This window comes from Paraburkholderia ultramafica, from assembly GCF_902859915.1.
GTDB classification, from domain to species: Bacteria; Pseudomonadota; Gammaproteobacteria; order Burkholderiales; family Burkholderiaceae; genus Paraburkholderia; species Paraburkholderia ultramafica.
The window spans coordinates 1-55,829 of the sequence record NZ_CADIKK010000035.1 but is presented as its reverse complement, the minus strand read 5'-3'; the positions used below and the strand labels follow the sequence as shown (position 1 = coordinate 55,829).

The following is a 55,829-nucleotide window of genomic DNA, read 5'->3' as shown; positions in this document are numbered from 1 at the left end:
CCGGTGCGCACCGACTGACGACTTCGCACCTCATTTTGTCGAGAGAATTGCATCGGCCACTTGACCTTCCGATGGTGGGAAGGTCCAGAGTGAGAGTCGCTCGTTTATATCTGGAGCGAAAAATGCAATTTGAAGTGAAGGATATGTCGTGCGGCGGCTGCGCCAGCGCCATCATTCGCGCAATCACCAGCATCGACCCGGCGGTTAAACTGGACATTGATGTGGCCGCAAAAATGGTGAAAATCGATTCGTCATTCCCGCAGAACCAACTGGTCGCCGCGATTGAGGCCACCGGATTTCATCCAACCGTCTGAGCTCATCAAGGCGCAAAAAGAGGAAATCGCCTATATGAAGAAGTGGCAGGCAGAACATCCGACGAAGTGATGGCCGGGAACGCCTAACCTCAGAGGCGTTCCTTTGCGATACATAGAACCCAGCCACGGGCCACAACCCGGGCCCCCTGGATTCACGTCGTACTTCCCAGCGGCTGAATATACCGTGCGCGAAATCCACCCGGAATGTTTGCGAGGTCCAGCCGGCCGCTCGCGCGTCGCGCGATTTCAGTCACGATGGACAAGCCCAGGCCACTTCCTGTAGCGGTTGAATGCCCAAGGCGATAGAACGGCTCCAGCACATGCTCAAGTTCGTTGTCCGGTATGCCGGGTCCTGTGTCAGTGACCTCAAATATCAGTTCGCCCGCTCTCTGAAAAGCCGACACGTCGACCTTCCCGCCATCGGGGGTGTATCGCACGGCATTGTCGACCAGGTTCCTCAGCACCACCGCCATGGATGACGCATCGACCACCACGTCAATGTCGTCAACCTGCTCAATCCCGAGGTCAATGTCCTTTGCGCGGGCAAGTCCGATGCTGGTATTGATAGCGTCAGTCACCGCAGTACGCAACGACCACGCTGCCGGCTGCTCCAGTGCTGCCTGCTCAGACCTCGCCAAGGCCAGCAGTTGCTCCACCAGCCGGTGGGTACGTCGCAATCCAGACTGGAACGCCGAGAGTCGCTCGCGAGCATCAGGTGACGTGATGGTTGCGCCCAGGTTACCCGCTTGCAACGACAGGGCCGCAAGTGGCGAACGCAACTCATGCGCCGCGCTAGCGACAAAGCGGCGCTGATGACTCATAGCTTCTTTCAGCCGTCCAATGAGGCTGTTGATTGACCGGACAAACGGAAGCACTTCGGAGGCGATACCATCTTCCGATAACGGCTCGAGCGAGGCATCCGTTTGCTGGTCCACGACCGTCGCCAGATTTGAGAGCGGCGCCAGTTTCGTTCTGACAATAACAACGACGACCACAAACAGAACCGGCATCAGGAGAAGCACGGGCACGAGCGTCCTCATTGCACCGTCACGGGCAATTTCGTCACGCAGTGCAGAAGGCTCAGCGACGGCGATGCGCTCGCCATTCCGCAGCGTGCGGATATTGACTCGCCAGCTCTGTCCGCTGCCGTCGAGGTCGTGAAACCCGTCGGCCATCGCACGAGGAATCGTGAGTCCCGCCGCCTGCGACAGGCCAGCCGACGTTTCGCTTAGCCTGTCGATGACGACTTTGACGTCTGGGTCCTGAGAGCTTTCGACCGAAGACCGCGTTTCCGTGAGCGCCAGTGCGTGACTGTCAATCAGGGCAGCAATTTCGTTCAGTTGGCCATCCTGCAGCGCTCGTGCTTCCTGGTAGGCGAACGCGAATGAAAAACCGCATGCGAGCACGCCCACCACTGCCATCACACCGCCAATCCACGCCGAGAGCTGGAGCGTCAGAGAGCGTGATTGTCGTCCTTGTCCACCAGCCATCCCACACCTCGTACGTTACGAATCACCGACGCGCCCAGCTTCTTGCGGATGCCGTGAATCAGGACCTCCACCGCATTGCCTTCCACCTGTTGCTCCCAGGCATAGAGCTTTTGCTCCAGCTGGGTTCGCGAGAGAACCGTCCCTGGGCGCATCAACAGCGCGCTCAAAAGAGCAAATTCCCGACTCGTCAGCCGGCACTCCGCTCCGTCGTACACAGCAATGTGCGTCGCCGCATCGAGCGTGAGCTTTCCGCTTGTCATCCGGGTATCGCCGTGGTCACTCAACCGGCGGGTCACGGCCCGAAGGCGCGCAAGCAGCTCGCCGATTTCGAATGGCTTCACGAGGTAGTCGTCCGCGCCGGCATCCAGTCCGGCGATTCGGTCGTCGACTCCGTCGCGCGCCGTCAGGATAATCACCGGAAGCTTGTTGCCACCGCTGCGCAGCGACCGCAGCACGTCAATGCCATCCCGATGCGGCAGATTCAGGTCTAGCAGTAGGACATCGTGTTCCTGACCTAACAGAGCCCCGGTTGCAGCATCGGCGTCGCGTACCCAGTCGGCTGCATATGCCGCGTCTTGCAACGACTGGACAATCGCGTCGCCAATCATTTCGTCGTCTTCAACCAGGAGAATTCTCATTGGCCTCAAGTAATCAAAGGTGTCGTGCTAAGCCAAAACTAATTCTTGCGGCATAGCATCCGAAGCGTTTTTTACACCGGATAGCCATCGTGCCGAGTGGTGCCTACGATACTAGGTCGCAAAGCGGAAGTAGCGCAACCAGTCATCAACGACATGACGGTCTCTGCGCGCTCGTGCGGGTTGCGCTTATGGCATTGGTCTTAACGCTGTGTGGCTGCGCATCGTATGCCCCCAAGCCTCTTCCGGCGACTCCGGAATGGCCCGATGACGTTGCGGCAACGACTGCACCGTTGACCGTCGACCAGGCGGTCGAACGCGCGCTTGAGCACAGTCCGGATGTCCGTCGCGCCGAGCGCGAACTGCAAATCGCCACGGCGCACAAATATGCGGATGGCCTGCTTCCGGACCCTCAGCTTAGCATCAGCACTGACCGCCCTGGCGCCGCAGGATTTGTCCCGGCGTTCATGGTCGGGCTCAGCTATGAGGTGTCCGCGCTCGTTGACCACCCGGCAAAGCAGCGAGGCGCGACAGCGGCACTGGAAAAACAGCAGTTCGCGCTGCAGTGGACCAAATGGCAGGTCGCCAATCGCGCCTACGCGCTATACGTCACCAATGTGAGTCTTGCCCGGGTCGAGGCAGAAGTCGAACAACTCGTGCTCCATGAGCAGGTCTTCGATAACCGTATGCAGCAGGCGCTCGCACGGGGCGACGTGACGCGCGACATCGCAGTGCAGTCGGACACCGCGTATCGCGACAGCTTGCAGCAACTGGATACGCTTGGGCAGGACCATCTGAGAGCTCAGCAGGAACTCGCAGCATTGCTCGACCTGCCGCCAGGCACGCGCCTGATTCTTGCGGCGCCCCCTGAACCCTACGACGTCCCTCCCGACGCAGTGCGAGACGCGCTCGCCAATCTCGGCCAGCGTCGTCCTGACCTGCTGGCGTTGCGCGCCGGTTACGCAGAACAGGACGAGCGCTATCGCGCAGCACTTCTCGGGCAATTTCCCCGTCTGGATATCGGCGTTACGCGGGGCCGGGACACGTCTGCCATCTATACCTCGGGCATCGCGGTCACGGTGACGTTGCCCCTGTTTAACGGCAATCGGGGAAACATTGCGGTCGAAAAAGCCACGCGGGAAAGTCTGTACGAGGAGTACACGCAACGGCTCAAAGAGGCTCACGCGGCCGTCGACAACATCGTCGCAAATATGAACCTGCTCGACGACCAGCTTCGCAACGCCCGGTCACTGGAAGCGTCGCTGGACGGAGCGATGCGACAGGCGCGTAGCGCTCACGCTCGAGGCGACGCAACACTCCCAACGCTGATGGACCTCGAGTCTCGACGACTGAATCAGCGCATCGCGACCACGAAGCTCGCGAACGCCGTGCTTCAGCAGCAGGTCGAGTTGTGCACCCTGATTGGCATAAGCGCCATCGACCACCAATCTCTTCAATAGGTCCGAGATGAAGCCTGTCCGCCTGCTCGTTATTGCTGCCATCCTGAGCTCGTGGTGCGCCGCAAGTCCCCGCGTGTTCGCCCAGGACGTTGTGACAATGCCTGCGGTACAGAAACGCATTGTGGTGAAGGTATCTGCGCCAGCGCACGTGCAGGCCGTGTCCAATGCAGTCTTGGCCGCTCCGACAGCGGGCATCGTTTCAGGTTTGAGAATCACGCCCGGCGAACCGGTTCAACCAGGGCAGACGCTTGCGCGCCTCACTGGGCCAACGGTGACGTACGAGAAGGCACGTCTTGCAGCGGACGTCAAAACTGCCCGGCTGCGCGTGTCGGCAGCAACCCAGGCTGCTGAGATTGAACAACAAAAGTTCGATGACCAACTCAGCACGCGCGACGCTATCGCCCGCGTTCGCGCAGACCTGGACGCGGCGCGTCAGCAACTGGTTACCGCACAGGCGGCGGCTCAGGGCTACGTCGGACTTGCGACAATTACTGCGTCGGAACCAGGCGTAGTGACAGCGGTCAGCGCAGCCGACGGTCAATACGTGAGCGCTGGACAGGCGCTTGTGACTGTCTCGTCGTCACGCGACCTCCATGTTGTCGCAAATTTCTACGGGAGCGACGCCGCCCTGGTTGCAGTCGGCATGAAGGCGGTGTTCCTGCCTGAATCCGGCGAGGCGCCCGTCTACGTTGTCGTCAAACGTACTTCATGGAGCGTTCCAACCCCCGGTCAGCTCGAAGTCTGGCTCAGTCCCGTGCAGGGCGGCAGCCTGGACTCCGGCGCGGTTGGCACCGTATCCCTTTCTGCATCAGACGACAGGCAGTTAGCCGTTCCATCCACGGCACTCGTACTCGACAGCGGCGAATGGTGGGTACTGGTTCACGACAACACGGGAAATCACCGTCGTCACGTCGCGCCTGGATTAGCTGATGCTGGCTGGACCTCTATCAGGAATGGGCTCTCAGCTGGCGAGCTGGTCGTCACTCAGGACGCTTATCTGCACTTCCATCAGGATTTCTCTTCACGCTACCAGCAAGCCGATTGACGCCTTTCGACAAAAATATGCTGAACAATATCGTCAAGCGGCCCTTGCTATGGGTCATGCTGTACGGCGCACTGATTGCCTACGGCATCTATGCGCTCATCAACATCCACTCGGAGGTCCTGCCGCAGTTCAACATGCCGCAGGTGAGCATCGTCGCCCAGTTGCCCGGGGCAACGACACTCGACCTTGAGGGACTGATTGCCCGGCCCGTTGAGGCGGAACTCACGTCACTTCAGGCACTGAGCGACGTGCGGACGGTTGTGAGCCAGGGCTCGGTCAAAATCGAAGCGCGTTTCGCAGAAGGGACAACCGCTGCAAGCGCTCTGCAGGACGTCAATGGCGTGGTGGGCCGCGTCAATGGCGCGCTTCCCAAAGGGACGAGCCTGACCACCGAAATCTCCGGCAACGCAATCAACGAAGTCGCGGACTACGCAATACAGATTCCTGACGGCGTCGATGTATCACAGGTGCAGCGGCTCGTCGAATCGAACTTTGCACCCCGTGTCAGGGCGGTCGCTGGCGTACAACGCGTGTCCGTCGTGGGACCGGGTGCAGATGCGATCTGGGTGCGGCCTGACCTCGGGAAGTTGCAACGGTTCAACGTTTCGGCGTCGGCGCTTGCGTCGTCACTCGAAACCTCGACTGCGATGGTGCCGAGCGGATATGTCGACCTGGGCCATCAGGACGTTTTTATCGAAGGCAGAAATCTGCCAACTGAACCGTCTGCCTATGCCGGCGTGTCCGTACAGACGCCCAGCGGCGCGGTCCCGCTCGGGGCGGTAGCTGGCGCTGTACGCTCAGCATTGCCGTCACACCACGCTGTCAAACTCGACAACCGGCCGACCATCGCGCTGATTGTGTTCAAGCAACCTGGCGCGTCGACAGTGCCGGTCGTCGACGCAGTGGACAAGACGCTACGCGAGCTTGAACCGCAACTGCCACGAGGTGCGCACTTCGTGCGCATTTACAGCCAGGGGCACATTGTCGGCGTGGTCGCCCAGGATTTGACACGGAACCTTGCCATCGGCGCGGTGCTGGCCGTTGCCGTCCTGTTCTGGATGCTCGGCGCGAGTCGCGGAATATGGGCACTCGCCTTGAGCATCCCGCTCTCGCTCCTGATGGGGATTGCCGGCCTGTATCTGATGGGACAGACCCTGAACCTGCTGACATTCGGTGCCCTTTCGGTTGCGGTAGGCTTGCTGGCCGACGATGCCATCATCGTGCTTGAGAGCATCTACCACCGATGGGAGCTAGGCGATGGCCGGTGGGAAGGGGTGGCTCAGGGCTTGCGCGACATCGCTGGTCCCGATATTTCCGGCACGCTGACCATCGTCGCGGTGTTTCTGCCACTCGCATTCGTGGGCGGTCTGGCTGGACTGTTCTTTGTCCCGTTCTCACTGGCGATGACTGTGAGTCTTATCGCCTCGCTCATCATCTCCCTGAGCCTCATTCCACTTGTACTGGGCTTCATTGGACCGCATGTCGAAAAGAGAGCGACATCAGGTTCGCGTGCAGTCGCATGGCTGAAGAAGCATAACTTCCGGTTACTGGATTTTACGCTGCGCCGCCCACGGCTCTCCCTGTGGACTTGCATCGTCATTTTTGCTGTTTCGGTGGCCGGCCTCGCGTTGGTCCCCATCGACTTCCTGCCGTTGCCCAATGAGGAAGTCCTGCTCGAGAGCTTTACGCTGCCTCCCGGTACATCGTTGCACGACAGTCAGGACGTGGCCGACCGCATCAGTCAGCGGCTGTTGGGGCTGGACCCGGTCGCACATGTCTTCACGCGCGTAGGCTCCGCATCGGGCACGTCCTACACCGAACCCGCCTACGCAGGCGAGATTCAAATCGCGCTGAAGCCGAACGTGAATGCCAGCAGTCTCGACAAAATCGGTGAGCAGGTCCTCGCCGCGTCGAAGCTCCCCGCAGTGCAAACAGCGATTGGAACACCGACGCTGGAGCGAGTGGGCGAAACGCTCTCCGGGTTGCCCCAGCCATTCGTGATTGACGTGTACGGCGATTCCATCACGACCCTGCAGTCGCTCTCATCTGAGGTGACGAGCCGACTGGCGAGAGTGCCGAACCTGTCGGATGTGTTCAACAACGATGGTTACCCCATCACCGAGCTGCAAATCACACCCGACCCGGCTGGTCTCGCCCTACACGGCATCACGCCGGCCCAACTTTTCTCACAGTTGCATATCCTGCTGGCGGGACAGACGATTGCAACGGTTCCGGAGGGCAACAGCCACCTCGACGTCTTCATTCGACTGGCGGACCCCACGCAGCTCTCCATCGAGCAGCTGAAACAAATCCCGGTCATGGCCAACGGCTGGGTCGCCTTGCGGGATGTGGCCAACGTCCAGATGGCGACGGGGCCCAATGTCATCCGACATCTGAACGGGCTTCGTGCGATTGAGATATTGGCGACGCCCACCGCACCGCTCGGGCAGGTCATCTCGGCCTCAAGGCGAGCGCTGGAAACGCTTCACATGCCGGCGGGATATGAAGTGAAGTTCGGCGGCCTGTTTCCGCAACTGGAGCACGCAGCGCTCAACGTCATTATCGCGGCGGCTGTCGCGCTGGCGCTCATGCTGGGTATCCTGACGCTGCAATTCGACGGTTTGCTGGTGCCGGGACTACTTCTATTACAGATGCCACTGGCATTCTCCGGTGGCGCCATCGCGCTGGTCGTGAGCGGCATCGGTCTGAACGCCATCGGCCTCATTGCGTTTCTCACACTGATTGGTGTCAGTCTGAACCACGGCATTGTGCTGCTGCAGCTTGTTAGGCGAAATGAGGCGCAGGGATTATCCGTGCTCGATGCAGTACGAGACGCGGTCGAAGTGCGGTTCCGGCCAATTCTCCTGACCGTGCTAACCGCCTCGCTCGGCCTGCTGCCAACCGCCCTTGGTTTCGGCAAAGGTGCAGCACCGGAACAGGGGCTTGCCGTCGTTACACTGGGCGGGCTGGTCTGGAGCGGGCTGCTCAGTACGAATCTGCTGCCGGCGCTTTATGTGTACCGGCGCGAACGGCAGCTCCGAAAGGCATCCTAGGTCTGGCCGACGCCTAAATGTCTCGAAGTCAGTTAGCGTGTTTCACCGCTCTGTTGCGCAGCGGTGTGACAATACCGGCGTTGATGCAGACCTTCAGTGAACAGAGAGGACACGTGCAGACTGATTCCACCCAGCGCGCCAGTACGCTGAGCCAAATCCCCCGTGGCATCTGGATGCTTGGCTTCGTGAGCATGTTCATGGACATCTCGTCGGAAATCATCCACAGTCTTTTGCCGATGTTCCTCGTGACGAGCCTCGGTGCGAGCGCCATGATGGTCGGACTGATTGAAGGCGTTGCTGAGGCAGCTTCGCCCATCGTGAAAGTGTTTTCAGGCGCACTGAGCGACTACCTCGGCAACCGCAAGTGGCTCGCGGTAATCGGATACGGCTTGGGGGCGTTGAGCAAACCGCTGTTCGCACTGGCGCCTACGGCTGGCATTGTCTTGACGGCACGTGTGGTCGACAGGGTAGGCAAAGGTATTCGAGGCGCGCCGCGCGATGCGCTCGTGGCTGACATCACTCCCGCGCATCTGCGTGGCGCGGCCTATGGCCTGCGGCAATCGCTAGACACCATTGGCGCATTTCTCGGGCCGTTGCTCGCGGTCGTGCTGATGCTGATATGGGCGGACAATTTCCGCTGGGTATTCCGGGTCGCGGTAATCCCGGGGCTCGTTGCGGTTGCGTTGCTGGCTTTCGGTATCAGGGAACCAGCGCGGCAGCCGGGAGCGAAGCGTGTCAATCCGGTTACGCTCGAAAACCTGAAGAAACTGTCGCGGGCATACTGGTGGGTCGTCGGCGTCGGTGCAGTCTTCACGCTCGCACGCTTCAGTGAAGCATTTCTCGTGTTGCGCGCCATGCACGGTGGCGTCCCGATAGCTCTTGTACCTCTCGTCATGGTGGCGATGAACGTCGTGTATTCGCTTTCTGCGTACCCGTCTGGAAAGCTGGCCGACTCGATGAGTCACACGAGGCTACTGGCGGTCGGCCTCGTGGTACTCATCGCATCTGACATCGTGCTGGCTCATGGAGACTCGTGGCCAGTCGTAATACTCGGCGTGGCCCTTTGGGGACTGCATATGGGACTGACGCAGGGTCTGCTGGCGACCATGGTTGCGCAATCAGCACCGCCCGAGCTGAGAGGCACCGCGTTCGGCTTCTTCAACCTGATGAGCGGGCTGGCGATGCTTGTCGCGAGTGTTGTGGCCGGTGAACTCTGGGACCGCTTCGGAGCGAGTGCGACGTTTTATGCCGGGGCGGGATTCTGCGTCGCGACGCTGTTTTTGCTGGCGACCGGTACAGCCACACGCAGCGTAAAAGCATGACCTGGCGTCTGCTTTATGAGCGCATCGGGGTCCGCAACCTGCTCGTGGCAGGCGTGCTGGTAATTGGTGGCGTATGGCTCTTCCTCGGCATACTGGAGGACGTCATCAGTGGCGACCCGCTCGTCGCCGCCGACGTCCAGATTCACGCCGCGTTGCAACGGATTCGCTTCCCGTTACTCGATTCGCTGATGGTTGGCGCGTCAGAACTGGGTGACGCGGCTGTCACGGTTCCTGTCATTCTCGTCGTCCTTGTCTGGCTCGTATGGCAAAAGACGCTGCGAAGCGCCGTTTACTGGATTGCGGCCATCGGGTTCGCGCAGTTCTTCGTAGTGACGCTGAAATTTGTCATCCGCCGACCCCGTCCCGCGTTGATGTATGACGGGGTGCAGGGTTTCTCCTTTCCCAGCAACCACGCGACGCTAAGCATCGTCACATACGGTTTTCTTGCATTCTTCGTTGCGCGTGCCTGGGGCAACGTTGCGCGGTTTCGCATTGCGATAGTAACCAGCCTGTTCATTCTCCTCATCTCCTTCTCACGCCTTTATCTTGGAGCCCACTGGTTTTCAGATGTTCTCGCTGGAATCAGTTTCGGCGTGGCGTGGATATCAACGGCGGCCGTGCTCCATCACGTGGGCGATGAAAATCAAAGGGACGCTTCTTCTCTCGGTGCGGTGTCCTTCGTGACGTTTGTCATCAGCGCGACCGTACACATCGTCATGCAGCACGGTGACGACCTGGCTCTTTACTCGCCGAGGTAGCTTCTTGGTAGCCGCCTGCAACCGGCAGCAGACAGTGAAAGCAAGTGCATCACGACTGCTTGACCTTCCCGCCATGGGAAGCTTCAGGATGTGGGTTCCGGTTAGCCCTGGAGGTAAAAATGAAATTCGAAGTTCTGGATATGTCATGCGGCGGGTGTGCCAACGCCGTTACGCGCGCAGTCAATGGCATTGACCCGGCAGCGAAGCTGAACATCGACGTGGATGCAAAGCTCGTGACAGTCGATTCGACTCTCGTGCCCGACCGTGTGCTCGCGGCAATTGAAGCAGCGGGGTTTCACCCAACTGTCAAAGCGTAGTTGCATCGTGTCGTCCACGAGAGCCGAAACCTGATTCGCGACGTCATACCCTGGGGGTTGCCCGCATTTTCCTTATGACGTCGCTTTTCAAACTGGCGCTCCTGGGTCGATGCGAGTGATGCCCGGGGTCCGATTGACGGCACCTCCAATAGCGACAAACGCTCACACGAGCATTTTCGCCATCCATCTCACCGTTACTCGCGTGACGTTTAATCAAGGAGATTCAAGATGCAAAGTTCAACCGCCCTTCGTGCCGCGTCCGTTTTTGCCTGCATGACGTTGGCTATTGCTGCTCTTCCCGCGAACGCTCAGCAGAATGCGTCAACGCCTGGGATGAATATGTCCAGTTCGGCCGATACCGGGTCAGGTTCATCGACAGCAGCGTTCAAGGAAGCTGACGAGCGCATGATGAAAGGCATGAGTGCCCCTCCATACACGGGAGATGCCGATAAGGACTTCGTGTCGCACATGATTCCGCACCATCAGGGTGCCATTGAGATGGCGAAGGTGGAACTGAAGTATGGCAAGGACCCCGAGCTGAAGCGGTTGGCCAGGAACATCATCAATGCCCAGCACGACGAAATCGGCTTTATGCAGAGATGGCAGGCGAAACACGGCGGCAAGTAACCGCCCGCGTCAATCGGGCTGAGCGCCCCAAAACGGACCCACGGCGAATCCGGCTAAGGCTACGGCACTTACCGGGCTGCAAGAAATGGCCCTTGCCCCGGAAGAGTCGCGCTCAGTTCCGTCTGCGACCATTCACACGCTATCGAGTGCCCGCAGCGGCAAATCAGTCATCGTCCTCGTGATGATGGTGTTCCCATCCGCGATGCCAACCGTGGTCATGCCATCGGCGCCGGTCGCCGTCATCGCCTTCATAGCGGTATCCGTAGCCATAGACTGGGGCCGGTGCGTAGACCACCGGCGGCGGCGCCTCATACACGACCGGCGGTGGCGCCACGTAGACTGGACCAGGAACACCCAGATAAACTCCGATGTCCGCGTGAGCGAAAGCCGCGCTGGAAGCACAGGCAGCGGAAATTCCCACTGCGAGAAAAAGGGTAGTGCGCTTCATGGAGTTCTCCTGTCCTGCCCGGTTCTGGCGGGTGCCAGACAGCGACGAGTGACGCGGATTATAGGGGGGCCACGCCGCAGCAGGTACGGCCGGATTGTCGATTCTGTAACCGGCAGTAACCGTAAAGGTCCCGCCGGTCTTGGTGGCTGATTACGACGCGCTCAGGGAGTCGCCCGAGACATGAACGCGCTCACCGACCTGGACCGGCGGCTGCGTCGAATAGTTGAAGTTCCGGTAGCTGCCGTCCTGCATCCTGACCTGCACCTGGTAGCTCGTCGCCTTGCGCACAGCATGCTCGATGCCATTCCCCGCAAGGCCACCGCCGACGGCGCCGGCAATCGTTGCCAGAACGCGACCGCGTCCTCCGCCGACCTGATTTCCCAACAGCCCGCCAGCGACTGCCCCGCCTACGGCTCCGAGACCCGTGGTCGGCTCGGGTTGCTGGACCGTATTGACTGCGACTACTTCGCCGGCGTTCGGGTCAGCGGCGACTGGCCTCGGCGCGGGTTGTGCCGAGGATTGGTATGCGTCGTTAGTCGCATACCTCGGGGCCTGCTCAACTGGCACGCTATGGTGATGATGAACACGCGGCTGGGCGGGTGCTTCCTGTCGCGTAACGCGTTGCTCCACGTTCGGCTGCGGCGAAGCAACCGGTGCGCTGGCGATTTGTGCCGCGACCGGCATAGCCTGCGTCGGCGGCGCCGTCACAGCTCGGGAGGTCGGAAGAATGCCCGTCATCGCCGCGATACCCGTAGCGCTGGCCAGGATAACGGCGACGGCCGCACCTGCAACCAAAGGGTGAATGCGACCACGCTGCGGTGAACTGGAAGTCAGGTTGGTGCTCATGTCGCGCTCCGTTGATGTATGTCAGCAAGAACGCGGCAGCCGACAGAGCGGTGCACCAAGCCATTGTGAGATTTGTAAGCAGTTGTAGTGCTCTACGGAGGGTTCAAGGGGAAGCTTCCTCAAGGGCAGACTGTAGAAGAGTCAAGGACAGCCTCGCGTCAGACTGCACTCTTTTTTAAGGTCAGGATACGGCGCCGGAACGTTGGTTTCCACTCAACACCGACGCGCGAAAGCGTCATCTACATCCATGGCATGCAGAAAAAAAGGACCCGTACGTGCTGTCGGGTCCCATAAGGGATGGTTGTCGCCCAAGGTCAACGACGGCACCGCAAATGATAGGAGGTGGGCAAAAGAGCACCCACCAGATATTAAAGTGTGCTGCGAAGCTCAACTTGAAACGGCCCGCCTTAACCCGCGTCGTCAGGATGCCCGTTCGCGTCTTCGATGCAGTTCAACGTTCGCTGTGATTCCCGCTGCACCTTAGCCTCTCGACGGGACCGGTCGTTGATGACCTGATGACGCCGGTGGTCGGTCATCGTCTTCCAGCCGCGAATTTCCTCTCGCGTACGGAAGCATCCCACGCACAAACCGGATTTGCCATCAATTCGACACACGTCGATACACGGTGAGTTGACTGCCATCGCTCAAGCCGCCGCGCGGGTGGGATTCACCTCGACTGTCACATGCGACAGCCCCCTGAAGCGCTTGAGAGCCGCGTGATAGAAGCTCGGGTTACGCTGCGATTCATTGGTCGCAACCGATACCACGGCGCTCATGTGACCCGGTCCGAGGCGCCACACGTGAAGGTCGAGCACCCTGTCACCGTTGCCTTCAATGACATGACGCACGTTGTCAGCCATCTTCCGGTCGGGGTTCATGTCGAGCAGAATTCCCCCCGTGTCGCGCATCAGGCCATAGGACCAGTTTGCAATCACCAGCGCACCAATGACACCCGCGAGCGGGTCCATCCAGAGCCAGCCAAAAGTGCGTGCCAGCAGCAGACCAATGATGGCGAGCACCGAGACTGCTGCGTCTGCCATCACGTGAATGTACGCGGACCGGATGTTGTGGTCCCGGGTAGCTGCTTCATGAACATCGTCATGGCCGTGCTCGTGCTCTTCGAACTCGACTTCATGCTCGCCATCAGGCAACTGAACGATGGCCCTGAACGCGTGCGGCTCGGGGATGTTTTCTTTCGACTCGAAGTAACCGCCCCGGTCAGCAAACGCGAACGATTGACGCGTACCATCAGGTCGCATTGTCGTGACGGAGAGGATTTGTGCATCGAGCTTCGAATTTTCAGTTTCAGGCGTGATGCGAAAAACCGGAGGCACGCCATCTTCAAAGATGGACACGGCAAACACACCGGACGGTGCAAAGACGCGCTGCACCTCTTCTTCGTGCGCATGCTCATCGTGGCCATGACCATGGCTATGTCCGTGACTGTGACCATGGCTATGTCCGTGATGGTCGCCGCTCAGCAACCAGACACTGACGATGTTGACGAGCAGGCCGACCACCGCGATTGGAATCGCTTCACCGAAATGGATGGGCACGGGCGAGAGGAACCGCGATACGGCCTCGTAGCCAATCAGCAACGCAATCATTGCCAGCACAATGGCGCTCGAGAATCCCGCCAGGTCACCGAGCTTCCCGGTGCCGAAGACAAAACGGGAATCGGTAGCGTGCTTGCGCGCATAGGTATATGCCAGCGCCGCAATCAGCATCGCTCCGGCGTGCGTCGACATGTGGAGGCCATCGGCGACGAGTGCCAGTGACCCGAACATGCTGCCGCCGACGATTTCAACCAGCATCATCGCGCTGCACAGCGCAATCACGGCCCACGTCTTGCGCTCGTTGCTCTCGTGGGCATTACCCAGAAAGATGTGGTCATGCCCCGCCCCAAAGGCGGCGTTTTCAAAATCGCTCATCTCTGCCTCTATTTGAAGTAGCTGTGGACCACTTCGATTAACTGCTCCGTCGCACTACCATCATGCTTTTCGCCAACTTCTTCTGCGTCGACCAGATGGGTGCGGATGTGGTCCTCGAGCACCACCGCCAGCAGACCGTTCATCGCGCCCCGGCAGCTGGTAATTTGCTGAAGAACGTCGTTGCACTCGCGCTCTTCCTCTAGCGCGCGTTCGACGGCCTCGACCTGCCCCTTGATTCGACGGACCCTGTTCAGCAGCTTCTGTTTCTCGCGAACTGTGTGACTCATGACTGGCCTCCATATACGGTAGCGGAGTATATATCGTGAGCGAAATCCATATAGGGTAGAGGGGTATGTCACGGTGAGCTTGTCGCGGCGCAGCAGAAGCGGCTATACTGCGCCAACTCTTCGGGGAGTAGCCGCCTTGGACGTACTGTTCAGGGGCTCATGTCAACATACTTGGACCGGTCGCCAGACTGGCCATGGCGTGAGCAGCGATAGCCTGGCAAGACCGATGACAACATTCCCACCTAGCCGGGTCGCGGGGATGCGTGTCATCGCGTGTTGACCGTGCGGCCCGGTTACAACGAATTCATGCAATCCTTCATCGTTTCGACCAGCGTCGTCGGTCTCGCCGAAATTGGCGACAAGACCCAACTGCTCTCATTGGTCCTCGCAGCCCGCTATCGCAAGCCCATTCCAATCGTGCTCGGCGTTTTTGTTGCGACGCTGATTAACCATGCCGGCTCGGGTGCGCTCGGCGCATGGCTTGCAAGCGTGATTCGGCCTGAAATCATGAACTGGGCGGTGGTCGCGTCGTTCGCGTTGATGGCCGTGTGGATTCTCATCCCGGACAAGCTCGACGACGCTGACGCAGTGTCTACGAAGCACCCGATGGGAGTATTCGGTACTACGGTGCTGACGTTCTTCCTCGCGGAGATGGGCGACAAGACCCAAATCGTGACGATTGCCCTGGCCGCGCGCTTCCACGAATTTTTTGGTGTCGTCGCTGGCACGACACTCGGCATGATGCTGGCGAACGTGCCGGTCATCTATCTGGGCCACAAGTTCGCGGACCGGCTTCCGACCAAAGCGGTCCACGTCCTCGCGGCTATCATCTTCGTTGTCCTTGGCGGATTGGCACTCCGGACGGCGCTTTATCCGGCAGCGCATCCGATGTTCTAACTAATGTCTATCAGCGCCGCCCTGCCTCCGGCGCACCTGTTTTTGCTCTCACCAATACAGTCTCGGGATAGCACCGCAAACCTGCCGCGGCAGGGATGCAACGGTCGACTAAATGGAAGCCTTTGCGATGAACACACGTTTTAATGCCGCATTCACGGCACTGCTGGCCGCTGCGCTTTTTGGTGCGACTACGCCACTCGCCAAGACGCTTCTCGGCACGCTGTCACCCTTCATGGTCGCAGGGCTGTTCTACCTCGGCAGTGGCCTGGGACTCGCTGCGACGATAGTTGTCCAGCGCCTGAAACGGAGCGCTCACGAGCGCCAGAACGAAAGCCGCATTCAGGTAGTGGAAATCCCGTGGCTGCTTGGGGCAATTCTTGCCGGCGGTGTCGCCGGACCAGCGCTGCTGATGCTCGGCCTCAGCACGACACCTGCTGCGACGAGTTCACTGTTGCTGAATCTGGAGGGCGTGTTTACGGCAGTGATTGCGTGGGTCGTATTTCGTGAGAATGTCGACCTGCAGGTCTTCCTGGGGATGGTGGCAATTGTCGGAGGCGGTGTGTTGCTGTCGTGGCATCCTGGCGCGGCGGGCGTTCCGCTCGGCGCATTGCTGATAGTCGGAGCATGCGCCTGCTGGGCTATCGACAACAACCTGACGCGCAAGGTCTCGACCAACGATGCAATGGTCATTGCCTGCCTGAAAGGCCTGGTCGCAGGTTCGGTGAATCTGCTTATCGCGCTACTGCTGGGCGCCCACCTGCCCAGCGTCGGCAAAACAGCCGCAGCCATGCTGACCGGTTTTGCTGGATACGGCGTGAGCCTGGTGCTATTCGTGGTTGCGCTGCGAAACCTCGGTACGGCGCGGACGGGAGCGTATTTTTCGGTCGCGCCTCTCTTCGGTGTTGCGCTGTCGCTAATTCTTTGGCCCGAAATGCCGTCGCTCCTTTTCTGGGCCGCCGCAGCGCTAATGGCATTGGGTGTATGGCTGCACCTGCGTGAGCGCCATGAGCACGCTCACACGCACGACACGCTGGAACACAATCACAGGCATCGCCACGATGAACATCATCAGCACGTTCACGACTTCCCGTGGGATGGAAAGGAACCTCACACCCATGCGCATCGGCACGAGCCCGTTACGCACAAGCATCCGCATTTTCCGGACATCCATCACCGCCATAGCCATTAACCCCACGTGATGGCTATCAGGGCTTCCCGTCGTACGTGAAGTCGTCGAAAGCCGTCACGCTGTCGGCTTTCGTCCAGACCCCGACGGCGCCGGGCGCTCCAATGTGGCGGTCGTCTGTTTCAATGTAGAGCTTACCGTTGAATACCACGCGGATGCGCGCGCCATCGAACTCGACGCGGAGGGTTTGCCAGACGTTGCGACGAACTTCGACATCGACTGCGTTGAGCTCATGCCGTTGCCCTCGCTTGACATAGTAGAGGGTGACGTTGTTCTCCAAGGCATTCACGCGCGCGAGGTAGTAGCTGTCGCCGCTCTCCCAGCGCCATACGACGCCGCCGGCCTGATCCTCTTTTCCAGGTAGCGGCTTGAGCTTGACCTCGACGAAGCCGTCGGCAATCACCACGTCCTTCTTCACACACCACGGGAATGTTCCGTTGCCCGTCTGATTGAGGACGTTCGGTTTGCTCGGCGCCGTCGGGTCCGCTTCTACCGACGTCTGGCCTGCCGCACGCGTGGTCGCAATCCCTGAAAGACGGGCAGGATTGGCCACAATTTGTACTGCGAGCTTTAGAAGCGCGCAGTCATAGTATCGTCCGTACTTGGTGTTGCCGGCGATGACGCTCAGGGCACACGCCAGCCGTTTTCCGTTGACCGTCGCACCTTGGCATCGCACGCAATCAGCGCGATGGATGCTAATACTCTTAAGGAGCGCCACTCCGGCAATCGTCACTCCGTCTTCACCACGGATGCGCTTTTGGCTTCGCCCCGCTTGCGCGATCTTTCATTCACTCAGGGCCGCGCGCAAGACCTGTTCAGGGGGAATGTGGCGAACGTCCTTGCCTTTGACGATATAGATGATTAGCTCCGCTATGTTTGTCGCATGGTCGCCGATGCGTTCAATCGCCTTGGCAATGAAGAAGTAGTCCAGCCCGACGGAGATGGTTCGAGGGTCCTCCTTCATGGACGACACCAGTTTGTATTCGAATGCACGAAAATGTTCGTCGATAGCTTCATCATCGCGGACGACTTGAGCTGCCGCGACAGTATCAAGGCGCGCGAAGGCATCGAGCGCACGGCGCAAGATAGTAATGGCCATCTCGCCGGACAACGAAATTTCCGCGATATTGATGGTTCTGGCGTTGTCGTTCTCCGCAATGCGTCGAGTCCGCTTCGCGACCTTCCGCGCCTCATCCCCGGCACGCTCGAGGTTCGCGACGGTCTTCGAGATTGACATCAGCAGCCGCAGGTCTCGTGCAGCGGGCTGGCGCCGCGCGATAATGTTGATGCACGCCTCATCAACTTCCGCTTCCATTGCATTGAGTCGGCGCTCGTCGACGAGGATTCGGTCGACCAGGTCCAAATCGCGGTGGCTGAGTGCCTGCATCGCATTGACGACCTGTGACTCAACGATGCCCCCCATCTCGAAGACTTTCGAGAGCACCTGATTGAGGTCCGCATCGAATCGACTGGAAAGGTGCTTATCGGGCATCGGAATCCCCGTCAGCCGCCCCGGCTGGTTATGTAATCGCCGTCCGGTTTAGCACCCGCTGCGTCACGGCATGCTGGTGTCGAATGGACGCGCGAGCGAAGCTGTGCGACATGTGCGTAAGTATCAAGCGAAGCGCAGTGCTCGCCCGGGCTCGTGTTGATAGCCCGCCCGGGGCGTCGTGACACTACGATTCTGCTGGCCGGCCAGTCTTGACGGTCTCGACCGCAGAAACAGCGGCCAGCAGACCCTCGGTGGTGGGAGCCGAGTCCAGCAAAAGCAGGCCAGCGCGAAGAAGCTCACTTTTTTTCACCGAGACGCCTGCGTCAAGACACTTCTGTTTCAGTGCCGCGATTTTCTCGTAGTCGGACTTCGGCATCGTGAAGCTGTCGCGCACCACCTTCTCTTTCTTCGCGCGTTTTGCTTTCATCTCCGCGACAGGACTGACTTCTGCAGCATCAATGGGTTTCGCACGCTTCTGTTTGACAGCCTTCGCCGGGGCCGGTTTGGCATCTGGGGCTGCGGCGGCTGCAGCGCTTTCCTCACTGGCCTGCTTCCCGTCGGCTTTCGCGTGGCCGTTGGCATTCTTCGGAAAGTGAAAGGCCTTCTTCGTTGGCTTCCTCATGCTGGGCTCACTCATGACAATCTCCGGATTGACAAACGATATAAACAGTATATACCGTTTATCGGTGATTACGGGACTGCCTTGGAGATGACCCCCTCCGAGCAGGACCGTCAAGTTGTCCACATATTCTGTTCGCAAGGCTGTGGACAATTCATGGGCAAGCGGCACAAGTCGCTGAAACGACTGGAATTGTGCGGTGGGCGTCCGGCGTGTGCATTTGGCTGACCGAGGGCACGAAATGCAGGAACGTGTAGTAAACACACCCTGACCAGGAAGGCACAAGCGCATCTCTCTACAGACAAAAAGAAATCGACTGTATGTCTGCGCAATAGGCCGATTCAATTTGCGTGCGGGCCACCAACATCGTCTAATCAGTTCCCGCTGTCGCGGTTCCCATCTCGCTCAACCCCAGGAGAGCACCACGGAATACGGCATGAACATGCCGGAAGTCGTCGCAAAGTGGCTGTTGACGGACCTCTCGCGCCGCGTCGAAACGAAGAAGCGAAAATCCAGGACTGGCTAAGCCAATCGCTGGATTTGCTGGGTTCGGCAACTGACTACCATCCCGTGCGCAGAATGTCCCGCGCGGTTCGCATCCGATGCTTTTTCTGCTCTTCCAGATACCTGACAGCTTCCTTGACCACGGTGTGTTCACCGAGTTGGGGCGAATACTCTCGAAGCAGCGTTTCGCTCGTGACGATGTCGTTGAGCTTCCCGAGCTCGTCCTGCACGGACGTCAACCGCTCAATCGTCGCTTGATGGTTGCCTTCGAGGACTCGCGAAAAGAACTCCAGCAGGTACCGCAGCCTCTTTCCCGAGATTCGCACCTCGTGAAGCGCTGTGTAGCCCGAGTCGTCATGCGACACCGCCCGTTTCACGCGCTTCTTCAGCGCTTTCTCGGCCGACACGACGCGGTCTTCGGCAAACTTCGCCAGCGTTGGACGGGTAGCTCGTAAATCCAGCTGATATCGCGCTCCCACCAGGGCGCTCTCCAGAATTCGCTCAACGCCCGCATTTCCGATTGCCGTGCGGCTGAAACACAGCGCGTCGGCGCGATGCGCGTCAACAGACCTGAGTAGCAATGTAAACGAATGCTGCATCGACTCGCCAGCCAGAAGAAGGTCACGCAAGACATCCCAATCTCGCGTCTTGCCTGCGGCGCTGGCCAGGGACTTGAACTCGCTGCGCTGAAATTTCGCGTCCTTCCTGTCGAGCAGCGGTTCATATGCCCACCATAGCGAGCGCATCCGGCGCAGCGCAACGCGAAGCTTGTGCAGCACTTCAGGGTCTGCTTTCGAATCAAGCTTACGAACTCGCCGGCTCGCCTCCTCGGCGACCACGGCAGCGAGAAGCGAGAAAGCGTCAGCAACCGGCATTTCAGCGGTTATCCAGCCTGCGCGCTCGCTACCAGGGGAACGGGCTTCACCGGGTGTTTCCGCCTCTGCCGATACGCTGGGTGAAGAACTCATTGCCGGCAGCTCCTTGGGACGGCAAGGTGGACGGGAAAGAGCCAACGGATTCAACCGCATGAAAAGGCCACATCGTGCACATTAAGCGGCGACCTCATTCAGATAGTATAGCTGCGTGAATGCTGCGGGCTGTTGACGCCGACGTGATACTGAACCGCATTCGGACATCGGTCTGACCCGACTGCCAATCGAAGAAGGGCTCCAGCGGTAAACCGTGGATATTCGGCGAGATGACCCGTCGAAATTTGTTTTCCCGCTTCATCAAAGACACTCACTCGCATCTGCGAGCGAGGCGGGGAAGTAGACGCGTCCGTCGACTTCGAGGGTAAATACGCTGCCGTCAGCCAGGAGGTGGCTCAGGCGCTTTCGGGTGACACCGAGGCGTTTGCGAAACTCCTGCTCCGGAAGAAGGTTGCCGCTTGCGACCATTGCGCGACGACCTTCGAGAGCCGCTTGCTGAAATTGCGCATGCAACGCTTTGACGTCGGCTTTGTCGTCTGAGTCGCGAAGGGAGAGTTGCCTTTTTCATCAGCTTTTGAGGCGTCGGCAACGGTTTCAGCGCCGGTCTCACTGCCGCCAAAGCCTTTGCGAGTGAGGCCTTGGCGATATTTCGATTGCTGCACCGGGGGGGTATTTTTGCCGAACCGTGTTTTGACTTTTAGGTCTTTTTCAATGGGTCGGCCAAGCCTCCCCGTCCAACTATCCGATATCGCTGGATGACCCGCCCCATAAGACTTTCACAGATACCACTGTTGTTTTTGGAAAGCTCTCTATTTAACAACAACATCGCTAGCTCCGAGAGCTTCAAGCGACAACGCGTAAATAGGACAATCTGCCAAAGGGCGCTGAAGTTAATTCAGCGCCCTTTGTTCTGCGCCGTACACGAACCGATTCAGTGATTCGCTTCCCGTCGATTTACTTCGACGCGGACGTACTCGGAGCCCCGGTGTAGTGCAGGCTCTCGAGGTTCTTTGCCGCTTCGTCGGCCGATTCCAACGTGGGGATAATGCGACCCACGAGTATTCCAAACCCGACGCTGGTCTTCACGTATTTCGTTTCACCCGCATCGAGCTTGAACGACACCGTTTTCTCGGTCTCGGTGGCGGTCGTCACGACGTACTGGCCGGCGGGTTCATCAACAAAGAAGAATCCACCCGGTTGCGATTTTCCGACCGGCGTGCCGTTCAGATTGATGCCAGGTTGCAGCGCCGCGCCGAACATCGAGCCCGAACGATAGAAATAGATTCGGCCTTGCGCGTCTTTCAAGGTCGGAATAGAGGACGCAACCTCCTTATACTGCGGGCCGCTCGCGCAGCCGGACGCGACGAGTGCCACCAATGCGCTGGTGGCCAATACTTTGAGCAACTTAGTCATTCGATCTCTCGGTTGTTATGGATTGGGGGGATGCCAAAGGGGAAAAGTGGGATTCGCCGGGCAGGTAAAAGCCCACCAGCGCGTCCTCCTTGACTACCAGATACGCTTCGTGGACCTGACGTCCTTCGATGGTGAACACACTACCGACTGGCTGGAGAACGAGTCCCTGCGGTACCTGTCCGACGGGCCGCCACAACGAACCGCCGCGCACCTGCCGCGAATACCCGGACGTGAGCCGGACGTCGACTTGACTGACAATCCGGACGCGCTGCTGTGTCGCCGTGACCGGTACGAATTGTGTGTTCTGAACCGGTATCGACGGCGCGCAGGCGGACAGCATCAGTGCGACAAACACGGATGGCATGAAGGCTTTTACGCTGATCACGATAAAACGCTTATGTCGTTGTTCTCATTACGTCTTATCGGCACATCCGGTGGGGAACTTGAGAGACCGCAACACCGCTGATAAAACCAGGTCCAATCTGGCGTTATCACGAGCAACGACAATTCAATGAGTAAGCTGCCGATCTGGAGCAACCCGTAATGCCGCAACCTGCGAGACGGTTCGCCGGCGCGCCGGCCGCCAGGGACACGCTAGCCGCGCAACTCAAGGCGCGAGTCGCGCTGCTCGCGCTTTTCGTCGGGTCGATGTGGGCAGTGTTCTTTCTGTCGGCCGCGTTGCCGTTTCTGAATCTCAACCAGCACGGTGTCGTGCCGCGCACGCTCGGCGGCCTGCAAGGCATCCTGATCGCTCCATGGCTGCATGCGAGCCTCGGACATATTGCCGTCAACACTAGCGGGCTGCTCGTCCTGGGCTGGCTGTGCTTGTGGCCGCGCATTGCCAACTTCTGGCATGCAACGTTAGGCGCGATGCTGGGTGCCGGTTGCTGCGCATGGCTATTCGGTGCGCCCAATTCGGTACATATCGGTGCGAGCGGACTGATATTCGGCTATGCAGCCTACCTGGTGGGCCGGGGCTTCTACACCCGCAACCTCGTCTCGATACTCGTGGCGCTGCTCGTTGCGAGCAGCTACGGCCTGACCATGCTGTTCGGCGTGTTGCCGCTCTTTTCCGGCGTGTCGTGGCAGAGCCATATCGGCGGCGCGTTGGGCGGTGTTCTTGCGGCACGCGCGCAGTCCCGCAGCCGTGCGCGAGTCTCGTGACACAACCATTCTCGAATCAACGCGTGATGACGATGCGATGAATAGGCGAGACGGCAGACCGTCGTCAGCGATATCGACGCGGGTTGCGGGCATTCCTCATGGTCGTTTGCGCGGCCTTGGTTGGTTTGATCGTCGCGGCTTGCGGCTCGTCGTCCTCGTCGCTGAAAGTGACACGACAGCAGCAGATCAGACACGTCTTCATCATCACACTCGAAAACGAAAACTACGCGACCACGTTCGGCGCGAACAGCAAGGCACCGTATCTGTCGCAAGATGTCGCGCGCGAGCTGTCATAGCCCATCGCACGCATACGGGCCGCCCAACGGCCTGGCGGCGCCGCGGGACGGGGCAGAGATGTGCGCGCAAGGCACGCGCGCCGTGCCGAGCCTGCGCTACGTACTCAACCGCACGCCGATATGGAGCCATCCGCAGGCGGCGAGCCTGTCCGGACGGCTCAGCGAAACGGACAACGCGCCGATGGGTGGCTTCGGCTGGGACGGCCGCTTTAACAAGCTGCACGATCAGGCGACGTTCCCGCTGTTCAATCCGAAAGAGATGGCCAACAAGGATCCGGCCGCGGTGCTCGCCAAGCTGGAGCGCGCGCCGTACGCGGCGCGCTTCAAGGAAGTGTTCGGCCAGAACATCTTCGCGGACCGCGCCAAGGCGTTCACGCAGGCGATGTATGCGATCGAGCGCTTCGAGCTGGAAGACCCGAGTTTTCACCCGTACACCAGCAAGTTCGATTACTACCTCAACGGAAAATTGCAACTAACGGCACAAGAGTCGAGAGGCAAAAAACTGTTTGACAGTCCTGAGGGCAGCAATTGCGCCTCCTGCCACATCGACCAATCGGGTGTGAACCGCGCCCATCCGCTTTTCACCGACTTCAATTTCCAGGCGCTCGGCGTGCCGCGCAATCCCGAGCTGCGTGCGAACGCTGATCCGAAGTACTTCGATATGGGCTTGTGCGGGCCGTTGCGCACCGATCAGGCGAACGAGAAAACCAACTGCGGGCTGTTCAAGTCGGTGTCGCTGCGCAACACGGCGACTCGCCACGTGTTTTTCCACAACGGCCGCTTCCATACGCTGAAGGACGGGTTGCGTTTCTACGTGCAGCGCGATACCAATCCGGCGAAGTGGTATCCGAAAGATGCGCACGGCAAAGTCGACAAGTTCAACGACTTGCCGGTCGCTTTACGCGTGAACGTCGACACGACAGACGAGCCGCTCACGCGCAAAGCAGGCGAGCGCCCGGTTTGGTCGGCGCAGGATATCGACGATGTCGCGGCCTTCCTCACCACGCTGAACGACGGCTACGATCTGAGCGCGAAAAAAGCGAGATAAAGCATGCCGGCGCCCGGTCGACCTTGATTTCAAAGCGAAATTCCAGCTGCCGGGTGGCTCTTATTGGGGCTACGCTATAATATGAAGATTCCTCCCTTTTCCGTCCGCCGTTATGAGCCGGTTACTTTGCCTGATCGTGCTTTCGCTCGGCCTGATGCAAACCGCAACGGCTGACGAAAATACCGACCGCATGTCCGCGTATCTGACGCACAAGTTCGGTCTGGCAAAGGATAAAGCTCGACAGATTTCCGATGCGGTGCAATCCGCCGCTTCGAAATATTCCCTCCCGCCGGCGCTCCTGCTGGCCATCATCTCGATCGAATCCCGCTTCAAGGAAAAAGCCAAAGGCGCCAACGGCGCGACCGGGCTGATGCAGGTCGTGCCGCAGGCTCATCGCGGGCTGCTGAGGAACGTCAAGGACCTCACCGAGCCGACCGCGAACATCGACGTGGGCTCGGCGATCCTGTACGGCTACATGCGTTCGGCCAACGGCGACATGAACGCGGCACTCAAGAGCTACGGCGGGTCGAAGGCGTATGCGCAAAAGGTGAGTTTGCGCGTCGAAGACTTTGCCGCGGTCGCCGCGCCGCAAGACGCCAGCCAGCATCCGGATGCGCAGGCCGACACCTGCGAAGCCGACCGTTGCGCGGCGCCGGTCTACTGGGCGAACGCGTTTACCATGCCGGCGATCAATGCCGCACGGGTGAGTGGCGCGGCGTCGGCGTCAGCGTCGGGCGGTTTGCCAGCGGCGTCGCGCTGAGCACGATCCCGCGCTTTCTTTTCCTCTCTCTTTCGTTTATGGCGGCTGCGCACTCTCGCTGTGGTAGGCGCTCGCCACGCCGTGTCGGGCTGCATCCGGCGGACGCTGCGTGCTTTTACGCACACCTGGCCGCCCGCTCTACAATGAAATCCCATTCGCGCTCAAGCAGCGCCCCCTTGCGATCGACCATGTTGACCTCGTTTTCCAGAACCACGACCGCGGCCCTGTTCGGCCTGCTGACCCTCGCCGCGTGCAGCAGCGCGCCGCAGCCGAAATTCCAGCAGGAATTGTTCGAAACCGGCGCGAGCCCTTACGCACGCAATTTCAATTCGAGCACCACAGATAGCTGCGAAGCCGCGCGCCGCGCGTTACTGAGCCAGGGCTACCTGACGACGATGACGCGCAACGATTCCGTCGACGGAACCAAGAACTTCCAGCCGACGGGCGATACCCACGTCGTCGTCGAGTTTCATGTGGTCTGCACGCCGGGTGAAGAGGCGAGCGATACGAGCATCGTTTATGTCAATGCCGTGCAGAACGGCTTTGCGCTGAAGAAAAGCGATACCTCGGCGAGTGTCGGGCTCAGCGTGCTGGGTTCACTTTCGCTGCCGATCCGCTCGAACAGTGATGCGATGGTCAAGATCTCGAGCGAGACCATTCCGTCGGGCAAGTTCTACGACCGGTTCTTCGGTCTCGTCGATCACTATCTGCAAACCGTCGTGCGCACGCAGCCGGTCGCTACTAGCCGTATCGAAACGCGTCTGTTGCCGGTGCCGGCTGAAGTGACGACGCCGGCGCCCGTTCCCGCGCCCGTTCCCGAATTGCCCGATGCAATCGGTCAGCCGGCGGCCGTTCAACCGGCAAGCGGAGTCGGCGTACCGCCGTGACGTATCTGCCGGGGTTCGCGGGGTTGGGGCTGATCAAGTCCTGATCAGCCTTCGATCTCATCGCGCGGCGGCACTTATCCCAGGTCTTTTACTTCAGATGTACATATATGTAGTAGTAATTAACAAGGGTTAACCCGTTCTGTGGATAACTCTCAAATGTTCCGTCACATCAACGTCGTGCGAAATCCATAACCGTGCGGAACACGTCTGTAGAAAAACTACAAAACTGGGTTAACTTTGACCGGACCTGGATGCCGGCCCGTTTTATCAAGATTCAGCACACAGGCTGTTCCATGCGCTATCCCGAAGTTATTCATAGGCAATTGTGGATAACTCGGTTCCCAACCGAATTCTCGACAGGCCGTCGCGCCCGGTTTTCAAGCACGCGAAGCGCTCGCCAGCGAACAGACCACCCCTCATCAGACGTGCACATTGAAGCTGGACGGTATAAAGATTGCGTCTCAATTTTTGCAAGCGCAACTGTTGCTATTTAGTCAAAACCATTTTGGCAACGCCCGATCCAGGCATAGAGTTAAAGTGTTTTCTGAGGTTATTGGTGCAGTGCGGGGGGATGTATGAAACGCAGATCAGCACGACAGCTAGTCCGTCTTCTCTCGGATATCCGACATGCCACCCATTGCAGCACGCTGCGGGCGGCAGCCACCAACCGGGCCATGGCCCTCGCATCCGCTGAACGAGAAGCGGACGCCGCCGACAACGACGACAGCACCGAGTCCACGCGCGACGCGCGTCAGGACAAGCCGGTCCGGAGCGGATCATGAGAGCCGCGAGCGAGCAGTCGCTGCGTTTTCTGGTTGAAAAGTGGCTCGCGCCGGCGCCTTCCGCGGCGGTTCACGTCACCGAATTCAGCCGCACCCGACTGGGGGGCCGGCGTTATGTACGCGTCGAAACTTCCGTTGAGACAGGCTCACGAGGTTTGTTTTTCTTTCGTCACGACGACGGCTGCTGGTGTGTGTTTCCGCCAACCGCCGATAGGTCGAGCTTTTCCGCCCGTCCGCGCGCCGCATAGCGCGCGCTCAGGCAACGGAACGGCGCTGATTGCCTGCGCGCATCTCGCGCGCTTCGGCGCGGCATCGGGCGACCGGCATCGGGCGACCGGCATCGGGCGACCGGCTACGTCGTCACGACGCCTGAGACACGCGATCGCGCCCGCGTCGCCAGCCCGGCATCACCTGACACACGATCAATCCCGCCAACATTAGCGCGCATCCGAGCAGCGCGCGCGTCGACGGCATTTCGCCAAGCACGAGCCAACCCGCGAGCGCTGCGAACACGCCTTCCATGCTGAAGATCACCGCCGCATGCGACGGCGCCGCATATTTTTGCGCGACCACCTGAATCGTATAGGCGACGCCCACGGACAGCGCCCCGCCGTATGCAATCGTCGGCGCGGCGCGTGCGATCACGGCAAGACTGATGGGCTCGACGACGAGGCCGACGGCGAGGCACGCGAGCCCGCACGTCACGAATTGCGCGATTGCCAGCATGAGCGTGTCGTGGCGCAACGCGAAGCGCCCGACGAGCATCAGCTTCGGCCGCGCCCGCGCCACCGGTTTGGGACCGCCCACATGATACGCGGGCACCCGGCAACCCTGCGAGCAACGCCTTCGCGAACTCCGCGCTGTCGGTCACAGTTGACGCGCGGATTGATGGGTTATCCGAACCATCGGGTATTTAATCCGCTGCGTCGGCCAAGACTGTTGGTTGTTTGTATCGCAAATTCCGCTGCCCCAACGCGCCACGCGCAGATCAACGGACTCGCGCGATAATCGCGCATCGGCCATGCGGCCCGCCACGCGCCCGCCTCACGACCAACCTGCCGGGGCCGCCGATTTACAGACAAACGCGATGGACGACAAAGACTGGATCGCCGGCGCCGCGAAGGCGTTGGCGATCATCGAAGCATTCGACGAAGAGCATGCGCGCATGACGCCGACGATGGTCGCCGCGCGCGCCGGTCTGTCGCGCACGGCGGCGCGCCGTTATCTGCTGACGCTGCGCGAGCTCGGCTACGTGGATACCGACGGCAAGCTCTTCTGGCTCGCGCCGCGCGTGTTGCGGCTCGGCCAGTCGTATCTGGATTCGGCGCGCCTGCCGCGCACCGTGCAGCCGTTTCTTCAGCGCATTACCGCCACCGTGCAGGAAACCGCACTGGTCGCAATTCTCGATGAACACGACGTGGTGTATGTGGCGCGCAACGGGGTGAACCGGGCGATGGCGGTCGGCTTCGTGCTCGGCTCGCGCGCGCCGGCGCCGTTGTCGTCGGCGGGATTGGTGTTGCTGGCGTTTCAGGCGCCGGAGAGCATCGACCAGTGGCTCGCGTCCTATCCGATCAAGGTGTTCACGCCGCACACCTATTCGACGATCGAACGGCTGCGCGAAGTGCTCGGCGAAGTCCGCCGCAATGGTTACGTGGTCACCGACCAGCAACTCGAACTGGGTGTGCGCGGCGTCGCGGTGCCGTTGCGCGACCGGCATGGTTCGGTGGTGGCGGCCATCAGCGTCAGCATGCCGATCGGCCAGGAATCCGCGAATGCCGCGCTGCATCGGGTGTTGCCGACTTTGCAGGAAACCGCCAGCCTGCTGCGCAATCTCGTCTGATGCCAGCTAGGTAATGTCCCTGGTACGGTATGCTTAATGATTGAAAGCGTGACGAAAGCAAGCTGTCTCCCGGAAAATACATATCGAGTTTTGCGCATGACAAACCGCCTACGCTGGGTAATACTCTCCCGCGGGGAACGGGAAGGCGCCTCAAGCCTTGTCTGCTTCGCCGTGCAACTATTTCATTCACATTGACTCAGTCGTCCAGGTTTGGGGAACAACACATGAAAAAAGTTATCGTCTCGCTCGCAGCCGCATCGATCGCGCTGGTCTCCGTTCAAGCTTTCGCACAGGCATCGGACGCAGCAGCGCCGGCCGCAGCAGCTAGCGCGCCGAAGAAGCACCACATCAAGCAGCTGAAGACGCACGGCAAGCGTGCTCCGGTTGCAGCAGCAGCTTCGGCCGCCGGCACGAACGACAAGGGCGCGGCGAACTAAGCTGATGCCCGATTCGTCGGGCGAGCCGCCCCGCTTCGCCGTAATGCGCCGCTAGCCGGCCAATGCAGCATTGGTGCGGAAAAAAGGCGTCGCCAGCAAAAAGGCCAGAGCACAAGCTCTGGCCTTTTTGCATGGACGGCGGTTTTTTGCGGCGATCAGCCCGCGAGGCCACGCTTGATCACTTCGTTCAGCAGTCCGGTCATCCCTTCGGGATGGGCGGCGGCGCGCGTTTTCAGCTCTTCGACCAGTTCGCCGTTCAGCTTGCACGCGAACGCGACGAGGCCCTGCGCCTGATCGAGCTTGCGCTGCTCACGGCGATCGAGCTTCGGCTCGGCCGTGGCGGCTCTACCGAAGCGGTCGGCGGCTGCCTGCTTCATTGCGTTGTTCAGCTTGAGCGCCTTGTTCTTTTCAAGGTCGGTTTTCTTCATCGCCATACGGAAGGCCTCTGCCAGATAAGTAATCCCGCATTGTACGCATCGTGCCGCGCGTCGCGGGATCGGCGGTAGTTGGCGGGCGGTGTGTTCAATATGCGCGGTGCAGCCGATGCGCCCGAAGCGCCCAGGCCGCGTCGCAACCGAAGCATCAGCGCCACGGGCGCGAACCCCTGGCGAAACTCAGTCGGTCTGGTCCGGCGCGGCCGCCACGCTGTCCATCAATGCGCGCATTCGTTGCCAGTGCGTGCCCTCCCAGAAGACGCGTTGGCACACGTCGCAGGTGACGAACTGGCTATGCCGCGCCAACACGCCATCCGGCGCGCGGGCGCCGACTTCCTCTTTGGCGATACGGCGCAGCGGCGCATTGCACATCAGACATAGACGGAACGGCTGCGCGCTGCCGGCCAGATCGAGCCGTTCAAACACTTCGCGCAATTGCTCGCGCGGCCTGAGCGTACGAACGTAGCAGCCATGCGTGATGCTGCGGCGTTTCAATAACTCACGGTCGCGTGTCAGCACGATGCGTTGTTGCGCGGCGGCGAGCGCTTCAATATCGGCGTCGGGATAGTGGTTGTCGTATAGCGTATCGAAGCCGGCGAGCCGCAGCAGCGGCGCGAGGCCGCCGAGATGCGCATCGGCGATGAAACGCACCACCCGTAGCGGCCGTTCGCGCACGCGCAGCAGCGGCTGGATGTCGAGCGCTTCGAACTTCGGATAAACGGCTACGCGATCGCCGTCCGCCAACGGATGATCGAAACCGACCGACGCGCCGTTCACCAGAATCAGTTCGACCTCGGTATGCGGCACGCCGAGCGCCTCGATCATGTGCTTGGTGGTGGCGCCGGGCGCGCAAGCGCAACTGAACGCGCGCCGGCGCAGCGGCCGGGCGAGAAAATCGTTCAATTCCTCGTAGAAGCGGAATGTCGCGGTGACCATCACAGCAGTATCGCACCGTGTTTTGTTGCGCGCTGTCCTGCACGTGTCGCATGGGTGTGCTTTACTTCCAGTTCTTTAGAAGACGGAGCGACAGATGGACATCGGTTTTATCGGTCTCGGCGAGATGGGCGCCGCGATGGTTGCAAACATTTTGAAAGCCGGGCATCAGGTGCGCGTATGGAACCGCTCGCCGGAACGGGCGCACCCGCTCGCCGAGCTCGGCGCGCGAGTCGTCGCGACGCCGGCCGAAGCGTTTGCGGGCGACGCGGTGTTCTCGATGCTGGCCGACGATAGCGCACTGCGCGAGGTCATCACCGCGTCGCTGCTGGAGCATGCACCGCGTGGCCTGATCCACGTCAACATGGCGACGATCTCGGTGGCGCTGGCCGAGGAACTGGCGACGGCGCACGCGTCGCGTGGCGTCAATTACGTTGCCGCACCGGTGTTGGGGCGGCCTGATGTCGCGGCCGCGGGCAAGCTGACGATCGTCGCCGGCGGGCCCGCCGAGTCGATCGACCGGGTGCAGCCGGTTTTCGACGTGATCGGCCAGAAGACCTGGCGCATCGGATCGCTGCCGCAACAGGCGAACGTGATGAAGCTTGCCGCGAATTTCATGCTGGGCTCGGCCATCGAGACGCTCGGCGAAGCGGCGACGCTGGTAACGGGCCATGGTCTCGCGATGCAGGATTTTCTCGATGTCATCACGAGCGGTATATTCCCCGGCCCGGTTTATTCGGGCTACGGCAAGATGATCGCGGAGCAGCGCTATGAACCGGCGCTGTTCAAGGCGCGTCTCGGACTGAAGGATCTGCGCCTTGCGCTGGTCGCGGCCGATGCGGTGACGACGCCGATGCCGATCGCCAGCGTGGTGCGGGATAGTCTGATCGAAGCCGTGGCGCACGGCGATGGTGAGAAGGACTTTGCGGTGCTCGGCCAGGTGGCTGCACGGCGGGCTGGGCGTTAAGGGACGAAGGAGCATATTGAGCGGCTGGAAGCCGCTCACTACGCCAAAGCCATACCGCGGCGACGCTACCACCGCTCCGGCCACCACATCACCGGGCCGCGGACCCACGCAGGCGGGCATAATAGCCGCCCGATCTCAATCCACCTCGATCCCAATGACTCTGCATACCTGGTGGCTGTTCGTCGCCACTGTCTTCGTCGTTTCCGCCATTCCCGGTCCGAACATGCTGCTCGTGATGACGCACGGCGCCCAGCACGGCTTGCGCCGCTCCAGCGCGACCATGGCAGGTTGCCTGTCGGCACTGGTGCTGATGCTGGCGGTCTCGGCGGCGGGTCTCGGCGTATTCCTCGCGGCCTGGCCGGCCATGTTTAACGCGCTGCGCATGATCGGCGCAGCCTACCTCGTCTATCTGGGCATCAAGGCATGGCGCGCGCCAGCCGATGAGTCCGCCGCCGGCAACCTCGACGAACTCACTGCCAAGCCCGCGCGCTCCCGTTTCGCGCTGTTTCGCAACGGCTTCCTGGTGGCCGGCAGCAATCCGAAGGCAATCCTGTTCGCGGCCGCGCTGCTGCCGCAATTCATCGATGCCACACAGCCCAAGCTGCCGCAGTTCGGCGTGCTCGTCGCCACCTTTGCGGCGATCGAGGTGAGCTGGTATCTGGTGTACGCGGGTTTCGGCACGCGCATCGGCGCCAGATTGAAGAGCCGCAGCGTCGCGCGAATGTTCAATCGCCTGACGGGCGGCGTGTTCGTCGGCTTCGGCGCAATGATGGCGTTGGTGCGCCACTAGGCGCGCGGCCGGCTCCGCACGGTCAAGGAAGGCGACAGGGCATGACGTAAAGTGTTGCATATAAACAACACGAAGGGTCAACCCTAATTTATATGTTGCGACGCACCAAAGCATTTGCTATAGTACGTCTTGTCTCCTCCATGTCTCCTCTGATATGGATTCAGCCCGCCCACATAGGCGGGCTTTTTTTTGCCCCGAATTTCCCGGCGTCGCGTATCTCTCGAGCGTCGTCCGGAAAAGACAAAGCCGGCTGCCCGTTGTGCGGGGGCGCCGGCTTTGTCGTATTGGCGCTGAATGCGCAGAACTCAGAATTTGTACGAGACGGCCAGGAAGGAAATGATCGGATCGGCCTTTCGACTTGTACGACACCCGACGCCGACAAACGGCCGCAACTTCGCGGCCGGCTCGTTGAAGTAGTACTGGAACTATTCGATTTATTTAGCGTTTCAAACCGGCTTCTTCGGCCGCGCCGATTGCGAGATTCATGCACTGGATCGCCGCGCCCGACGCGCCCTTGCCCAGATTGTCCAGACGCGCGACGGTCACGAAGCGCTCTTCGTTGCCGAACACGAACAGGTCGACGCGGTTGGTGTCGTTGTTCGCCTGCACGTCAAAGAAGCCGCCGTCCAGGTTCGCGTCCGCATCGAACGGCGCGACGCGCACGAAAGCTTCGCCTGCGAAGTATTCGGCGAACAGCGCCTGCACGTCCTGCGGCGTCGCCTTCTTGGCCAGCTGGTTCGGCGAGAAGAAGGTCGTGACCGCGAGACCCTTGTAGAAGTCGCCGACGATCGGCGTGAAGACCGGCGCCGAAGTCAGACCCGTATGCGCGGCCATTTCCGGCAGATGCTTGTGCGTGAGGCCAAGCGCATAAGGACGCGGGCTCTTGAGCCTGTCGTTGCCGCCGGCTTCGTAGTCGGCAATCATTTTCTTGCCGCCGCCGCTGTAGCCGGTGATCGAATAAGCATGCGCGGCGAAGTCGGGCGCTACCACGCCGGCTTCGACGAGCGGACGCATGGCCAGCACGAAGGCCGACGCGTGGCAGCCCGGCACGGCGATGCGTTTGGCCGTGCGCAGACGCTCGCGCTGCGAGCGGGCCAGTTCGGGCAGGCCGTAGGCCCAGTCGGCCACGGTGCGAAACGCGGTGCTCGCGTCGATCAGCACGGTGCGGTCGTTGGCGACCAGCGAAGCGGATTCGCGTGACGCGACATCGGGTAGGCACAGGAACGTGACGTCCGACGCATTGATGAGACGACGCCGCTCTTCGAGGTCTTTGCGCTGCGCTTCTTCGATGCGCAGGATCTCTACGTCGGCGCGTTGCGACAGGTATTCAAAAATCTTCAGGCCGGTCGTGCCTTCCTGTCCGTCGACAAAAACTTTCGTGCTCATCTCGATCTCACTCGCTTGCTGGAAACGGGGGCGCGACGCCGCGCCGGAACGTTATTTTAAGACCTCATGGCCGTGGACGCGCAAAACGGGGTGAAAAAACGACGATGCGCGCTGAAAGTGACATTGGCGTGACCTGTTACGCGGTAGATGCACGCTGATGCCGCCCGGTTCGCGACAGACCGGCGCGCTTGCCACGTCGCGCTCGCCACGTGTTAGCCGCACGCTGCGATCCACCGCGCCGTGACGCCGGCGACGCGGGCGCCGAACATCCGCGCCGTTTCCAGATCGCCGGTGGGCGGCGCTTCTTCAGGCGATGCGTCGGCCGGGGACTGCGTGAGCAATCCGGTAAAGCCGCCTACGTAGTTCAGATCGTTGCGGGTCGCCGCTTTGGTATTCGACGGCATCATGCCGGTGCCCGCCCAGATCATGCTGTGCTGCATAGCCAGCGTGACGAAGTACTGGATCGTCGAGAACTTGTCGCCGTTCATGGTCGCCGAGTTGGTGAAGCCGGCCGCGATCTTGTCTTTCCATGTCTGGCCGAACCACGGTTTCGAACTCGCGTCGGCGAACTTCTTGAAGTCGGCCGACGGGCCGCCCATGTACGTTGGCGCGCCGAAGATGATGGCGTCGGCCGCGGCCAGCTCGGCCCAGCCCGCGTCGTCGATCTCGCCGACCGGCAACAGCTGCGCCTGCGCGCCGGCTTCTACGGTGCCCGCGAGCACGGCTTCGGCGACTTTCTTCGTGTGGCCGTAGCCGCTGTGATAAACGAGGACGATCTTCGACATGGCACTCTCCGGCAGAAGTGAGACTGGATGGGTTCAGGCATGGCAATGATGCGCATGTGCGGTAGCGCGGCACGGACAGGCATTGCGCACACCGCTCTGCCGCACCTTGGCATGCGCGGACGACAGAAATTCCGCGCGGGCGGCGGGCGGTTACGCGATGCAAACCGTACGCCAAGCGAGGCCGTGGCGCCGATGCGTTTCAATCAGGCTGGACTCGGAGGACAAAGCTACCGCCCGTAATTGACCACCATCCGCGCGCTGCCGAGCGACGCGGTGCCGATCTCGTGATCGAACATCAGCGCAGGGCGCCCTTGCGCGAGGCGCAGTTCGGCGGTGCTCAGCGCATAGACGGTGATGATGTAGCGATGGGGTTTGCCCGGGGGCGGACAGGGGCCGCCGTAGCCGTCGATATCGAAGTCGTTCCGTGCTTCGACCGCACCGACTTTCGTGAGGAAACCAGAGGAACTCGCGTTCTCCGGCAAGCTGTCGACTTTCGCCGGAATGCCTGCGACCGCCCAATGCCACCAGCCGCGGCCGGGCGCATCCTGATCGAACATGGTGATCGCAAAGCTGCGCGTGCCCCGCGGCGCGTCGCGCCACGTCAATTGCGGCGAGCGGTTGCCACCTTTGCAATCGTCCTGATTGAAAACTTGCGCGGCTTCCACCGTGCCGCCCGCACGGAAACTGGCGCTCGTCAGCGCAAACGTGCCCTCGGCAAGCGCGCCAGGACTATGCGCCGCGGATAGTGCCAGCCCAAGGCCCAGCATCGCGCAGATAAATAACGGCGTACGGCGCAACGGCGAAGCAAGCGAAACAACCAGGCAACGCAAGCGCATGTGCCGGTTCTCCTGTCAGGGCGCGAGGCGGTTGTCCTCGCGATGGTTCTTGTCCTTCAACGTGCCCCAAGGTCGAATCAAGTCTAACATTAGCTCTGCGATACATCATTGTTGCCATCTACCGGGATTTGCGGATGGGAAATCGGCTATAGTCGGAGGAATTGTCCGCGCGACCGCGGCCCGCGTTCACATTCGTTTGAGTACCCTGCATAGAAAGACATGGTAGAAGTTGTCGAGAGTGGTTTATCAGGCGAGAGGAGGGCGATGCAAGATCCACTCAGGGTCGTGGTCGCCGACGACCATCCGGTTATTCTGTTCGGCGCGGAACACGCGCTGCTCAAGTTTCCCGGCCTCCAGGTCGTCGGGTGCGCGCGGCAGTCAACTGAACTGGTCAAGATGCTGCAAACCGCAGCCTGCGACGTGCTGGTCACGGATCTGGCGATGCCGGGCGGCCAATACGGCGACGGCTTGCAACTGATCGGCTATTTGCGCCGCAATTTCCCGAACCTTCCGATTGTCGTGCTCACCATGCTGGAGAATGCCGCGTTGCTCAAGCGGCTAAGTGAGCTAGGCGTGACGTCGGTCGTCAATAAATCGGACGATCTGAGCCACATTGGGCTCGCGGTGCAGTACGTCAGCCGCAATCTGGAATACATGAGCCCGTCGGTGAAGGCGTCGCTCGATGCGTTGCGCATGAATTCCGGCGGCAAGAGCGACGAAGTGATGTTGTCCAGGCGCGAACTGGAAGTGGTGCGTCTGTTCGTGTCGGGCATGACGATCAAGGAAATCTCGGAGCAACTCAACCGCAGCATCAAGACAATCAGCACGCAGAAAAACACGGCCATGCGCAAGCTCGGTATCGATCGCGATTCCGAATTGTTCCAATATGCGCAGAGCAACGGCTTGCTGAATCTGTCGTCGCATGCGCGGGACAATACGGGCGACGTGACTTAACGCCGCACGCGTGTTGTAGGGCAAAAAAAAAGCCGCCTGTCGTGAAGACAGGCGGCTTTTCTAATTCAATCCGCTAAAAGCGGCTGCGCTTACTGCGGCGTCGAGGTTGCGCCGCCGTGGGCTGCCGACCATTCAGCCGGTGCGTGCAGGAATTTTTCCACTTCGTCGAGCGTCCTGGTGTCGAAGTACTTGTTCTCCTTGGCGACGCGCAACACGTCCCACCACGTGGCCAGTGCGTGCAGATCGACGTCGATGTCTTTCAGCACCGACACGCTTTCCTTGAAGATGTTGTAGTGGAACAGCACGAAGCAGTGGTTCACCGTGGCGCCGGCGGTGCGCAGCGCGTTGATGAAGTTGATCTTGCTGCGGCTGTCGGTGGTCAGGTCTTCGACCAGCAGCACACGTTGACCTTCGGTCAGCAAGCCTTCGATCTGCGCATTACGGCCGAAACCCTTCGGCTTCTTGCGCACGTACTGCATCGGCACCATCAGGCGGTCGGACAGCCATGCCGCGAACGGGATGCCAGCGGTTTCGCCACCGGCGACGGCGTCGATCTGCTCATAGCCGACATCGCGCAGGATGGTGGCTTCAGCCATTTCCATCAGGCCGCGGCGCACGCGCGGGTACGAGATCAGCTTGCGGCAGTCGATATAAACCGGGCTCGCCCAGCCGGACGTGAAAATGTATGGTTTCTCCGCGTTGAAGTGCACTGCCTGAACTTCCAGCAGCATCTTGGCGGTCGTGTCGGAGATCGTCTGGCGATCGAAGCCTGTCATGGGCGGATCCTTGAGTATGAGCGGGGAGAAGCGGGCGCGGAGCCCGGTGGCGCAACAAGCGGGGTATGCCGCGCCATGCTGGGCGGAATACGCTGCCGGTCAGTGGAGTGCAGGCCGGCTGTTGCTGCGCGCGTAGGCCGACATTTTACCCGAAACCGACCCTTCCGAGGAGGCTGTCGTGCGCGGCCATCGTGAATGAGCGTCATCGCGGCCGCGCCGGGCAGGCTTTGCGGGCCGTGCTGGAAGCGGGCTCCCGTTTCCGTCCCGCAGTACTTTTGGCTGGCTTGTGAGCCGCCTGGGGCGCCTTTACACTCACGCGAATTTCTCGGGCGCCGCCTCGCGTGGCGGCCCATTTGACCTACGGAATGCTTTCAATGACCGCCGCCGCCGCCTCCTCCGCCACCGACACCCGCACATCCGATCAAAATGGCTACGCGGGCCGCGCATTGCTCGCGTCGGTGCTCGGTTACGCGATGGACGGCTTCGATCTACTGATCCTCGGTTTCATGCTGCCGGCGATCGCCGCCGACCCCTGTTTCGCCGATGGTGAGTCGTGTTAACCACTCAGTGCATCGACGCATGCGGGGTGTACACTAACCGACCCGCGAAGCACTCCGCATGTCCTGTTCGTCGTCGCGGCTCAACGCCGCGCCTACCCGGTGCATGCGCAAACCGCCTCGGTCGGTGTTTCATTCGACAGTTGCAGGCGACGCCAGCTATGCGGTGTGCCGGGCCCAATTTCTTACGTCTCGCAGGCTAAAAAATGGACGAACAACTTAAGCAAAGCGCTCTCGCATACCACCAGAATCCGAAACCCGGCAAGATTTCGGTCACGCCCACCAAGCCGCTATCGAATCAGCTCGATCTGTCGCTCGCGTATTCGCCGGGTGTCGCCGCGGCGTGTATGGCGATCTTCGACGAACCGCTGGACGCGCAGAAGTACACGTCGCGCGGCAACCTCGTCGGCGTGATCACGAACGGCACGGCTGTGCTCGGCCTCGGCAACATCGGCCCGCTCGCCGCGAAGCCGGTGATGGAAGGCAAGGGTTGTCTGTTCAAGAAGTTTGCCGGCATCGACGTGTTCGACATCGAGCTCTCCGAGTCCGATCCGGACAAGCTGGTTGAAGCGATCGCGATGCTCGAGCCCACGCTGGGCGGCATCAACCTCGAAGACATCAAGGCGCCCGAGTGCTTCTACATCGAGAAGAAGCTGCGCGAGCGCATGAAGATTCCAGTCTTCCACGACGATCAGCACGGCACCGCGATCATCGCTTCGGCGGCGATCCTGAACGGCCTGAAAGTGGTCGGCAAGAAGCTCGACGAAGTGAAGCTGGTGTGTTCGGGCGCGGGCGCGGCGGCGATCGCGTGTCTGGATCTGCTGGTGAACCTGGGTCTGTCGAAGGAGCACATTCTCGTTACCGATTCCAAGGGCGTGATCTACGAAGGCCGCGGCAACCTCGATCCGTCGAAGGAACGTTACGCGGCGAACACCGAAGCGCGCACGCTGGCCGACGCGATCCGCGGCGCCGACGTGTTCCTCGGCTGCTCGAGCGCGGGCGTGCTGAAGCCGGAAATGGTCGTCGAAATGGGCACCCGGCCGCTGATTCTCGCGCTGGCGAATCCGGAGCCGGAAATCCGCCCGGAAGAAGCGAAGAAAGTTCGCCCCGACTGCATCATCGCGACGGGCCGTTCGGACTACCCGAACCAGGTCAACAACGTGCTGTGCTTCCCGTTCATCTTCCGCGGCGCGCTGGATGTCGGCGCAACCACGATCACGGAAGAAATGAAGCTCGCATGCGTGCGCGCGATCGCCGAACTGGCCGAAGAAACCGATCAGGGCGATGAAGTCGCGAAGGCTTACGAAGGCCACTCGCTGGAATTCGGTCCGGAGTACCTGATTCCGAAGCCGTTCGATCCGCGCCTGATCATCAAGATCGCGCCGGCCGTCGCGCAAGCGGCGATGGATTCGGGCGTCGCGACCCGTCCGATCAAGGACATGGACGCGTACCGCGAAGAACTTGGCGCGACGGTGTATCGCACCGGCATGGTGATGCGTCCGGTGTTCGCCGCGGCGAAGTCCGAGCCGGCGCGCATCGTGTTCGCCGAAGGTGAAGACGAGCGCGTGCTGCGCGCCGCGCAATTCGTGCTGCTGGAAAAGATCGCCAGGCCGATTCTGGTCGGCCGTCCGTCGGTGATCGAGATGCGTCTGAAGAAGATGGGCTCGAAGCTCAAGTGCGGCGAAGACGTCGAGATCGTCGATCCGGAAGACGATCCGCGCTACCAGAAATGCTGGCAGGCGTACCACGAACTCGGCGCGCGCGAAGGCGTCACGCCGGACGTCGCGAAGGCCGCGATGCGCAAGTTCAACACGCTGATCGGCGCGATCCTCGTGCGTCTCGGCGAAGCAGACGGCATGATCTGCGGGATGATCGGCCAGTACCACACCCATCTGAATTTCATCGATCAGGTGCTGGGCAAGGCGGACGACGTGCAGAACTTCGCCGCGATGAATCTGCTGATGCTGCCGGGCCGCAATCTGTTCATCTGCGACACGTACGTGAACGAAACGCCGACCGCCGAACAGCTCGCCGACATGACGATGCTGGCTGCGGGCGAAATCGAGAAGTTCGGTATCACGCCGAAGGTGGCCTTGCTGTCGAACTCGAACTTCGGCAGCGCGCCGTCATCGTCGTCGCAACGGATGGCCGCGGCTCGCAAGCTGATTACGGAACGCGCGCCGACGCTTGAAATCGATGGTGAGATGCACGGCGATGCGGCATTGTCGGAAGCGGTCCGCAAGGCTGCGTTCCCGGGCACGACGCTGACCGGCGAAGCGAACCTGCTGATCATGCCGAACGTCGAAGCGGCGAACATCACGTACAACCTGCTGAAGATGATCGGCGGCGAAGGCGTGACGGTCGGTCCGATCCTGCTGGGCGCGGCAAAGCCGGTGCACGTCCTGACGCCGGCTGCGACCGTGCGCCGGATCATCAACATGACGGCGGTGGCTTCGGCGAACGCACGCAAGGCGTGAACGCGAAGTCATGCGGATGGCTTGAGGGTTGAAGCGGCGCTGCATCGAGGCGTTTGCGATGAACCGGTGAGAGCGCCACGGAAGTTGATTCCGTGGCGTTTTTCTATCGCAGGAAAAAGGCGGCTGTCCGTGAGGACAGCCGCCTTTCCATTTCAGACAGCCTTAGACCGATGCTCCGGTCAAGCCAATTGCATCACGCTTAGGCCGCGTGTTGCGTGCTGCCAGCCTCCGCCGAACGCCAGCGAGTCAGCAACTCGTTCCACTTGATCCGCACGCCCTTCAGGTTGTTTTCCTTCACGTGGCCATAACCGCGGATGCCGTCCGGCAGATTCGCCAGTTCTATCGCGAGTTCACGCTTCTGCGCATTCAGCCCGCCGATCAGTTCGCGCACCAGTGCCTCGTATTCGACGATCAGCGCGCGTTCGGTACGACGCTCGTCCGTCTTGCCGAAGACGTCGAACGCGGTGCCGCGCAGGAACTTGAGTTTGGCCAGCACGTGCATCGCGCTGAAGACCCAGGGACCGTACTTCTTTTTCACCAGATGACCTTGAGCGTCCTTTTTCGAGAACGTCGGCGGCGCAAGGTGAATATGCAGCTTCCAGTCGCCTTCGAAATTCGCCTTCAGTTTTTCGATGAACGCCGGGTCGCTGTACAGCCGGGCGACTTCGTACTCGTCCTTGTACGCCATCAGCTTGTGCAGATTCTTCGCGACCGCTTCGGTCAGCGGCAACTGGCCGTCGACCGAATCGAGCGCCGCTTCCGCCACCCGCACTTCCGACACCAGTGCGCGATAACGATCGGCGTACGCACGGTTTTGCCATGCCGCGAGGTAGTCGGCGCGTTTGTTGATCACCGTGTCGAGCGCCTTCGGCGTGTGCAGCGCGATGATCTTGCTGCTCGCCGTTTCGGCCGCGGCACCGCGTCCTTGCGATTGCGCGAGCTTGCGCACCGCGGCAAGATCGTGGGCGGCGCGGCGGCCCCATTCGAATGCCGCCCGGTTCTTCTCGATCTGCACGTTGTTCAACTCGATTGCGCGCATCAGCGACCGATACGTCAGCGGCACCCAGCCGCGTTGCCATGCGTAACCGAGCACGAACGGATTCGTATAGATCGCATCGCCGAGCAGCGCGACCGCGAAGTGATTCGCGTCGACCGTATCGACACCCTCGTCGCCCGCGCCGGCGCGCACGTCGGCTTCCGTGCTGCTGCCGGGGAAGCGCCAGTTGGGATTCTTGATCAGTTCAGCGGTCGGCGTGTGCGCGCTGTTCAGCACGACGCGCGTGCGGCCCGCCTGCATCCGCGACACGCATTCGTCGCTGGCGGTGACGATCGCATCGCAGCCGATCACGAGGCTCGCTTCGCCCATCGCGATACGGGTCGCGTGAATGTCGGCCGGATGTGTCGCGATCTGCACGTGGCTCATCACGGCGCCGCCTTTCTGCGCGAGGCCGGTGACGTCGAGCACGGTGACGCCCTTGTTCTCCAGATGCGCGGCCATGCCGAGCAGCGCGCCGATCGTCACGACGCCCGTGCCGCCGACGCCCGTGACCAGCACGCCATAAGGACGGTCGATCGCCGGCAACTCCGGTTCCGGCACCGGCGGCATCGCGTCGCCGCCCGCGGCCGCGGCTGCCTTCGGCTTGCGCAACTGACCGCCTTCAACGGAGACGAAGCTCGGGCAGAACCCGTTCACGCACGAAAAATCCTTGTTGCAGGTCGATTGGTTGATCTGACGCTTCGTGCCGTACTCGGTGTCGAGCGGCTCGACCGACAGGCAATTCGACTTCACCGAACAATCACCGCAGCCTTCGCACACGGCCTCGTTGATCACGACGCGCCGCGCCGGATCCGGATAGGTGCCGCGTTTCCTGCGACGGCGCTTCTCGGTCGCGCAAGTCTGGTCGTAGATCAGGATCGTGGTGCCGACAATTTCGCGCAACTGGCGCTGCACTTCGTCGAGTTTGTCGCGATGGTGGATGTCGATCCCCGGCGCGAGCCCGACGTTCCCTGGGTACTTCTCCGGCTCGTCAGTGACGATCACGATTTTGCTCGCGCCTTCGGCGGCGAGCTGATGCGTGATCTGCGGCACGGTCAGCACCCCGTCGACCGGCTGGCCGCCCGTCATGGCGACCGCATCGTTGTAGAGCAGCTTGTAAGTGATGTTCGCCTTCGACGCGATCGCCGCGCGAATCGCCAGCAGCCCCGAGTGGAAGTAGGTGCCGTCGCCGAGGTTGGCGAATACGTGCTTGTCGTTGGTGAACGGCGCCTGGCCGATCCACGCGACGCCTTCGCCGCCCATCTGGCTGAAGGTGCTGGTGCTGCGGTCCATCCAGACCGTCATGTAATGGCAGCCGATGCCGGCCATCGCGCGCGAACCTTCCGGCACATTGGTCGACGTGTTGTGCGGGCAACCCGAGCAGAACCACGGCTTGCGCTCGGCTTCCACGCGCGGGCGCGCGAGCGCTTTTTCCTTCGCTTCGATCACCGCGATGCGTGCGGCGATGCGAGCGCGCACGTCCGATGGCAGATCGAACTTGTCGAGCCGTGTCGCAATCGCCTTCGCGATGATCGCCGGCGAGAGTTCGTAGTGCGCCGGCAGCAGCCAGTTGCCCATCGGCACTGACCATTCGCCGCCCGCGCCGTCCTTTTCGTCGAACTTGCCGAACACGCGCGGACGCTGCGCGTCAGGCCAGTTGTACAGTTCTTCCTTGATCGCGTATTCGAGAATCTGGCGCTTTTCTTCGACCACCAGAATTTCGTCGAGACCGCGCGCGAAGGCATGCGCGCCTTGCGCTTCGAGCGGCCATACGCAGCCGACCTTGTAGAGCCGGATGCCGATGCGCGAACAGGTTTCGTCGTCGAGACCGAGGTCGGTCAACGCCTGACGCACGTCGAGATAGGCCTTGCCGCCGGTCATGATGCCGAAGCGCGCATGCGGCGAATCGATTTCGACGCGATCCAGTTTGTTCGCGCGCACGTAGGCGAGCGCGGCATACCACTTGTAGTCGAGCAGACGCGCTTCCTGCACCAGCGGCGGATCGGGCCAGCGGATGTTCAGGCCGCCCTCGGGCATCACGAAGTCGTCCGGCAGGATGATCTCCGTGCGGTGCGGATCGATATCCACCGAAGCGGACGATTCGACCACATCGGTCACGCACTTCATCGCCACCCACAGGCCGGAGTAGCGGCTCATCGCCCAGCCGTGCAGACCGAAGTCGAGATATTCCTGCACGTTCGACGGGAACAGCACCGGCAGACCGCAGGCCTTGAAGATGTGCTCGGACTGATGCGCGAGCGTCGACGATTTGGCCGCATGGTCGTCGCCGGCGAGCACGAGAACGCCACCGTGCCGCGATGAGCCTGCCGAGTTGCCGTGCTTGAAGACGTCGCCGGAACGGTCGACGCCGGGGCCCTTGCCGTACCACATCGAGAACACGCCGTCGTATTTGGCGCTCGGGTACAGATTGACCTGTTGCGAGCCCCAGACGGAGGTCGCGGCGAGGTCTTCGTTGACGCCGGGCTGGAACACGACCTGATGCGCGGCGAGATGCTGTTTCGCCTTCCACAGAGATTGGTCGAGTCCGCCGAGTGGCGATCCACGGTAACCGGAGATGAAGCCGGCAGTATTGAGTCCGGCGGCCCGGTCGCGTTCCTGCTGCAGCATCGGCAGACGCACCAGCGCCTGGATGCCGCTCATGTACGCGCGGCCGCGTTCGAGGGTGTATTTGTCGTCGAGCGTGACGGAAGACAACGCGGCTTCGAGCGAGGCTCGCTGACCTGCGTCTAGCGGGGCATTCATTATGTGTACTCCTCCACTCAGTTTGGGATCACCAAAACTTGTGTTGGGCCGTGGCATCTTGTGAATGCGGAGGGCCGGGGCCGTCATATTGACGTGTTTTAAGTGATGGTAGCACTGGTGGAAACCCGCCGCAGCGCGCCAAAAGCTCGTGTGCAGCGGGCTTGGCGGACGCGCGCAAGCGCTTTCCATGCGCTTTCTGTCCATTTTGGGTCGTGTCGCGAGGGCGCCTGTAACAAGCTGTAAAAGCTACAAAATCATGGAACCGCAGAGTAAATCCCTGTCTAACCGGGCACCTGTGAGCAATGTCTACGCAACGCTCCGCATTCGGCGGAGCTTCAGGACAACAGGGCAGTTAGAAAAGGAGTACGCATGAACACCAGAAACATCCAGACCTTCCTGATGGTCTCCGCCGCATTTTTCGCCATGAGCGCGCCGGTGCGCTCGAACCCGGGCAGCGCAGGGGCTCTGTCGAACGCGATTAGCCGGACGGCGCACGTCGCGCCCGCACGCATTGCAATGGATCGCGTCACGCGTTCCAGCAAGGCGGACGAGGAAAACCAGAATTCGTGACGCGCCGCTGAGGCGGTGCGTCGGTTGATAACCGGCCGTTGTCCGTTTGAATTCCACTTGAGGCAACGGCGCAAATGAAAGGGGCGGGGATCGTGAGATCCTCGCCCCTTTCATTTTTATTGGTATTTCGCAGGTTCCGCGCGGCCGCGAGTCGGATGCTGGTTGCCAGTCGTCAGGCTTTGTCCTGCACCACACCACGGCGAATCTGATCCAGTTCGATCGATTCGAACAGCGCCTTGAAGTTGCCCTCGCCGAAGCCCTGGTTGCCCTTGCGCTGGATGATCTCGAAGAAGATCGGGCCGATCTGGTTTTCGGTGAAGATCTGCAGCAGCAGGTCTTCCGGCGCGCCGTCGATCAGGATCTTGCGCTTGCGCAGTTCGTCCAGCGGCTCACCGTGATTCGGCACGCGGCGATCGACCAGTTCATAGTAAGTGTCGATCGTATCGAGCAACGAAATGTTCGCGGCGCGCAACCCGTCCACCGTGCGATAGATGTCGTTGCTGCCGAGCGCGATGTGCTGAATGCCTTCGCCGTGATACGCGTCCAGATACTCCTGAATCTGGCCGGCCGTGTCCGAACCTTCTTCGTTGATCGGAATCCGGATCTTGCCGCACGGCGAAGTCATTGCCTTCGATTTCACGCCCGTCACCTTGCCTTCGATGTCGAAGTAACGCACTTCGCGGAAGTTGAACAGGCGCTCATAGAACTCCGCCCATTCCCGCATGCGGCCGCGGTGCACGTTGTGCGTCAAATGGTCGATGTAGGTCAGGCCGTGGCCAACCGGATTCGGGTTCGCACCCGGAATCGGTTCGAAATCGACGTCGTAAATATCGATGTTGCCGATGCTGTTCGGCGCCGCGCCGTTCTTGCCGCGCCAGCGGTCCACGAAATAGATCAGCGAGTCGCCGATACCTTTGATTGCCGGGATGTTCAACTCCATCGGGCCGGTCTTGTTGTCGAAGCCCCATGCGCCTTTTTCCAACGCCTGCTTGTAGGCCTTGGCCGCGTCCTGAACGCGGAACGCGATCGCGCAGATCGATGGGCCGTGCAGACGCGTGAAGCGTTGCGCGAACGAATCCGGTTCCCCGTTGACGATGAAATTGATCTCGCCCTGGCGATACAGCGTCACGTCTTTGTGACGATGCCGCGCGACGGCGGTGAAGCCCATCTGCTCGAACAACTTGCCGAGTGCTTTCGGATCCGGTGCGGTGTATTCGATGAATTCGAAGCCGTCGGTGCCGAGCGGGTTTTCCCAGGTTGGAACCTGCATTGCCTGTCTCCTGATGTGCGCCGGCGGGTTGCGCGAGCGGGGATAGCGATTAAGTGCGACTGAATGACGCAAGTGTAAAGCCCTGCTCGCGACGAAAACTTGCGAACTTAATCGTGCACCGATACGCTTGCGCTATTTTCTAGCTCAATATTTAGAACGGACGGCAGAAGATGGCCAACATGGAAATCGATGCGATCGACCGACGCATTCTGGCGATCCTTCAGGAGAATGGCCGGCTGTCGAATCAGGAAATCGCCGAGCGTATCAATCTGTCGCCGAGTCCGTGTTTGCGGCGTATTCGCCGGCTGGAGGAGAGCGGCGTGATTCGCGGCTACGTCGCGTTGCTCGACGCGCAACGGCTCGGGCTCGGCTTGCTTGCCTATGTGAATGTGCGGCTGGAGAAAGGCGGCGGTCCGACGCCCAGTCCGCGTGGCGACGTCACACACGCCGATCTGTTTCGTGCGGCGGTTCAGACGTGGCCGGAGGTAGTCGCGTGCTATGCGATGACCGGCGAGATGGATTATTTGCTGCGGGTCCAAGTGGAGGACATGGCGCACTTTTCGCGCTTCGTACAGGATCAGCTGCTGCACCATCCATCAGTGATCGATGTGAGAACGAGCTTCTCGCTGGACAAGATCAAGGAGACGACGGCGCTGCCGATCTTGTGAGCGTGAAGCTAAGGCCCAGGCGGGCAAGCGGCGGGCGAACAAAAAGGGCAGCCGCGAGGGCTGCCCTTTGTCATTTCGCCGAAGCCCAGGCGTTTCAGGCTGCAGCGGCCGTTGTCATGAACGACTCGAACAGCTTGGACGCCTGACGCGCCTGGCGCTTGAGCGCGTAGTCGAACACGGCCGCCTGCTCCTGCAGCATCTCGGCGATGATGCTCGATTGATCCGCCGGCGGCAGGGTCAGATAAGCGTCTGCATCGCCATATGCGTATTCGATCTTCATGCCGGCCTTCTTCGCGATGTGCATCATCGTCGAGTTGCGCGACAGGCAGTGCATGTAAAGCATTGTGACGTGCGTGTTGCGGCTGCGGATGGCGGCGCGCTCGAAGAGCTTCGTGCCGATACCTTGGCCGCGAACACTTTCCAGCACCGACACGCCGAATTCGGCAGTGCGCTTGTCGCCTTCGGCCGGCAGATAGGCCAGGTGACCGACGCCGGTGAGCTCCAGTTGGCTGTTGAACACGCCGAAAACGGTGTCGCGGGTGAAGTCGATCGCGCGGACGTAGTTTTCGATGACGTGGTTCGGCACGATCTGGCCGAAGCGCAGGAGGCGGTCGTCTTCGTCGAGCGCGAGGAAGTGAGCCAGCAGCCGTTCGCGGTCGACAGCGGTGAGTTCGCGGACCAGAGCAGCTGCGCGACCGGCTGGCAGCGACAAACGATCGCGTGGGACGATCGGCTCGGCGGCGCGGGGGTGCATCATATTCATGGTCGGGTTCTCCTTTTAGTCGAGCGGCTTGGTGCACCGCAAAACCGATTTTAGCGGAAAGCGGAGTCGATCACTAGGGAAAACCCGTATCAAATACTGAAGAAGATACCTAAAAATTCGCGCCCTATTTTTACATCATTGATTTAAAAGAAAAAACAAACTGAACAAGCGTTCGTAACACGATGCCGCACGCTCACCATTCTGGGCGGATATCTGTTCTGAATGTTGCTGCTTTGCGTCATTTTGTCGGGACCGTGCTCAAACCGTGCTCCACCATGCCGACCACCTGTTCGGCGAATTCACGGTAGCCCATCCGCCCGTCCGGCTTGAGCCAGGTGAACGTCCAGTTGATCATGCCGAACACCATCATCGTGAGGGCGGTCTGGTTTTCGCGGGTCGCGCGTTCCGGATAAGCGCGCGCCAACTGCCGCGCGAAAGCCGCGACCACGTCGCGCTGACGGTTCAGGATTACCTCGCGCTGGGTGTCGACCAGATACTTCACGTCATTGAGCAGTGCGACGTGCCGGGTGTGCGACGTTTCATACTCGGACAGAAACGCCCGGATCAGCTCGGCGAAGGTTTCCCGCTCGGTGAGTCCGCGCCGCTGGCTGGCGCCTTCCACCTCGGCGATGATCAGCATCAGCCGCTTCGTGTAGCGATCCAGCAAATCGAACAGGATCGCTTCCTTGCTCGCGTAGTAGTGGTACAGGCGCGCTTTCGACGTGCCGCTCGCTGCGGCGAGATCGGCCATCGACGTGCTGGGATAGCTGGTCTGGGCGAATTTCGCCGCCGCCAGTTCGAGAATCTGCTCGCGTTGGGTTTCGTGGTCGGGGGCTCGGGTGCGGGCCATAGTCGTCAGTTTTATTAGTTTGGGCAGGGGGCGAGCGCCGCGCACAACTCCAGCGTACGCCATGCGCTGGCATCGCCGCGCAGCTTGATGCGCCGCGTCGCGGCCATTTCACGCAGGCGCCACAGCACGACGCTGTCGCTGACCAGAAAGCAGAGTTCGGCTGCCATCAGTTCAGCGGCGACGCGCGCGGCGGGCTGCCAGTCTTCGGTGATGTGCCCGAGAATCAGCGCGTCCAGATCGGCGAAGCTGCCGCTCGTGAAGGTGTTGTCGCGCCAGCGCCGCGTCTCGCCGTTCGCGTGTTTGGCTTCCTGCCATTCGAGCGCGAGCCGGCTGATGCGCAGCACGGAAATCGGCGCGGCATCAGGCAAACGGGCTTGCAACACAGCCGGCGCGAACATGCCGACCGACGTCGCGCGATCTTTGCGGCTGTGCGCCCACGCGCCCGGATCGGTGAGGTCGCGAATCGACAGACGCACCTCGTTCAGGCGCTGCGGGCTGTTGCGCAGGTGATAGCACACGCGGCGCAGCATCAATTGATCCGCCGCGCTTTCGCCGTGCCAGACCACCAGATTCGCTTCGCCGCGCGCGATGTTGTCCAGCGCCGCTGCCTGCTCGCGGAATTCCCGCAGGAAATCACGGCGGGTGTCCGCGCTGACGCGATCCCAGAAGTCCGCGCGCACGTCCGGCACGTCGTCGATGCCGCGTAACGGGCCGACTGCCAGATCGTCCCGCAGCGCGTGCACGCGATCGTCGCGGCCGGCTTCGTGGAGTGCGGTGCGCAGTGACTCGGCGGCGACATCGCCGTTGGTGAGGTGGATCGTGCTCATTGGCGGTGGTTTGCTGTGGCAATAACGAAAGGGGCCGCTCGTCGACCGGAACAGACGTCCGATCGCGAGCGGCCCCTAGTGTAAGCGCATCGCCGACCTGCTGAAAGCGTCGCGGACGCCGCATGGGCCGTCCGCCGCGCCTCGTTCAGCGTTCGTCGTAGCTCACCACCACACGATCGCTGACCGGATGGCATTGGCAAGTCAGCACGAAACCGTCACGGATTTCGTGTTCTTCGAGCGTGTAGTTCTTTTCCATCTTCACTTCGCCTTCCAGCACCTTCGCGCGACAGGTGCAGCAGACGCCGCCCTTGCAAGCGTACGGTAGCGCGAGGCCGGCACGCAGGCCGACGTCGAGCACGCTCACGCCCTGATACGGCAGGCGCAGCTTGCGCCGCTTTCCATCGAGCACGATTTCGAGGTCGGCGGCCGGAGTGTCTTCGGTGATCTCGACCGGCGGCACGCCCGCCTGCGGCAGCGGCGAACCGAAGCGCTCCACGTGAACCTTTTCCGACGGCACGCCGGCGGCTTTCAATGCAGCTTCGGCTGCGTCCATCATCGGGCCGGGGCCGCAGATGAAGGCTTCGTCGATCGCGTCGGCCGGCAGCAGATTTTCGAGGAAGGCCGCGCACTTCTGCTGGTCGAGCACGCCGTTGAACAACTCCACGTCCTGCAGATCGTCGGACAGCACGTGATAGAGCACGAAGCGGTTCATGAAGCGGTTCTTCAGATCTTCGAGTTCTTCCGCGAACATGATCTGATCGACGCTGCGGTTGCCGTATATGAGCGTGAAGGTGCTGCGCGGTTCGACTTCGAGCGTCGTCTTGATGATCGCCAACACCGGCGTAATGCCCGAGCCGCCCGAAAACGCGAGGTACTGCTGGCCCTGATCGGCGTTCAGATGGGTGAAGAAGCGGCCGTCCGGCGTCATCACGTCGATCGTGTGGCCGGGCTGCAGCGTGTCGAAGGCGAAGTTCGAGAAACGCCCGCCGCGCACGCGCTTGATGCCGATGCGCAGCTCGCCATCGCGATCGTAGTCGGTGACGCCGACGCAGATCGAATACGAACGGCGCGTTTCTTCACCGTCGATGTGCGTCTTCAGCGTGACGAACTGGCCTTGCGTGAAGCGATAGTGGTCGCGCAGCTCGACCGGGACTTCGAAGGCGACCGAGACCGCGTCGGCGGTTTCGGGCCGCACTTCGCGGATACGCAGCGGATGAAATTGCGGGGTGGCCATATCAGTATGGTTTGAAGTAGTCGAAGGGTTCGCGGCAGTCGAGGCAGCGGTACAAGGCCTTGCAGGCGGTCGAACCGAATTGCGCGAGACGCTCGGTATGCGCCGAGCCGCAACGAGGACAGGACGGCGCCGGCAACGCCCGTGGCATGAAGCGCAGCACTTTTTCCCGCGACGCCGCGGCCGAACCGCAGTTGCCCGTGGGCGGCGCGATGCCGTAGGCACGCAGCTTCTCGCGGGCGTCGGCGGTCATCCAGTCGGTGGTCCAGGCGGGCGCGAGCACGGTGGCGACCCGGAACGGCTTGAGTTCCGCCACGTCGAGCGCATGGGCGACGTCCTCGGCAATCTGCGACATCGCGGGGCAACCGGAATAGGTCGGCGTGATCACGACTTCGAGCGTGCCGTCGGCGGCGCGACGCACGTCGCGCAGAATGCCGAGTTCGCGAATCGACACCACCGGGATCTCCGGGTCGGGCACCGTTTCAAGTACCGCCCAGGCGCGTTCGAGCGCGGCGTCGGCCGTGTGTGTGGCAGTCGAGGTCGTCATCGTCGGATTACCAGGTGGCGCCGGGATGCTGGCGCGCGAGACTCTGCATTTCGGCCAGTACGAAGCCCATGTGCTCGGAATGTTCGCCGTGCTTGCCGGTTGTGATGTGCTTGACCGCTTCGGGTAGCGTCAACGTGGCTTCGTCGAGCGTGGCGCGCACGTCGTCGAGCCATGCCGCTTCGAGATCCGACGTCCGCGGGCCGATGCCGGCCGCGGCGATCGTCTCTTCGACTGCGTCCGTGCTGAAAAACTCGCGCGTGTACGGCAGGAGGTAGTCCAGCGCGGCTTGCGCGCGGCGGTGCGATTCCTCGGTGCCGTCGCCGAAACGGACCAGCCACTCGCTTGCGTGGTGCACGTGATAGCTGGTTTCCTTGATCGACTTCGACGCGATCGCCGCCAGCTGCTCGTCGGTGGAGGTCGTCAACGCGGTCCAGAGATGCGCCATTAACGCCGAGTACAGAAAATTGCGCACGATCGTGACCGCGTAGTCCTTTTCGGCTTGCGCGGTGCCGCACAGCGGGCCGTAATGCGGCAACTCGGCCAGCGTGTAGTTGCCGAATTCGCGTTCGGCGCGGAAGTACGCGTAGTCGTCTTCCGTGCGGCGCTTGCCGTTGAGCTGCTGCTCGAGCGCGGCGGCGTGCGTGTAAAGCAGGCGTGCCTGGCCGATCAGATCGAGGCTCATGTTCGACAGCGCGATATCCTCTTCGAGGATCGGGCCGTGGCCGGACCACTCGGTATTGCGCTGACCGAGGATCAGCGCGTTATCCGCGAGGCGCAGCACGTATTGGAGATGTTGGGGCGTGATGTCCATGGCCGCTTACATGTGGTTGACTTCGTCGGGGAGCGTGTAGAACGTCGGATGGCGGTAAATCTTGTCGCCAGCCGGTTCGAACAGCTCCGCCTTGTCTTCCGGCGCGGACGCCGTGATCGCCGACGACGGCACCACCCAGATGCTGACTCCTTCCTGGCGGCGCGTGTAGACGTCGCGCGCCATGCGCAGCGCCATCGGCGCGTCGGCGGCGTGCAGACTGCCGCAGTGTTTATGGTCGAGCCCCTGCTTGCTGCGCACGAAGACTTCCCAAATCGGCCATTCCTTGTTCATTGCTATCTCCTGATTCTTAGCGTGACGCGCCGCGCTTATCAGGCGGCGTGCTGTTGTGCGCGCTGGCGCTGCTTTTCGGCGTGGGCGAGGGCGGCTTCGCGCACCCAGGCGCCGTCGTTGTGAGCTTTGACGCGGGTGGCGAGGCGCTCGCGGTTGCATGGGCCGTCGCCGTTCACAACACGCCAGAACTCTTCCCAGTCGATGTCGCCGTAGTCGTGATGGCGGCGCGCCTCGTTCCATTTCAGGTCCGGGTCCGGCAGCGTGACGCCGAGCACCTTGGCCTGGTCGACGGTGGCGTCGACGAATTTCTGGCGCAGGTCGTCGTTGGAGATGCGCTTGATACCCCATTTCGACGACTGATTGCTATGGATCGAGTCCTTGTCGCTCGGGCCGAACATCATCAGCACCGGCCACCACCAGCGATTCACGGCCTGCTGGACCAATTCACGTTGCGCGTCGGTGCCGGACATCATCGACATCAGCGCGTCGAAACCCTGGCGCTGGTGGAACGACTCTTCCTTGCAGATGCGGATCATCGCGCGGGCGTACGGGCCGTACGTGCAGCGGCACAGCGGGATCTGGTTCATGATCGCCGCGCCGTCGACCAGCCAGCCGATCACGCCGACGTCAGCCCACGTGGGCGTGGGGTAATTGAAGATGCTCGAATATTTGGCCTTGCCCGCGTGCAGTGCGGCGATCAATTGATCGCGCGACACGCCGAGCGTTTCGGCCGCGCTATATAGATAGAGGCCGTGGCCGGCTTCGTCCTGCACTTTGGCGAGCAGAATCGCTTTGCGCTTCAGGCTGGGGGCGCGCGTGATCCAGTTGCCCTCCGGCAGCATGCCGACGATTTCCGAATGCGCGTGCTGCGAGATTTGCCGTACCAGTGTCTTGCGGTACGCGTCAGGCATCCAGTCCTGAGCCTCGATCTTGCCGTCGGCGGCCATGACCGCATCGAATTGCGCCTGTTCGGGCGAATTCGCGACCGCATCGAGCGGAGCGACATTGCCGGGGATATCCAGGGATTGCGTGTACATGAGGACGCTCTCTGCGGAAGTTGTTTGTGTTGGCACAGTATAAACCAACCGACCGGTCGGTTAATAAATTTTTTGAGGCTGGTCGATCACGCTGATAGGGGCGGCGCGGTTCCGTTGCGGTGGCGTTTCGTCAGCACCGCCGCCCCGTGCCGACACTTAACCTATAAAATTGCGAATTGGTCGCGATTTGCGGCCTTCCCGCATCCCCGGTACTCATGTTACGTCTAAGCGAAATCAAACTCCCGCTCGATCATCCCGAGAGCGACCTCGACGCGGCCGTCCGTGCACGCCTCGCGGAACTCGGTGTGGCTGAAGATGGGCTCATCCGATACACCGTGTTTCGCCGCGCGCACGACGCGCGCAAACGCGCCGACATCAAGCTCACTTACATCGTCGATGTCGAGGTAACGGATGAAGCCGCCGCCCTCAAGCGGCTCGCCGACGTGCCGCATTGCGGCGTGACGCCGGACATGACCTACCGGTTCGTCGCCAAAGCGCCGGCGCCATTGACCGCGTTGCGCCCGGTCGTGATCGGCATGGGGCCGTGCGGCCTGTTTGCCGGATTGATCCTCGCGCAGATGGGCTTCCGGCCGATCATCCTCGAACGCGGCAAGGCCGTGCGCGAGCGCACCAAAGACACCTTCGGGCTGTGGCGCAAGTCGGTGCTCAATCCTGAGTCGAACGTGCAGTTCGGCGAGGGCGGCGCGGGCACGTTCTCGGACGGCAAGCTGTACAGCCAGATCAAGGACCCGAAGCACTACGGCCGCAAGGTGCTCGACGAATTCGTCCGGGCCGGCGCGCCGGAGGACATTCTGTATCTGAGCCGGCCCCATATCGGCACGTTCCGTCTCGTCAGCATGGTTGAAAAGATGCGCGCGACCATCCACGAACTGGGCGGCGAGGTGCGCTTTGAAACCCGCGTCGACGATATTGAAATCGACGGCGGCAAGGTGCGCGGGTTGAAGCTGTCGACCGGCGAGACGCTGCGCTGCGATCATGTCGTGCTGGCGGTCGGCCACAGCGCGCGCGACACCTTCCAGATGCTGAACGACCGCGGCGTCTATATCGAAGCGAAGCCGTTTTCGCTCGGCTTCCGGATCGAGCATCCGCAGGGTTTGATCGATCGCAGCCGTTTCGGCAAATTTGCCGGTCACAAACAGCTGGGCGCCGCCGACTATAAGGTGGTGCATCACTGCAGCAACGGACGCGCGGTGTACAGCTTCTGCATGTGCCCGGGTGGCACGGTGGTGGCGGCGACTTCCGAGCCCGGGCGCGTGGTCACCAACGGGATGAGCCAGTACTCGCGGGCGGAGCGCAATGCCAATGCGGGGATTGTGGTCGGCATTACACCGGACGACTACCCGGGCGGTCCTCTCGCCGGCATCGCTTTTCAGCGCAAATGGGAAGAGCGGGCGTTCGAGCTTGGCGGCGGCCACTATATGGCGCCGGGCCAGTTGGTCGGCGACTTTATCGCCGGCCGGCCGTCCACGTCGCTGGGTTCGGTGGTGCCGTCTTATAAACCCGGCGTGCATCCGACCGATCTCAGTACCGCGCTGCCCGATTACGTGATCGAGGCAATTCGCGAAGCGCTGCCGCAGATGGACAAGAAGATCGCGGGCTTTGCGATGCATGACGCGGTGTTGACGGGCGTCGAAACGAGAACGTCGTCGCCGATTCGTGTGCGTCGCCGGGATGACTATCAGAGCATGAACGTCGAGGGTTTGTATCCAGCGGGCGAGGGAGCTGGGTATGCCGGCGGGATCTACTCGGCGGCGATCGACGGAATCGAAGTCGCTGAAGCGCTTGCGTTGAAAATGACCGGAGCGCAGGCAGCTTGAGTTGGAACGGGCGCAGTGCGTTTGTGGCCGCCCGCGATTGCCGTCGCGATCGGGCACAATGCTCGTTTGGCCTCGAACCGACCTCCCGAATGACCATTCGCACCCTGGCTGCCGCATGCGGCGCGGCGCTGCTTGCCCAATTTGCTGTTTCCTCGACTGTTTTCGCCGCCGACGCCCCTGCGCACTGGGTCGCCGCATGGGCGACGGCGCTGCAACCCATTCCGCAGCGGGCCGATTTGCCGCCGTTGTACCGCGCACCGGAAGTCGCCGGCCGCACCATTCGCCAGATTGTTTATCCGACGTTGTCGGGAAAGTCCGCGCGAGTCCACCTGAGTAATGAGTACGGCAAGACTCCGCTTGTCATCGAGGACTTGCGCATCGCGCGTTCGGCGGGCGGCGCGGCTGTTGTCGGTAACGGCGCGGCGCGCGTGACGTTCGGCGGCAAGAGCGCCGTCAGTGTTCCGGCCGGCGGGGAATTGGACAGCGACCCGGTCGCTATCGAGATCGCCGAAGGCGCGCCGTATGCAATCAGCGCGTTCATGGGACCGGAACAACGGATTGCGGCGTGGCACCGTGTGTCGAACCAGGTGAACTACGTTTCTACGCCGGGCAATCATGCTGCCGACGCTTCTGCCGAAGCATTTCGGGGTCGGTTTACGCAATATGTGTGGGTGACGGGGTTGTCGGTGGAGGCGGCCTCTTCATCGGCTGCGGTCGCCGCGATTGGCGATTCGATCACCGACGGCATGCGCTCCAGCCTGAATCAGAATCGTCGCTGGCCTGACGCGCTGGCTCGTCGGCTGTCCGGCGATCGTTCGATCGCGGTCGTCAATCTCGGCATCAGTGGGAATCGGCTGCTGAGCGACTCCCCTTGCTATGGCGACGCTCTTGAGAGCCGCTTCGACCGCGACGCTTTGCGGCGTCCGGGCGTCAAGACAGCAATTTTGCTGATCGGCATCAACGACATCAATTTCGCGGCGATGCCGCCTCGCAACGGTCTAGACTGCGACTTCCCGCACACCCCGGTGACGGCTGCCGACCTGATCGCCGGGTATCAGCGGCTGATCGCCGTCGCGCGACACGCCGGCGTGAAGGTGTTCGGCGCAACGTTGACGCCGGCGTCGCTGCCGGCGGAGCGGGAAAGCATCCGGCTGGCCGTCAACCAATGGATTCGAACCAGCCACGCTTTCGACGGCGTAGTGGATTTCGACGCGGCGCTGCGAGACCGGGCGCAACCGGACCGCCTGCAACGCGCTCTCGACAGTGGCGATCACATTCATCCTAGCGATGCCGGTTATGCCGCAATGGCCGCAGCGGTTCCTGTGGACGCTGTCGTGAACTCAACCCGCAAGTGAGTCGGCAAGAAATGATTCCGCCAAACGCTTGTCACAGGGCTGATGTTCGCCTACTATTCGCCTCCTCGTTTGCGAACGAGGGCCGCAGCGGAAACCAGCGGCCGTAGCGTCGACAGGGTTTTAAGCGAAAGCGAAAAAATGTTGTTGACGAAACGAAAAAGAGCCTTCATAATCTCATCTCTCTGCTGCTGATGCAGCGACGCAGAACGAAGCGGTGCCGGGTGGTTGAAACGGGTGCGGCGAAGTTGGCGGATCGATCTTTAAAAATTAACAGCCGATAAGTGTGGGCG

General features: G+C 61.3%; 56 protein-coding genes, 2 pseudogenes and 1 riboswitch. Of the genes and pseudogenes, 27 read left to right on the top strand and 31 right to left on the bottom strand.

Annotation, left to right across the window (positions count from 1 at the left end; genetic code table 11):
- The first annotated feature begins 122 nt into the window (after window positions 1-122).
- Window positions 123-314 carry a heavy-metal-associated domain-containing protein gene (locus HV744_RS29145; protein ID WP_175152820.1) on the top strand — a complete coding sequence of 64 codons (192 nt, stop codon included), beginning with the start codon at window positions 123-125 and terminating at the stop codon, window positions 312-314.
- A gap of 152 nt (window positions 315-466) precedes the next feature.
- Here HV744_RS29145 and HV744_RS29140 read toward each other — a convergent pair whose 3' ends face one another.
- Window positions 467-1,804 (bottom strand): ATP-binding protein, encoded by a 1,338-nt coding sequence (locus HV744_RS29140; RefSeq protein ID WP_175152819.1) that lies wholly within the window; start codon window positions 1,802-1,804, stop codon window positions 467-469.
- On the bottom strand, window positions 1,768-2,442 hold the full coding sequence (locus tag HV744_RS29135) for a response regulator (protein ID WP_175152818.1): 675 nt from the start codon (window positions 2,440-2,442) through the stop codon (window positions 1,768-1,770). Before HV744_RS29135 ends, HV744_RS29140 begins: the two co-directional genes overlap by 37 nt.
- Window positions 2,443-2,732: 290 nt before the next feature.
- Between HV744_RS29135 and HV744_RS29130 the strand changes: the two genes are divergently transcribed.
- The 7 genes from HV744_RS29130 to copM all read left to right on the top strand — a co-directional run bounded on the left by HV744_RS29130 (window position 2,733) and on the right by copM (window position 11,021).
- Window positions 2,733-3,899, top strand: a complete 1,167-nt coding sequence (locus tag HV744_RS29130) for a TolC family protein (RefSeq protein ID WP_175152817.1) — start codon at window positions 2,733-2,735, stop codon at window positions 3,897-3,899.
- A 7-nt stretch (window positions 3,900-3,906) separates the two neighbouring features.
- Window positions 3,907-4,944 (top strand): efflux RND transporter periplasmic adaptor subunit, encoded by a 1,038-nt coding sequence (locus HV744_RS29125; RefSeq protein WP_175152816.1) that lies wholly within the window; start codon window positions 3,907-3,909, stop codon window positions 4,942-4,944.
- Entirely contained in the window at window positions 4,941-7,997 is a 3,057-nt protein-coding gene (locus HV744_RS29120) for an efflux RND transporter permease subunit (RefSeq protein ID WP_246279240.1), read from the top strand. Before HV744_RS29125 ends, HV744_RS29120 begins: the two co-directional genes overlap by 4 nt.
- A gap of 113 nt (window positions 7,998-8,110) precedes the next feature.
- Window positions 8,111-9,319 (top strand): MFS transporter, encoded by a 1,209-nt coding sequence (locus HV744_RS29115; protein ID WP_175152837.1) that lies wholly within the window; start codon window positions 8,111-8,113, stop codon window positions 9,317-9,319.
- A complete protein-coding gene (locus HV744_RS29110) occupies window positions 9,316-10,077 on the top strand; it encodes a phosphatase PAP2 family protein (protein ID WP_175152814.1) in 762 nt (253 codons plus the stop codon). Before HV744_RS29115 ends, HV744_RS29110 begins: the two co-directional genes overlap by 4 nt.
- A gap of 119 nt (window positions 10,078-10,196) precedes the next feature.
- On the top strand, window positions 10,197-10,394 hold the full coding sequence (locus tag HV744_RS29105; RefSeq protein ID WP_175152813.1) for a heavy-metal-associated domain-containing protein: 198 nt from the start codon (window positions 10,197-10,199) through the stop codon (window positions 10,392-10,394).
- Window positions 10,395-10,622: 228 nt separating this feature from the next.
- Complete coding sequence (gene copM, locus HV744_RS29100) at window positions 10,623-11,021, top strand: CopM family metallochaperone (RefSeq protein ID WP_175152812.1); 399 nt, start codon at window positions 10,623-10,625, stop codon at window positions 11,019-11,021.
- A 163-nt stretch (window positions 11,022-11,184) separates the two neighbouring features.
- On the opposite strand, the gene HV744_RS37690 is transcribed toward copM, so the two are convergent.
- The 5 genes from HV744_RS37690 to HV744_RS29080 all read right to left on the bottom strand — a co-directional run bounded on the left by HV744_RS37690 (window position 11,185) and on the right by HV744_RS29080 (window position 14,533).
- Window positions 11,185-11,469: a hypothetical protein gene (locus HV744_RS37690; protein ID WP_246279239.1), complete on the bottom strand. Its 285-nt coding sequence runs from the start codon at window positions 11,467-11,469 to the stop codon at window positions 11,185-11,187.
- Window positions 11,470-11,619: 150 nt separating this feature from the next.
- A complete protein-coding gene (locus tag HV744_RS29095; protein ID WP_175152811.1) occupies window positions 11,620-12,315 on the bottom strand; it encodes a glycine zipper 2TM domain-containing protein in 696 nt (231 codons plus the stop codon).
- A gap of 407 nt (window positions 12,316-12,722) precedes the next feature.
- On the bottom strand, window positions 12,723-12,956 hold the full coding sequence (locus tag HV744_RS29090; protein ID WP_175152810.1) for a DUF1289 domain-containing protein: 234 nt from the start codon (window positions 12,954-12,956) through the stop codon (window positions 12,723-12,725).
- A gap of 3 nt (window positions 12,957-12,959) precedes the next feature.
- The gene (gene dmeF, locus HV744_RS29085) at window positions 12,960-14,246 is read right to left on the bottom strand and encodes a CDF family Co(II)/Ni(II) efflux transporter DmeF (RefSeq protein WP_175152809.1); all 1,287 of its coding nucleotides are present in this window, start codon (window positions 14,244-14,246) and stop codon (window positions 12,960-12,962) included.
- Between the two features lie 8 nt (window positions 14,247-14,254).
- Window positions 14,255-14,533 carry a metal/formaldehyde-sensitive transcriptional repressor gene (locus HV744_RS29080; RefSeq protein WP_175152808.1) on the bottom strand — a complete coding sequence of 93 codons (279 nt, stop codon included), beginning with the start codon at window positions 14,531-14,533 and terminating at the stop codon, window positions 14,255-14,257.
- Between the two features lie 110 nt (window positions 14,534-14,643).
- Window positions 14,644-14,828, top strand: a riboswitch (yybP-ykoY riboswitch).
- An 11-nt stretch (window positions 14,829-14,839) separates the two neighbouring features.
- On the opposite strand from HV744_RS29080, the gene HV744_RS29075 reads away from it, so the two are divergent.
- Together HV744_RS29075 and HV744_RS29070 are read left to right on the top strand one after the other, a co-directional pair.
- A complete protein-coding gene (locus tag HV744_RS29075; protein WP_175152807.1) occupies window positions 14,840-15,430 on the top strand; it encodes a TMEM165/GDT1 family protein in 591 nt (196 codons plus the stop codon).
- A gap of 127 nt (window positions 15,431-15,557) precedes the next feature.
- Window positions 15,558-16,619, top strand: coding sequence for a DMT family transporter (locus HV744_RS29070; protein WP_175152836.1), 1,062 nt, complete (start codon window positions 15,558-15,560; stop codon window positions 16,617-16,619).
- 16 nt (window positions 16,620-16,635) lie between these two features.
- Here HV744_RS29070 and HV744_RS29065 read toward each other — a convergent pair whose 3' ends face one another.
- The 7 genes from HV744_RS29065 to HV744_RS29035 all read right to left on the bottom strand — a co-directional run bounded on the left by HV744_RS29065 (window position 16,636) and on the right by HV744_RS29035 (window position 21,958).
- Complete coding sequence (locus tag HV744_RS29065) at window positions 16,636-17,349, bottom strand: 3-keto-alpha-glucoside-1,2-lyase-like domain-containing protein (RefSeq protein ID WP_175152806.1); 714 nt, start codon at window positions 17,347-17,349, stop codon at window positions 16,636-16,638.
- A gap of 51 nt (window positions 17,350-17,400) precedes the next feature.
- On the bottom strand, window positions 17,401-18,108 hold the full coding sequence (gene phoU, locus HV744_RS29060; protein WP_175152805.1) for a phosphate signaling complex protein PhoU: 708 nt from the start codon (window positions 18,106-18,108) through the stop codon (window positions 17,401-17,403).
- Between the two features lie 184 nt (window positions 18,109-18,292).
- On the bottom strand, window positions 18,293-18,745 hold the full coding sequence (locus tag HV744_RS29055) for a hypothetical protein (RefSeq protein ID WP_175152804.1): 453 nt from the start codon (window positions 18,743-18,745) through the stop codon (window positions 18,293-18,295).
- A 542-nt stretch (window positions 18,746-19,287) separates the two neighbouring features.
- Window positions 19,288-20,199 carry a CHAD domain-containing protein gene (locus HV744_RS29050; RefSeq protein WP_175152803.1) on the bottom strand — a complete coding sequence of 304 codons (912 nt, stop codon included), beginning with the start codon at window positions 20,197-20,199 and terminating at the stop codon, window positions 19,288-19,290.
- A gap of 356 nt (window positions 20,200-20,555) precedes the next feature.
- The gene (locus HV744_RS29045; RefSeq protein WP_175152802.1) at window positions 20,556-20,822 is read right to left on the bottom strand and encodes a hypothetical protein; all 267 of its coding nucleotides are present in this window, start codon (window positions 20,820-20,822) and stop codon (window positions 20,556-20,558) included.
- 292 nt (window positions 20,823-21,114) lie between these two features.
- Window positions 21,115-21,573 (bottom strand): DUF2846 domain-containing protein, encoded by a 459-nt coding sequence (locus HV744_RS29040; protein WP_175152801.1) that lies wholly within the window; start codon window positions 21,571-21,573, stop codon window positions 21,115-21,117.
- Window positions 21,566-21,958: a hypothetical protein gene (locus HV744_RS29035; protein WP_246279238.1), complete on the bottom strand. Its 393-nt coding sequence runs from the start codon at window positions 21,956-21,958 to the stop codon at window positions 21,566-21,568. The genes HV744_RS29040 and HV744_RS29035 overlap by 8 nt, the downstream gene beginning before the upstream one ends.
- Window positions 21,959-22,116: 158 nt before the next feature.
- On the opposite strand from HV744_RS29035, the gene HV744_RS29030 reads away from it, so the two are divergent.
- From HV744_RS29030 to HV744_RS37685, 6 genes are all read left to right on the top strand, one after another.
- Window positions 22,117-22,737, top strand: coding sequence for a rhomboid family intramembrane serine protease (locus HV744_RS29030; protein ID WP_175152800.1), 621 nt, complete (start codon window positions 22,117-22,119; stop codon window positions 22,735-22,737).
- A gap of 83 nt (window positions 22,738-22,820) precedes the next feature.
- The gene (locus tag HV744_RS29025; protein WP_246279237.1) at window positions 22,821-23,033 is read left to right on the top strand and encodes a hypothetical protein; all 213 of its coding nucleotides are present in this window, start codon (window positions 22,821-22,823) and stop codon (window positions 23,031-23,033) included.
- Window positions 23,011-24,081, top strand: coding sequence for a cytochrome-c peroxidase (locus tag HV744_RS29020; RefSeq protein WP_175152799.1), 1,071 nt, complete (start codon window positions 23,011-23,013; stop codon window positions 24,079-24,081). The genes HV744_RS29025 and HV744_RS29020 overlap by 23 nt, the downstream gene beginning before the upstream one ends.
- 112 nt (window positions 24,082-24,193) lie before the next feature.
- The gene (locus HV744_RS29015; RefSeq protein ID WP_175152798.1) at window positions 24,194-24,841 is read left to right on the top strand and encodes a transglycosylase SLT domain-containing protein; all 648 of its coding nucleotides are present in this window, start codon (window positions 24,194-24,196) and stop codon (window positions 24,839-24,841) included.
- Between the two features lie 188 nt (window positions 24,842-25,029).
- Window positions 25,030-25,728, top strand: a complete 699-nt coding sequence (locus tag HV744_RS29010) for a DUF2242 domain-containing protein (protein WP_175152797.1) — start codon at window positions 25,030-25,032, stop codon at window positions 25,726-25,728.
- 778 nt (window positions 25,729-26,506) lie between these two features.
- Complete coding sequence (locus HV744_RS37685) at window positions 26,507-26,758, top strand: hypothetical protein (RefSeq protein WP_246279236.1); 252 nt, start codon at window positions 26,507-26,509, stop codon at window positions 26,756-26,758.
- Between the two features lie 112 nt (window positions 26,759-26,870).
- Here HV744_RS37685 and HV744_RS29005 read toward each other — a convergent pair.
- Window positions 26,871-27,281 (bottom strand): annotated as a pseudogene (locus tag HV744_RS29005) (EamA family transporter); the annotation flags it as partial.
- 316 nt (window positions 27,282-27,597) lie between these two features.
- Between HV744_RS29005 and HV744_RS29000 the strand changes: the two are divergent.
- Together HV744_RS29000 and HV744_RS28995 are read left to right on the top strand one after the other, a co-directional pair.
- A complete protein-coding gene (locus tag HV744_RS29000) occupies window positions 27,598-28,350 on the top strand; it encodes an IclR family transcriptional regulator domain-containing protein (RefSeq protein WP_175152796.1) in 753 nt (250 codons plus the stop codon).
- A 224-nt stretch (window positions 28,351-28,574) separates the two neighbouring features.
- Entirely contained in the window at window positions 28,575-28,787 is a 213-nt protein-coding gene (locus tag HV744_RS28995) for a hypothetical protein (protein ID WP_064268285.1), read from the top strand.
- 155 nt (window positions 28,788-28,942) lie between these two features.
- On the opposite strand, the gene HV744_RS28990 is transcribed toward HV744_RS28995, so the two are convergent.
- Together HV744_RS28990 and HV744_RS28985 are read right to left on the bottom strand one after the other, a co-directional pair.
- Complete coding sequence (locus HV744_RS28990; protein WP_175152795.1) at window positions 28,943-29,221, bottom strand: hypothetical protein; 279 nt, start codon at window positions 29,219-29,221, stop codon at window positions 28,943-28,945.
- A gap of 180 nt (window positions 29,222-29,401) precedes the next feature.
- Window positions 29,402-30,157: a Mut7-C RNAse domain-containing protein gene (locus tag HV744_RS28985; protein WP_175152794.1), complete on the bottom strand. Its 756-nt coding sequence runs from the start codon at window positions 30,155-30,157 to the stop codon at window positions 29,402-29,404.
- A 94-nt stretch (window positions 30,158-30,251) separates the two neighbouring features.
- Between HV744_RS28985 and HV744_RS28980 the strand changes: the two genes are divergently transcribed.
- Entirely contained in the window at window positions 30,252-31,121 is an 870-nt protein-coding gene (locus tag HV744_RS28980; RefSeq protein ID WP_175152793.1) for an NAD(P)-dependent oxidoreductase, read from the top strand.
- A gap of 154 nt (window positions 31,122-31,275) precedes the next feature.
- Window positions 31,276-31,911, top strand: a complete 636-nt coding sequence (locus HV744_RS28975; protein ID WP_175152792.1) for a LysE family translocator — start codon at window positions 31,276-31,278, stop codon at window positions 31,909-31,911.
- A gap of 438 nt (window positions 31,912-32,349) precedes the next feature.
- Here HV744_RS28975 and argC read toward each other — a convergent pair whose 3' ends face one another.
- The 3 genes from argC to HV744_RS28960 all read right to left on the bottom strand — a co-directional run bounded on the left by argC (window position 32,350) and on the right by HV744_RS28960 (window position 34,918).
- Entirely contained in the window at window positions 32,350-33,297 is a 948-nt protein-coding gene (gene argC / locus HV744_RS28970) for an N-acetyl-gamma-glutamyl-phosphate reductase (RefSeq protein WP_175152791.1), read from the bottom strand.
- Window positions 33,298-33,509: 212 nt separating this feature from the next.
- Window positions 33,510-34,082 carry a flavodoxin family protein gene (locus tag HV744_RS28965; protein WP_175152790.1) on the bottom strand — a complete coding sequence of 191 codons (573 nt, stop codon included), beginning with the start codon at window positions 34,080-34,082 and terminating at the stop codon, window positions 33,510-33,512.
- A gap of 227 nt (window positions 34,083-34,309) precedes the next feature.
- The gene (locus tag HV744_RS28960; protein ID WP_175152789.1) at window positions 34,310-34,918 is read right to left on the bottom strand and encodes a YbhB/YbcL family Raf kinase inhibitor-like protein; all 609 of its coding nucleotides are present in this window, start codon (window positions 34,916-34,918) and stop codon (window positions 34,310-34,312) included.
- A gap of 264 nt (window positions 34,919-35,182) precedes the next feature.
- Between HV744_RS28960 and HV744_RS28955 the strand changes: the two genes are divergently transcribed.
- Complete coding sequence (locus HV744_RS28955; protein ID WP_175152788.1) at window positions 35,183-35,872, top strand: response regulator; 690 nt, start codon at window positions 35,183-35,185, stop codon at window positions 35,870-35,872.
- Between the two features lie 89 nt (window positions 35,873-35,961).
- On the opposite strand, the gene HV744_RS28950 is transcribed toward HV744_RS28955, so the two are convergent.
- On the bottom strand, window positions 35,962-36,648 hold the full coding sequence (locus tag HV744_RS28950) for an orotate phosphoribosyltransferase (protein ID WP_075303305.1): 687 nt from the start codon (window positions 36,646-36,648) through the stop codon (window positions 35,962-35,964).
- A 374-nt stretch (window positions 36,649-37,022) separates the two neighbouring features.
- Here HV744_RS28950 and HV744_RS28945 point away from each other — a divergent pair.
- Window positions 37,023-37,178, top strand: a pseudogene (locus HV744_RS28945) (MFS transporter); the annotation flags it as partial.
- Between the two features lie 233 nt (window positions 37,179-37,411).
- A complete protein-coding gene (locus HV744_RS28940; protein WP_175152787.1) occupies window positions 37,412-39,682 on the top strand; it encodes an NADP-dependent malic enzyme in 2,271 nt (756 codons plus the stop codon).
- 199 nt (window positions 39,683-39,881) lie between these two features.
- Here HV744_RS28940 and HV744_RS28935 read toward each other — a convergent pair whose 3' ends face one another.
- A complete protein-coding gene (locus HV744_RS28935; RefSeq protein WP_175152786.1) occupies window positions 39,882-43,481 on the bottom strand; it encodes an indolepyruvate ferredoxin oxidoreductase family protein in 3,600 nt (1,199 codons plus the stop codon).
- A gap of 369 nt (window positions 43,482-43,850) precedes the next feature.
- On the opposite strand from HV744_RS28935, the gene HV744_RS28930 reads away from it, so the two are divergent.
- Window positions 43,851-44,051, top strand: coding sequence for a hypothetical protein (locus HV744_RS28930; RefSeq protein ID WP_175152785.1), 201 nt, complete (start codon window positions 43,851-43,853; stop codon window positions 44,049-44,051).
- Window positions 44,052-44,223: 172 nt separating this feature from the next.
- On the opposite strand, the gene hppD is transcribed toward HV744_RS28930, so the two are convergent.
- A complete protein-coding gene (gene hppD, locus HV744_RS28925) occupies window positions 44,224-45,321 on the bottom strand; it encodes a 4-hydroxyphenylpyruvate dioxygenase (protein ID WP_175152784.1) in 1,098 nt (365 codons plus the stop codon).
- Between the two features lie 170 nt (window positions 45,322-45,491).
- On the opposite strand from hppD, the gene HV744_RS28920 reads away from it, so the two are divergent.
- Window positions 45,492-45,989 (top strand): Lrp/AsnC family transcriptional regulator, encoded by a 498-nt coding sequence (locus tag HV744_RS28920; RefSeq protein WP_175152783.1) that lies wholly within the window; start codon window positions 45,492-45,494, stop codon window positions 45,987-45,989.
- A gap of 94 nt (window positions 45,990-46,083) precedes the next feature.
- On the opposite strand, the gene HV744_RS28915 is transcribed toward HV744_RS28920, so the two are convergent.
- From HV744_RS28915 to paaA, 8 genes are all read right to left on the bottom strand, one after another.
- A complete protein-coding gene (locus HV744_RS28915; protein WP_175152782.1) occupies window positions 46,084-46,752 on the bottom strand; it encodes a GNAT family N-acetyltransferase in 669 nt (222 codons plus the stop codon).
- Window positions 46,753-46,990: 238 nt separating this feature from the next.
- Window positions 46,991-47,602, bottom strand: coding sequence for a TetR/AcrR family transcriptional regulator (locus HV744_RS28910; RefSeq protein WP_175152781.1), 612 nt, complete (start codon window positions 47,600-47,602; stop codon window positions 46,991-46,993).
- Window positions 47,603-47,616: 14 nt separating this feature from the next.
- On the bottom strand, window positions 47,617-48,429 hold the full coding sequence (locus tag HV744_RS28905) for a DUF1835 domain-containing protein (protein WP_175152780.1): 813 nt from the start codon (window positions 48,427-48,429) through the stop codon (window positions 47,617-47,619).
- A 145-nt stretch (window positions 48,430-48,574) separates the two neighbouring features.
- Window positions 48,575-49,663, bottom strand: coding sequence for a 1,2-phenylacetyl-CoA epoxidase subunit PaaE (gene paaE, locus HV744_RS28900; protein ID WP_175152779.1), 1,089 nt, complete (start codon window positions 49,661-49,663; stop codon window positions 48,575-48,577).
- Between the two features lies 1 nt (window position 49,664).
- Window positions 49,665-50,207: a 1,2-phenylacetyl-CoA epoxidase subunit PaaD gene (gene paaD / locus HV744_RS28895; RefSeq protein WP_175152778.1), complete on the bottom strand. Its 543-nt coding sequence runs from the start codon at window positions 50,205-50,207 to the stop codon at window positions 49,665-49,667.
- A gap of 7 nt (window positions 50,208-50,214) precedes the next feature.
- Window positions 50,215-51,018, bottom strand: a complete 804-nt coding sequence (gene paaC / locus HV744_RS28890) for a 1,2-phenylacetyl-CoA epoxidase subunit PaaC (RefSeq protein ID WP_175152777.1) — start codon at window positions 51,016-51,018, stop codon at window positions 50,215-50,217.
- Window positions 51,019-51,024: 6 nt separating this feature from the next.
- Window positions 51,025-51,309, bottom strand: coding sequence for a 1,2-phenylacetyl-CoA epoxidase subunit PaaB (gene paaB / locus HV744_RS28885; RefSeq protein ID WP_007179854.1), 285 nt, complete (start codon window positions 51,307-51,309; stop codon window positions 51,025-51,027).
- A 38-nt stretch (window positions 51,310-51,347) separates the two neighbouring features.
- Complete coding sequence (gene paaA / locus HV744_RS28880; RefSeq protein WP_175152776.1) at window positions 51,348-52,346, bottom strand: 1,2-phenylacetyl-CoA epoxidase subunit PaaA; 999 nt, start codon at window positions 52,344-52,346, stop codon at window positions 51,348-51,350.
- 215 nt (window positions 52,347-52,561) lie between these two features.
- Here paaA and HV744_RS28875 point away from each other — a divergent pair, with 215 nt between their 5' ends.
- Entirely contained in the window at window positions 52,562-54,184 is a 1,623-nt protein-coding gene (locus HV744_RS28875) for an NAD(P)/FAD-dependent oxidoreductase (RefSeq protein WP_175152775.1), read from the top strand.
- 89 nt (window positions 54,185-54,273) lie between these two features.
- Window positions 54,274-55,539: an SGNH/GDSL hydrolase family protein gene (locus tag HV744_RS28870; RefSeq protein WP_175152774.1), complete on the top strand. Its 1,266-nt coding sequence runs from the start codon at window positions 54,274-54,276 to the stop codon at window positions 55,537-55,539.
- Window positions 55,540-55,829 lie beyond the last annotated feature (290 nt).

Excerpts from the sequence above, each read along its gene's own strand:
- HV744_RS29145 (WP_175152820.1), top strand. The coding sequence starts at position 123 with ATGCAATTTGAAGTGAAGGATATGTCGTGCGGCGGCTGCGCCAGCGCC.
- HV744_RS29140 (WP_175152819.1), bottom strand. The coding sequence starts at position 1,804 with ATGGCTGGTGGACAAGGACGACAATCACGCTCTCTGACGCTCCAGCTC.
- HV744_RS29135 (WP_175152818.1), bottom strand. The coding sequence starts at position 2,442 with ATGAGAATTCTCCTGGTTGAAGACGACGAAATGATTGGCGACGCGATT.
- HV744_RS29125 (WP_175152816.1), top strand. The coding sequence starts at position 3,907 with ATGAAGCCTGTCCGCCTGCTCGTTATTGCTGCCATCCTGAGCTCGTGG.
- HV744_RS29110 (WP_175152814.1), top strand. The coding sequence starts at position 9,316 with ATGACCTGGCGTCTGCTTTATGAGCGCATCGGGGTCCGCAACCTGCTC.
- HV744_RS29105 (WP_175152813.1), top strand. The coding sequence starts at position 10,197 with ATGAAATTCGAAGTTCTGGATATGTCATGCGGCGGGTGTGCCAACGCC.
- copM (WP_175152812.1), top strand. The coding sequence starts at position 10,623 with ATGCAAAGTTCAACCGCCCTTCGTGCCGCGTCCGTTTTTGCCTGCATG.
- HV744_RS37690 (WP_246279239.1), bottom strand. The coding sequence starts at position 11,469 with ATGAAGCGCACTACCCTTTTTCTCGCAGTGGGAATTTCCGCTGCCTGT.
- HV744_RS29095 (WP_175152811.1), bottom strand. The coding sequence starts at position 12,315 with ATGAGCACCAACCTGACTTCCAGTTCACCGCAGCGTGGTCGCATTCAC.
- HV744_RS29090 (WP_175152810.1), bottom strand. The coding sequence starts at position 12,956 with ATGGCAGTCAACTCACCGTGTATCGACGTGTGTCGAATTGATGGCAAA.
- dmeF (WP_175152809.1), bottom strand. The coding sequence starts at position 14,246 with ATGAGCGATTTTGAAAACGCCGCCTTTGGGGCGGGGCATGACCACATC.
- HV744_RS29080 (WP_175152808.1), bottom strand. The coding sequence starts at position 14,533 with ATGAGTCACACAGTTCGCGAGAAACAGAAGCTGCTGAACAGGGTCCGT.
- HV744_RS29075 (WP_175152807.1), top strand. The coding sequence starts at position 14,840 with ATGCAATCCTTCATCGTTTCGACCAGCGTCGTCGGTCTCGCCGAAATT.
- HV744_RS29070 (WP_175152836.1), top strand. The coding sequence starts at position 15,558 with ATGAACACACGTTTTAATGCCGCATTCACGGCACTGCTGGCCGCTGCG.
- phoU (WP_175152805.1), bottom strand. The coding sequence starts at position 18,108 with ATGCCCGATAAGCACCTTTCCAGTCGATTCGATGCGGACCTCAATCAG.
- HV744_RS29055 (WP_175152804.1), bottom strand. The coding sequence starts at position 18,745 with ATGAGTGAGCCCAGCATGAGGAAGCCAACGAAGAAGGCCTTTCACTTT.
- HV744_RS29050 (WP_175152803.1), bottom strand. The coding sequence starts at position 20,199 with ATGAGTTCTTCACCCAGCGTATCGGCAGAGGCGGAAACACCCGGTGAA.
- HV744_RS29040 (WP_175152801.1), bottom strand. The coding sequence starts at position 21,573 with ATGACTAAGTTGCTCAAAGTATTGGCCACCAGCGCATTGGTGGCACTC.
- HV744_RS29030 (WP_175152800.1), top strand. The coding sequence starts at position 22,117 with ATGCCGCAACCTGCGAGACGGTTCGCCGGCGCGCCGGCCGCCAGGGAC.
- HV744_RS29020 (WP_175152799.1), top strand. The coding sequence starts at position 23,011 with ATGTCGCGCGCGAGCTGTCATAGCCCATCGCACGCATACGGGCCGCCC.
- HV744_RS29015 (WP_175152798.1), top strand. The coding sequence starts at position 24,194 with ATGAGCCGGTTACTTTGCCTGATCGTGCTTTCGCTCGGCCTGATGCAA.
- HV744_RS29010 (WP_175152797.1), top strand. The coding sequence starts at position 25,030 with ATGTTGACCTCGTTTTCCAGAACCACGACCGCGGCCCTGTTCGGCCTG.
- HV744_RS37685 (WP_246279236.1), top strand. The coding sequence starts at position 26,507 with ATGAGAGCCGCGAGCGAGCAGTCGCTGCGTTTTCTGGTTGAAAAGTGG.
- HV744_RS29000 (WP_175152796.1), top strand. The coding sequence starts at position 27,598 with ATGGACGACAAAGACTGGATCGCCGGCGCCGCGAAGGCGTTGGCGATC.
- HV744_RS28995 (WP_064268285.1), top strand. The coding sequence starts at position 28,575 with ATGAAAAAAGTTATCGTCTCGCTCGCAGCCGCATCGATCGCGCTGGTC.
- HV744_RS28990 (WP_175152795.1), bottom strand. The coding sequence starts at position 29,221 with ATGGCGATGAAGAAAACCGACCTTGAAAAGAACAAGGCGCTCAAGCTG.
- HV744_RS28985 (WP_175152794.1), bottom strand. The coding sequence starts at position 30,157 with ATGGTCACCGCGACATTCCGCTTCTACGAGGAATTGAACGATTTTCTC.
- HV744_RS28980 (WP_175152793.1), top strand. The coding sequence starts at position 30,252 with ATGGACATCGGTTTTATCGGTCTCGGCGAGATGGGCGCCGCGATGGTT.
- HV744_RS28975 (WP_175152792.1), top strand. The coding sequence starts at position 31,276 with ATGACTCTGCATACCTGGTGGCTGTTCGTCGCCACTGTCTTCGTCGTT.
- argC (WP_175152791.1), bottom strand. The coding sequence starts at position 33,297 with ATGAGCACGAAAGTTTTTGTCGACGGACAGGAAGGCACGACCGGCCTG.
- HV744_RS28965 (WP_175152790.1), bottom strand. The coding sequence starts at position 34,082 with ATGTCGAAGATCGTCCTCGTTTATCACAGCGGCTACGGCCACACGAAG.
- HV744_RS28960 (WP_175152789.1), bottom strand. The coding sequence starts at position 34,918 with ATGCGCTTGCGTTGCCTGGTTGTTTCGCTTGCTTCGCCGTTGCGCCGT.
- HV744_RS28955 (WP_175152788.1), top strand. The coding sequence starts at position 35,183 with ATGCAAGATCCACTCAGGGTCGTGGTCGCCGACGACCATCCGGTTATT.
- HV744_RS28950 (WP_075303305.1), bottom strand. The coding sequence starts at position 36,648 with ATGACAGGCTTCGATCGCCAGACGATCTCCGACACGACCGCCAAGATG.
- HV744_RS28940 (WP_175152787.1), top strand. The coding sequence starts at position 37,412 with ATGGACGAACAACTTAAGCAAAGCGCTCTCGCATACCACCAGAATCCG.
- HV744_RS28935 (WP_175152786.1), bottom strand. The coding sequence starts at position 43,481 with ATGAATGCCCCGCTAGACGCAGGTCAGCGAGCCTCGCTCGAAGCCGCG.
- HV744_RS28930 (WP_175152785.1), top strand. The coding sequence starts at position 43,851 with ATGAACACCAGAAACATCCAGACCTTCCTGATGGTCTCCGCCGCATTT.
- hppD (WP_175152784.1), bottom strand. The coding sequence starts at position 45,321 with ATGCAGGTTCCAACCTGGGAAAACCCGCTCGGCACCGACGGCTTCGAA.
- HV744_RS28920 (WP_175152783.1), top strand. The coding sequence starts at position 45,492 with ATGGCCAACATGGAAATCGATGCGATCGACCGACGCATTCTGGCGATC.
- HV744_RS28915 (WP_175152782.1), bottom strand. The coding sequence starts at position 46,752 with ATGAATATGATGCACCCCCGCGCCGCCGAGCCGATCGTCCCACGCGAT.
- HV744_RS28910 (WP_175152781.1), bottom strand. The coding sequence starts at position 47,602 with ATGGCCCGCACCCGAGCCCCCGACCACGAAACCCAACGCGAGCAGATT.
- HV744_RS28905 (WP_175152780.1), bottom strand. The coding sequence starts at position 48,429 with ATGAGCACGATCCACCTCACCAACGGCGATGTCGCCGCCGAGTCACTG.
- paaE (WP_175152779.1), bottom strand. The coding sequence starts at position 49,663 with ATGGCCACCCCGCAATTTCATCCGCTGCGTATCCGCGAAGTGCGGCCC.
- paaD (WP_175152778.1), bottom strand. The coding sequence starts at position 50,207 with ATGACGACCTCGACTGCCACACACACGGCCGACGCCGCGCTCGAACGC.
- paaC (WP_175152777.1), bottom strand. The coding sequence starts at position 51,018 with ATGGACATCACGCCCCAACATCTCCAATACGTGCTGCGCCTCGCGGAT.
- paaB (WP_007179854.1), bottom strand. The coding sequence starts at position 51,309 with ATGAACAAGGAATGGCCGATTTGGGAAGTCTTCGTGCGCAGCAAGCAG.
- paaA (WP_175152776.1), bottom strand. The coding sequence starts at position 52,346 with ATGTACACGCAATCCCTGGATATCCCCGGCAATGTCGCTCCGCTCGAT.
- HV744_RS28875 (WP_175152775.1), top strand. The coding sequence starts at position 52,562 with ATGTTACGTCTAAGCGAAATCAAACTCCCGCTCGATCATCCCGAGAGC.
- HV744_RS28870 (WP_175152774.1), top strand. The coding sequence starts at position 54,274 with ATGACCATTCGCACCCTGGCTGCCGCATGCGGCGCGGCGCTGCTTGCC.